This window comes from Lactobacillus panisapium, assembly GCF_019469265.1.
Taxonomy (GTDB): Bacteria; Bacillota; Bacilli; order Lactobacillales; family Lactobacillaceae; genus Lactobacillus; species Lactobacillus panisapium.
In genome coordinates, this window is the sequence record NZ_CP048268.1 from 1,678,015 (window position 1) to 1,735,685 (window position 57,671).

50 protein-coding genes and 2 tRNA genes (2 of these 52 only partly in view) are annotated in these 57,671 nt (G+C 37.3%); 8 read left to right on the forward strand and 44 right to left on the reverse strand.

Annotation, left to right across the window (positions count from 1 at the left end):
• The 4 genes from GYM71_RS07985 to GYM71_RS08000 all read right to left on the reverse strand — a co-directional run.
• Positions 1–1,097: the start of an ATP-dependent Clp protease ATP-binding subunit gene (locus GYM71_RS07985; RefSeq protein WP_220220062.1), read on the reverse strand. The gene continues 1,411 nt to the left of window position 1, outside the view; the window shows 1,097 of its 2,508 coding nt (coding positions 1–1,097); its start codon is at positions 1,095–1,097; its stop codon lies beyond the left edge, outside the window.
• 212 nt (positions 1,098–1,309) lie between these two features.
• Positions 1,310–1,495, reverse strand: coding sequence for a hypothetical protein (locus GYM71_RS07990; RefSeq protein WP_220220063.1), 186 nt, complete (start codon positions 1,493–1,495; stop codon positions 1,310–1,312).
• Positions 1,496–2,182: 687 nt separating this feature from the next.
• Positions 2,183–2,256, reverse strand: a tRNA-Pro gene (locus GYM71_RS07995).
• A 43-nt stretch (positions 2,257–2,299) separates the two neighbouring features.
• Positions 2,300–2,371: transfer RNA gene (locus GYM71_RS08000), tRNA-Gly, on the reverse strand.
• Between the two features lie 229 nt (positions 2,372–2,600).
• Here GYM71_RS08000 and GYM71_RS08005 point away from each other — a divergent pair.
• Positions 2,601–3,419 (forward strand): DUF2785 domain-containing protein, encoded by an 819-nt coding sequence (locus GYM71_RS08005; protein WP_220220064.1) that lies wholly within the window; start codon positions 2,601–2,603, stop codon positions 3,417–3,419.
• 79 nt (positions 3,420–3,498) lie between these two features.
• On the opposite strand, the gene lysS is transcribed toward GYM71_RS08005, so the two are convergent.
• From lysS to pth, 12 genes are all read right to left on the reverse strand, one after another.
• Complete coding sequence (gene lysS / locus GYM71_RS08010; protein ID WP_103752357.1) at positions 3,499–5,043, reverse strand: lysine--tRNA ligase; 1,545 nt, start codon at positions 5,041–5,043, stop codon at positions 3,499–3,501.
• A complete protein-coding gene (gene dusB, locus GYM71_RS08015) occupies positions 5,044–6,081 on the reverse strand; it encodes a tRNA dihydrouridine synthase DusB (protein ID WP_220220065.1) in 1,038 nt (345 codons plus the stop codon).
• A 102-nt stretch (positions 6,082–6,183) separates the two neighbouring features.
• A complete protein-coding gene (locus GYM71_RS08020) occupies positions 6,184–6,807 on the reverse strand; it encodes a histidine phosphatase family protein (protein WP_220220066.1) in 624 nt (207 codons plus the stop codon).
• 107 nt (positions 6,808–6,914) lie between these two features.
• Complete coding sequence (locus tag GYM71_RS08025) at positions 6,915–8,486, reverse strand: ATP-binding cassette domain-containing protein (RefSeq protein WP_220220067.1); 1,572 nt, start codon at positions 8,484–8,486, stop codon at positions 6,915–6,917.
• Between the two features lie 59 nt (positions 8,487–8,545).
• Positions 8,546–9,421: an Hsp33 family molecular chaperone HslO gene (gene hslO, locus GYM71_RS08030; RefSeq protein ID WP_103752353.1), complete on the reverse strand. Its 876-nt coding sequence runs from the start codon at positions 9,419–9,421 to the stop codon at positions 8,546–8,548.
• Between the two features lie 47 nt (positions 9,422–9,468).
• Complete coding sequence (gene ftsH / locus GYM71_RS08035) at positions 9,469–11,706, reverse strand: ATP-dependent zinc metalloprotease FtsH (RefSeq protein WP_220220068.1); 2,238 nt, start codon at positions 11,704–11,706, stop codon at positions 9,469–9,471.
• Positions 11,707–11,792: 86 nt separating this feature from the next.
• Positions 11,793–13,052: a tRNA lysidine(34) synthetase TilS gene (tilS, locus tag GYM71_RS08040; protein WP_220220069.1), complete on the reverse strand. Its 1,260-nt coding sequence runs from the start codon at positions 13,050–13,052 to the stop codon at positions 11,793–11,795.
• Complete coding sequence (locus tag GYM71_RS08045; protein ID WP_220220070.1) at positions 13,042–13,407, reverse strand: S1 RNA-binding domain-containing protein; 366 nt, start codon at positions 13,405–13,407, stop codon at positions 13,042–13,044. Before GYM71_RS08045 ends, tilS begins: the two co-directional genes overlap by 11 nt.
• The gene (locus GYM71_RS08050; protein WP_103752349.1) at positions 13,407–13,784 is read right to left on the reverse strand and encodes an FtsB family cell division protein; all 378 of its coding nucleotides are present in this window, start codon (positions 13,782–13,784) and stop codon (positions 13,407–13,409) included. Before GYM71_RS08050 ends, GYM71_RS08045 begins: the two co-directional genes overlap by 1 nt.
• A gap of 76 nt (positions 13,785–13,860) precedes the next feature.
• On the reverse strand, positions 13,861–14,103 hold the full coding sequence (locus tag GYM71_RS08055) for an RNA-binding S4 domain-containing protein (RefSeq protein ID WP_103752348.1): 243 nt from the start codon (positions 14,101–14,103) through the stop codon (positions 13,861–13,863).
• 13 nt (positions 14,104–14,116) lie between these two features.
• Positions 14,117–17,608, reverse strand: coding sequence for a transcription-repair coupling factor (gene mfd, locus GYM71_RS08060; RefSeq protein WP_220220071.1), 3,492 nt, complete (start codon positions 17,606–17,608; stop codon positions 14,117–14,119).
• A 3-nt stretch (positions 17,609–17,611) separates the two neighbouring features.
• A complete protein-coding gene (pth, locus tag GYM71_RS08065) occupies positions 17,612–18,178 on the reverse strand; it encodes an aminoacyl-tRNA hydrolase (RefSeq protein WP_220220072.1) in 567 nt (188 codons plus the stop codon).
• Positions 18,179–18,403: 225 nt separating this feature from the next.
• On the opposite strand from pth, the gene cbpA reads away from it, so the two are divergent.
• Positions 18,404–19,111, forward strand: a complete 708-nt coding sequence (cbpA, locus tag GYM71_RS08070) for a cyclic di-AMP binding protein CbpA (RefSeq protein WP_103752345.1) — start codon at positions 18,404–18,406, stop codon at positions 19,109–19,111.
• A gap of 114 nt (positions 19,112–19,225) precedes the next feature.
• On the opposite strand, the gene GYM71_RS08075 is transcribed toward cbpA, so the two are convergent.
• From GYM71_RS08075 to rbsK, 14 genes are all read right to left on the reverse strand, one after another.
• Positions 19,226–21,130 (reverse strand): beta-glucoside-specific PTS transporter subunit IIABC, encoded by a 1,905-nt coding sequence (locus tag GYM71_RS08075; RefSeq protein ID WP_220220073.1) that lies wholly within the window; start codon positions 21,128–21,130, stop codon positions 19,226–19,228.
• 10 nt (positions 21,131–21,140) lie between these two features.
• Positions 21,141–22,574, reverse strand: a complete 1,434-nt coding sequence (locus GYM71_RS08080; protein WP_220220074.1) for a glycoside hydrolase family 1 protein — start codon at positions 22,572–22,574, stop codon at positions 21,141–21,143.
• Positions 22,575–22,676: 102 nt separating this feature from the next.
• On the reverse strand, positions 22,677–23,510 hold the full coding sequence (gene licT, locus GYM71_RS08085) for a BglG family transcription antiterminator LicT (RefSeq protein WP_220220075.1): 834 nt from the start codon (positions 23,508–23,510) through the stop codon (positions 22,677–22,679).
• Positions 23,511–23,676: 166 nt separating this feature from the next.
• Entirely contained in the window at positions 23,677–24,807 is a 1,131-nt protein-coding gene (gene alr, locus GYM71_RS08090) for an alanine racemase (protein ID WP_220220076.1), read from the reverse strand.
• A 2-nt stretch (positions 24,808–24,809) separates the two neighbouring features.
• Positions 24,810–25,163: a holo-ACP synthase gene (gene acpS / locus GYM71_RS08095; RefSeq protein ID WP_103752343.1), complete on the reverse strand. Its 354-nt coding sequence runs from the start codon at positions 25,161–25,163 to the stop codon at positions 24,810–24,812.
• A 78-nt stretch (positions 25,164–25,241) separates the two neighbouring features.
• Positions 25,242–26,747 (reverse strand): degradosome RNA helicase CshA, encoded by a 1,506-nt coding sequence (gene cshA / locus GYM71_RS08100; RefSeq protein ID WP_103752342.1) that lies wholly within the window; start codon positions 26,745–26,747, stop codon positions 25,242–25,244.
• 10 nt (positions 26,748–26,757) lie between these two features.
• A complete protein-coding gene (locus tag GYM71_RS08105; protein WP_103752341.1) occupies positions 26,758–28,125 on the reverse strand; it encodes a UDP-N-acetylmuramoyl-tripeptide--D-alanyl-D-alanine ligase in 1,368 nt (455 codons plus the stop codon).
• A gap of 133 nt (positions 28,126–28,258) precedes the next feature.
• Positions 28,259–28,504 carry a type B 50S ribosomal protein L31 gene (locus GYM71_RS08110; protein WP_220220077.1) on the reverse strand — a complete coding sequence of 82 codons (246 nt, stop codon included), beginning with the start codon at positions 28,502–28,504 and terminating at the stop codon, positions 28,259–28,261.
• Positions 28,505–28,618: 114 nt separating this feature from the next.
• Positions 28,619–29,461 carry a transporter substrate-binding domain-containing protein gene (locus GYM71_RS08115; protein ID WP_220220078.1) on the reverse strand — a complete coding sequence of 281 codons (843 nt, stop codon included), beginning with the start codon at positions 29,459–29,461 and terminating at the stop codon, positions 28,619–28,621.
• A 9-nt stretch (positions 29,462–29,470) separates the two neighbouring features.
• Positions 29,471–30,211, reverse strand: a complete 741-nt coding sequence (locus GYM71_RS08120; protein ID WP_220220079.1) for an amino acid ABC transporter ATP-binding protein — start codon at positions 30,209–30,211, stop codon at positions 29,471–29,473.
• Positions 30,212–30,220: 9 nt separating this feature from the next.
• Positions 30,221–30,895, reverse strand: coding sequence for an amino acid ABC transporter permease (locus GYM71_RS08125; protein WP_220220080.1), 675 nt, complete (start codon positions 30,893–30,895; stop codon positions 30,221–30,223).
• A complete protein-coding gene (locus GYM71_RS08130; protein WP_220220081.1) occupies positions 30,876–31,535 on the reverse strand; it encodes an amino acid ABC transporter permease in 660 nt (219 codons plus the stop codon). Before GYM71_RS08130 ends, GYM71_RS08125 begins: the two co-directional genes overlap by 20 nt.
• Positions 31,536–31,925: 390 nt before the next feature.
• Positions 31,926–32,834: an L-lactate dehydrogenase gene (locus GYM71_RS08135; protein ID WP_103752335.1), complete on the reverse strand. Its 909-nt coding sequence runs from the start codon at positions 32,832–32,834 to the stop codon at positions 31,926–31,928.
• A gap of 151 nt (positions 32,835–32,985) precedes the next feature.
• Positions 32,986–33,900: a ribokinase gene (gene rbsK / locus GYM71_RS08140; RefSeq protein WP_220220082.1), complete on the reverse strand. Its 915-nt coding sequence runs from the start codon at positions 33,898–33,900 to the stop codon at positions 32,986–32,988.
• Positions 33,901–34,112: 212 nt separating this feature from the next.
• On the opposite strand from rbsK, the gene GYM71_RS08145 reads away from it, so the two are divergent.
• On the forward strand, positions 34,113–35,426 hold the full coding sequence (locus tag GYM71_RS08145; protein WP_220220083.1) for an APC family permease: 1,314 nt from the start codon (positions 34,113–34,115) through the stop codon (positions 35,424–35,426).
• A gap of 34 nt (positions 35,427–35,460) precedes the next feature.
• Here the strand turns inward: GYM71_RS08145 and GYM71_RS08150 are convergent, their stop codons facing one another.
• Entirely contained in the window at positions 35,461–36,375 is a 915-nt protein-coding gene (locus tag GYM71_RS08150) for a LysR family transcriptional regulator (RefSeq protein WP_220220084.1), read from the reverse strand.
• Between the two features lie 102 nt (positions 36,376–36,477).
• On the opposite strand from GYM71_RS08150, the gene GYM71_RS08155 reads away from it, so the two are divergent.
• Positions 36,478–37,932, forward strand: coding sequence for a vinyl phenol reductase (locus tag GYM71_RS08155; RefSeq protein ID WP_220220085.1), 1,455 nt, complete (start codon positions 36,478–36,480; stop codon positions 37,930–37,932).
• A 168-nt stretch (positions 37,933–38,100) separates the two neighbouring features.
• On the opposite strand, the gene GYM71_RS08160 is transcribed toward GYM71_RS08155, so the two are convergent.
• The 5 genes from GYM71_RS08160 to GYM71_RS08180 form a co-directional block, all read right to left on the reverse strand.
• A complete protein-coding gene (locus GYM71_RS08160; protein WP_220220086.1) occupies positions 38,101–39,138 on the reverse strand; it encodes an aldose epimerase family protein in 1,038 nt (345 codons plus the stop codon).
• Positions 39,139–39,270: 132 nt separating this feature from the next.
• The gene (araA, locus tag GYM71_RS08165) at positions 39,271–40,695 is read right to left on the reverse strand and encodes an L-arabinose isomerase (RefSeq protein ID WP_220220087.1); all 1,425 of its coding nucleotides are present in this window, start codon (positions 40,693–40,695) and stop codon (positions 39,271–39,273) included.
• A 36-nt stretch (positions 40,696–40,731) separates the two neighbouring features.
• The gene (locus GYM71_RS08170; protein WP_103752330.1) at positions 40,732–41,460 is read right to left on the reverse strand and encodes an L-ribulose-5-phosphate 4-epimerase; all 729 of its coding nucleotides are present in this window, start codon (positions 41,458–41,460) and stop codon (positions 40,732–40,734) included.
• Entirely contained in the window at positions 41,461–43,065 is a 1,605-nt protein-coding gene (locus GYM71_RS08175) for a xylulokinase (protein WP_220221202.1), read from the reverse strand. It lies immediately after the preceding gene.
• A gap of 7 nt (positions 43,066–43,072) precedes the next feature.
• Positions 43,073–44,461, reverse strand: coding sequence for a sugar porter family MFS transporter (locus GYM71_RS08180; protein ID WP_220220088.1), 1,389 nt, complete (start codon positions 44,459–44,461; stop codon positions 43,073–43,075).
• 376 nt (positions 44,462–44,837) lie between these two features.
• Here GYM71_RS08180 and GYM71_RS08185 point away from each other — a divergent pair, with 376 nt between their 5' ends.
• The gene (locus GYM71_RS08185; protein ID WP_220220089.1) at positions 44,838–45,917 is read left to right on the forward strand and encodes a GntR family transcriptional regulator; all 1,080 of its coding nucleotides are present in this window, start codon (positions 44,838–44,840) and stop codon (positions 45,915–45,917) included.
• A 779-nt stretch (positions 45,918–46,696) separates the two neighbouring features.
• Here GYM71_RS08185 and GYM71_RS08190 read toward each other — a convergent pair.
• From GYM71_RS08190 to GYM71_RS08215, 6 genes are all read right to left on the reverse strand, one after another.
• Entirely contained in the window at positions 46,697–47,092 is a 396-nt protein-coding gene (locus GYM71_RS08190) for a DUF3021 family protein (protein ID WP_220220090.1), read from the reverse strand.
• A gap of 1 nt (position 47,093) precedes the next feature.
• Entirely contained in the window at positions 47,094–47,546 is a 453-nt protein-coding gene (locus tag GYM71_RS08195) for a LytTR family DNA-binding domain-containing protein (RefSeq protein WP_220220091.1), read from the reverse strand.
• A gap of 232 nt (positions 47,547–47,778) precedes the next feature.
• Positions 47,779–48,639, reverse strand: a complete 861-nt coding sequence (locus GYM71_RS08200; protein WP_220221203.1) for an ABC transporter permease — start codon at positions 48,637–48,639, stop codon at positions 47,779–47,781.
• On the reverse strand, positions 48,639–49,493 hold the full coding sequence (locus tag GYM71_RS08205; protein ID WP_220220092.1) for an ABC transporter ATP-binding protein: 855 nt from the start codon (positions 49,491–49,493) through the stop codon (positions 48,639–48,641). Before GYM71_RS08205 ends, GYM71_RS08200 begins: the two co-directional genes overlap by 1 nt.
• Positions 49,494–49,576: 83 nt before the next feature.
• Positions 49,577–50,305, reverse strand: coding sequence for an ATP-binding cassette domain-containing protein (locus GYM71_RS08210; RefSeq protein WP_220220093.1), 729 nt, complete (start codon positions 50,303–50,305; stop codon positions 49,577–49,579).
• Positions 50,306–50,434: 129 nt separating this feature from the next.
• A complete protein-coding gene (locus GYM71_RS08215) occupies positions 50,435–50,677 on the reverse strand; it encodes a hypothetical protein (protein WP_220220094.1) in 243 nt (80 codons plus the stop codon).
• A gap of 1,361 nt (positions 50,678–52,038) precedes the next feature.
• Here GYM71_RS08215 and GYM71_RS08220 point away from each other — a divergent pair.
• The gene (locus GYM71_RS08220; RefSeq protein WP_220220095.1) at positions 52,039–53,934 is read left to right on the forward strand and encodes a hypothetical protein; all 1,896 of its coding nucleotides are present in this window, start codon (positions 52,039–52,041) and stop codon (positions 53,932–53,934) included.
• Between the two features lie 1,226 nt (positions 53,935–55,160).
• Here GYM71_RS08220 and rsgA read toward each other — a convergent pair.
• A complete protein-coding gene (gene rsgA, locus GYM71_RS08225) occupies positions 55,161–56,189 on the reverse strand; it encodes a ribosome small subunit-dependent GTPase A (protein ID WP_220220096.1) in 1,029 nt (342 codons plus the stop codon).
• 186 nt (positions 56,190–56,375) lie between these two features.
• Entirely contained in the window at positions 56,376–57,083 is a 708-nt protein-coding gene (gene budA / locus GYM71_RS08230) for an acetolactate decarboxylase (RefSeq protein WP_220220097.1), read from the reverse strand.
• A gap of 234 nt (positions 57,084–57,317) precedes the next feature.
• On the opposite strand from budA, the gene GYM71_RS10430 reads away from it, so the two are divergent.
• Together GYM71_RS10430 and GYM71_RS08235 are read left to right on the forward strand one after the other, a co-directional pair.
• On the forward strand, positions 57,318–57,449 hold the full coding sequence (locus GYM71_RS10430) for a hypothetical protein (protein ID WP_272876717.1): 132 nt from the start codon (positions 57,318–57,320) through the stop codon (positions 57,447–57,449).
• Positions 57,450–57,491: 42 nt separating this feature from the next.
• A protein-coding gene (locus tag GYM71_RS08235) for a TrmO family methyltransferase domain-containing protein (protein WP_220220098.1) crosses the window boundary here: on the forward strand, positions 57,492–57,671 show its 5' portion. Its footprint extends 93 nt past the window's final position; 180 of the gene's 273 nt are visible here — the first part of the coding sequence; it begins with the start codon at positions 57,492–57,494; its stop codon lies off the right edge, out of view.

Sequence of the window (57,671 nt, forward strand, 5' to 3'; positions counted from 1 at the left end):
GTTTCAGTTCTTGAAGGTTCATTCAACCGTACGATCTGGAATCGTCTAGCTAAAGCCTGATCTTTTTCAACGTATTTTTGATACTCATCAAAGGTTGTTGCACCAATCATTTGAATATCACCACGTGCCAATGATGGTTTTAAGATATTGGCTGCATCAATTGAGCCCTCTGCACCACCTGCACCAATTAATGTGTGCATTTCATCGACAAAAAGAATAATCGTACCATCTTCAGTGATTTCTTTAATGATTTTCTTCATTCGGTCTTCGAATTCGCCCCGGTATTTTGTACCGGCAACAAGACCACCCAAATCAAGAGAAACAACCTGCTTATCCATCAAGTCGTGTGGCACTTTTTTGTTCACAATTGCTGTAGCAATCGCTTCAGCCACAGCTGTCTTTCCCACACCAGGTTCGCCAATTAACACAGGATTATTTTTATTACGACGAGATAAAATTTCAATTACCCGAGCAACTTCACGGTCACGACCGATTACCGGGTCAATTTCCCCGTTTTCAGCTCGCTCATTCAGGTTAACTGAAACTTGATCTAGGGTAGGCGTACTACTGTTGGAATTAGATTGACTATTCAGTTCGGGACCATTAAAGTTAGACCAACCATTACCATTATCGGGCTGATCATTATCCTCAATACTATCGTAGTCTGCACCTAAGCTATGGAAAAGATCATTGCGCAAGCCACTCAAATCGATATTTAAATTACGCAGAATAGTCGACGCTAAAATTTGATCATTAAGAACTAGTCCGAGCAAAATATGGCAGGTCTTAATCTTCGAAGAGCCTTCTCGCTCAGCCAATGTACCGGCATAAGCCAATACCATACTTAAACGCGGTGACATTTCCATGTAAGTGGTTTTGCCAGCTGAACCATAACCAGTATAACGCTCAATTTCTTCACGGATAGCTGTTGGCGTTGCACCCCAAGCGCGCAAGTTCTTGCCTGCTTCGCCATCAGATTCAATTACCATCGCAAGCAGTACGTGTTCAGTACCAATCAAGCGATGATGAAAACTTTGTGCTTGTTCACGTGCAATTTCTAAGACTTGATTTGCACTTCTAGTATAAGATTTTTTCATCATAGCACCACCTTTAAAAATGACGTGTATACACTATAAACTTTTTTGCAAAAATGTAAAATAATTTGATCCAAGCTTGTTAATCGTTTTGTACTTAAAAACATTGCTCTCATTATAGCAGAGACTAACTTTTGATGCGAATTTACATTCTAATTGAATTTAAGATAAAAGAAAAGAATAAGTTCGCTATCGCTAACTTATTCTTCAGAAAATTATTTTTTAGGTGGATTAAAGTAATCTAGCAGAAATTGTGTCAGCAAGCAAAAGGAAACACCAGCCGCTAACATACAAATGTGACGTATGGTAGTATTGGGAAAAGTAACGCGCTGATCAATTAATAAGCTATAACCCATAGCAAAAACCCCGTTCACAAGGCCTGCCCAGATATAATTTTCCATTGCTAATGCTCCTTTACTCGCTTTAAGAACCATTTTTTATTTTATTCAAATTATAATTGTTTCCATTTCCGGTTACAAACCAAATGCGCAAGCTTCAATCCTAGCTTAACCGCCACTATACAAAAACCAAAAGCCGTTCAAGTGGGTCACACTTGAACGGCTAATTGCATTACTACTTCTTCAGCAACTTATTAATTTCTTTCAAGATTAATCTAAGTTCATCTAAAGCAGCAACTATTAAAAGGACATTGAGGCTAGACATTAATTTCACCTCCTTTAAAGAGAAAACTCTTTAAATTTACATGCTAAAAAACATGCACTTAAAATTATACCATGCTATAATATCTTTAAAGGACATTGAATGTGGTTCATTAGTTCACCGAACATATGAGAAACATGCAATCAATTAAGGTAGCCGCCAAACGACTACTTTTTTTGTACTCTAAATTTGTGCTATTCACATTGCTCTTCAAGAACACAGTGAATAGCCTTTTGTTTTGCATAAAAATAAGAGATGCTATACATCCCTTATTAAATACTTTTGATTAATTCACTTGTACTTCTACTTAAAAATATGAAGCCCGATATGAAGTATCTTGCCTCATCTTAAGCAATTTTCTTAAAAAGCAAAAAAAATGCCTTAGCATCAGTGCTTCAAGTCATTGATACTAAGACAGATTTTCTTTATCGGGAAAACAGGATTCGAACCTGCGACCTCTACGTCCCGAACGTAGCGCTCTACCAAGCTGAGCTATTTCCCGATTAACAAAAAAACTCACCGTGCGGTGAGTTTTTATTTTTTAGAGCGGAAGACGGGATTCGAACCCGCGACCCCCACCATGGCAAGGTGATGTTCTACCACTGAACTACTTCCGCAAGACAAATATTATTATAGCAAACCCTATCTGATTTGCAACCCTTTTTGACAAAAAAAATTCACGAAATTGCAACTGGCACATCAAACCTAGCGTTTTTAAGGGTCAGCAAAGGAAAAAAACTTTGAACTTCTACGATCTTTTAGTAATAATTACCCCCACCTATAGCTCTGATACTCGATCAAGATATATAATTAATGAAAAATTCTGTATTGAGGTTGGTGATAACAATGAAACATAGCCTAGAAAAATTAGTCAGATGCCCCGAAGGCGAATTAAAATTTACGGATAATCAAGTGCAATTGTTGCTGGGCAACATCGGTAACTTAGATCCAGTTATTCGCGATGATCTTGTCTATACTTTATTTGCCCGCGGCTTTTTAGAACGCGCATTTACTCATGAGCAAGAACAAACTATTATTAATACATTTATAACAAAAAAGAAGCTCTTTAAAGATATTGCTAAACCACAAAATGATAATGTTTTTTTAAGATCATTCAGTGCCTTATTAGGCTCCGTCATACTCGAAACAGATCAGGAAACAGAAATTTTGACGAACGAGCAACGAAAGCAGCTCTTTGCATGGAGCATTGACTACCTCCTGCGCGAAAAAGATTATCGCGGCTATGTTGAAGGCAAAGGCTGGGCCCATAGCATTGCCCACGGTAGTGACTTTCTGGGGGCAGCTTTAAGCCATCCTAAGTTTTTGAAACAGGAGCAAAGCAGGGTTATGCAAATAATCCCGACAATTTTTAAAACGATGGACGCGCCCTTTGTCGATGATGAGGAGCAGTGCCTTGCCTTTGCCTTTTACCAAGGTGTTAAAACTGACAAAATTGCCCTTAGCAGCTTCATTGAACTTATTAATCAAAGCGACGTAGCGCGATATCAGGAATTGCAAAAAGATGATCTGCTGTCATGGCATAAATTAAGTACTTGGTTACGGCTTTTACAAAACTGGTACTTCTTCTTTGATGCTACCAAAGATTTACAGGTCATTTTAAAGGAAAAAATCACGAAATACTATACCGAAATGGGCTATGAGTAAACGGTCATTTTCTTAGTTAACTATCAATTAATAATCACAAACAAAAAAGACAAGCCATCAAAGGCTTGTCTTTTACTGTTTAATTATCTTTTTTCTTTTTCATGTCTTCTTCAACTTCGCGTTCGATGTCTTCAATTCTTTCAGGACGCATTGTTGGGAAGAGTAAAACATCCCTAATTGCTGGTGCATCAGTTAAAAGCATTACCAAACGGTCAATACCGATGCCGAGACCACCTGTAGGCGGCATTCCGTATTCCATTGCCCGCAAGTAATCTTCATCAATCATATCAGCTTCATCGTTACCGGCTTCACGCTCTGCCATTTGTGCTTCAAACCGTTCACGTTGATCATCTGGGTCATTCAATTCAGAAAAGGCATTACCGTATTCTTCACCCATGATATAGATTTCAAAACGATCAGTAAACCGAGGATCATCAGCATTCTTTTTAGCCAGTGGTGAAATTTCAACTGGGTGACCATAGACAAAGGTTGGGTCAACAATTGTTTCTTCACAGTATTTTTCAAAGAAAGCGTTGATAATGTGACCAACCTTCCAGAAACTTTCCACCTTGATATCATGATCTTCAGCAATCTTAGTTGCTTCCTCAACGCTCATTTCTTTCCAGAAATCAACACCGGTTTTTTCTTTAATCAAATCAACCATGTGAACACGACGGAATGGCTTGCCAAGATCAATTTCGGTACCCTGGTAAGTTACCTTACCATCATCCGTAACAACGTTAGCAGCTGCTCGAATAATGCCTTCTGCTTCATCCATCACATCGTGGAAGTCCCAGTATGCGGCATAGGTTTCCAGTTCGGTAAATTCTGGATTATGGTGAGTATCTAAACCTTCATTTCTGAACACACGACCAATTTCGTAGACCCGTTCCATATCACCGACAATCAAGCGCTTAAGAGGTAATTCAAGTGCTATTCTCATGTATAAGTCAATATCAAGAGCATTGTGGTGAGTAATAAATGGCCGAGCTTCAGCACCACCAGGAATATTGTGTAAAACTGGCGTTTCAACTTCCAAGAAGTCCTTACCATTCAAGAAATCACGGATTGCTTGAATAATCTTAGTCCGGTTAACAAAACGTTCATAACTTTCGTGATTAGTAATTAAGTCCAAATAACGTTGACGGTAGATTTGTTCAACGTCCTTCAAACCATGGTATTTATCTGGCAAAGGCCGTAAAGCTTTAGATAAGAAAGTTACGTGCAAAGCCCGAATCGTTAATTCACCAGTATCGGTCTTCATCACTTCGCCATCGATACCTAAGAAGTCACCAATATCAGATTTTTTGAAAATCTGGTAGTTCTCTTCACCGACGATGTCTTTACGAACGTAAATCTGAATCTTACCAGTTCTGTCATAAAGATCAGCAAAACCAACTTTACCCTTACCTCTTTTTGCCAACATTCTGCCAGCAACTTTGGTCTTAGGGAGCTCGCTATTTAACTCATCCTTATCATCTTGTGCGTATTTTTCATTTAAAGTTCGAGCCAAATCTTGCCGGTCAAATTTTCTCATGCCAAATGGCTCAATCCCATTTTCGCGTAATTCTTCCATTTTTTGGCGGCGAACGATTAATTGGTCGTTCATTTCACTTTTAGCCAATTACTTTTCCTCCATTATCTTTCTATTTTCGCTTCTAGCAGCCTTTTGTGCTTGCCTTGTTTCGTAGTCCTCAACAAAATTGTCAAGTAAGTCATAAACCTCTTGTGCCGTCCAAACTTCATTTATTTTAGCACGAGTACGGGCTGAACGGGGAATTCCCTTCAAATAATATGCTGCTTGTTGCCTAAACTCTGGGACAGCAATTTTTTCACCCTTAAGATCTACTAGGCCCTTCAACTGGTGTTTAGCAGTTGCTACCCGCTCACGAACCGTCTGAGGTGCGAGCTTTTCACCAGTGTCCAAATAATGCACCATATCTTTGACAATCCACGGATTACCTAAAGCAGCGCGGCCGATCATGACAGCGGTACAGCCAATTTCATCTAAGGCCTTTTTAGCAAGTTCAGGTGTTGTAATGTCGCCGTTAGCAACAAATGGCACATCAAGTACTTGAGCTACCTCATGAAGCGTCTCCCAGTCTGCTTCACCGGCATACATTTGTTTTCGCGTTCTGCCGTGCATCGCAATCATACTGGCACCAGCTTCTTGGGCAGCTAAGGCATTTTCAACTGCAAAAATATGCTTACGATCCCAACCAATCCGCATTTTAACGGAAACGGGCTTAGAAACATTTTGGACTACGGCGTGCACCATTTGATAAATTTTGTTAGCATCCAAAAGCCACTTCGACCCCGCATCGGTCTTAGTGATTTTTGGCACCGGACACCCCATATTAATATCAATAATATCAGCCGCCGTGTGTTGATCAATATATTGTGCCGCTTCAAGCAGGGTTTCCTCTGTACCACCAAAAATTTGAATACTCATTGGGTGTTCACGCGGATCAACCTGCATCATCGACATTGTCTTTTTATTACGATAAATGATTCCATGATCAGAAATCATCTCGCATACAACCAAGCCGGCACCGAATTCCTTACAAATCATCCGAAAAGCCGAATTCGATACTCCGGCCATCGGCGCTACAACAACCCGGTTTGGGATGGTTATTTCGCGAATTTTCCAGCTATTATTCACCAAATCATCCTTTCAAATACTTTAACATCATAACAAAAAGGATCTTATAAGCAAAATTTCTGGCTATTATGCATGCTAAAATTTAAGTAATTTAATTTTTGATTATTCAATAAAGAAATTGCACGGTGCAACCCGATTGTAGTAACGCAAAAAGGCTTCTTTACTGTGATCGTCAACTGAAATATTGGTGACACCAGCATTTTGCATTTCACCAATTTTAGAAATTTTCTTGCTTCCCAAAATGTTCTGTACCATCGACCGCGAAGCAGTACCATGGAATACCAATGCAACTGATTCATTCACATGCCGCTGAACAAGGTCATGCCAAAAGTCGGTTAAACGTGCAGCTAAATGCTCGTAACTTTCACCGGTACAATAATTAGTATAATTTTCAGTAAAATACCCTAAATCATCAAAGGCCTGTGGGTATTTCGAGCGAATATCTGCAGCAGATTTTCCGTCCCAATTACCATAATTCATTTCCTTAAGCCGGTCATCATAAATAATGTTGTGCTTATTTTGATTCAATATCTCAGCCGTTTGCTTAGCCCTAGTTAAGGGGCTGGCGTAGACATAATCAATTTTATTAATGTCAAAACTATCACGTAAAGCTTCAGCCTGCTTAATTCCTGTTTCGTTTAAGGGCAGGTTGGTTCCTGAACCATTAATGGCTAAGGTTTTATTAGTATCAGTTTGACCATGACGCACAATATACACGTTTAGCATTTAGTTACACTCCTTATTCTATTTCGATTCAACTTCTCCATTATAATCAAATTTAGTAATTGCCGCACCCTAATTTTAAGGAATAATTAAGTGCTAGCCCTAGTTTTTTACAACTCCACCACATGTTTATAATAGCGAAGTTCAGCTGTCCGGTGAATGACACTAATAATCGTACTCTTAGGTAAATATTGTTTAAGCATTTTATAGACGGTAGCAATCGATTTTTCATCCAAATTACTCGTAAATTCATCTAACAACAAAATTTGTGGTTTAGTGATGATCGCCCGCAAAAAGAGGATTTTTTGTTCCTCACCGCCTGAAATTTTATTCTTAAAATCTCCAGGCGTTTTATCAATTAAATCAGTCGGGGATTTAATCAGTGAATCTAAGCCAATTTCCTGGACTAAACCGTAAATTTTCTGAAGATCAACTTGATGGTCTGGATAACAGATATTGGCCATTAGAGACCGATTAAACAAGGAGGCATCCTGCGCAACATACATTATGGTAGGCCTATCACTAAACGGAAGAATAATCTGCCCTTTATCCGGCTGATAAAAGCCACTGATAATTTTTAGCAAGGTACTCTTTCCCGCTCCGTTCGGGCCAATCAGCGCGGACATTTCGCCCTTTTTAAAATTGAGCTTTAAATTACTTAAAACCAGGTGTTGTCCGTGATATGAATAACTGATGCCGTTAATGATAATTTCTTGTTTACTGCCGTCCAGGTCGAAGCAAGTGAGTGGAACTTTTTCTACTTTACCGTATTCAAGTTCAGCAAGCCCTGCCCGAATCCGGTTTAGCAGTTCCTCAATTGCCAAATATTGTGTACCAAAGCCGGACAAATTTAAGATGGAATACAATAAAATCAGCACAATTGAAAGGGACTGTGAGTCATGAGTGCCTAATAAAAATTGACTAATACCTGCAATCACACAAGCTAAGATAACAATCATTAATTGTTGCAGCAGCGCTGCCTTGTTTGTAATTGCTTGGACCTTGATAAATGAACTTTGCTCGTGGGCAAGAATTTTGTCCATCTTGTCCTGTTCATATTTAGCTGCGTCACTCGACATAATTGTTTCAACATTACGATAATAATCAACAATATACTCATTGACTTTAGAGGCACTACTTAAAGAAGAAGCCACATTTTGCCGATTTTTCCTTGCCATCATTATCGAAACTAATAGGTAACCGATAAAAAACAATAAGTAGGCCAACCCCAGCCAAATATTTTGCAGACTAAGCAGGATCGTATATAACAGCAACATCACAGCCATTTGAATTACAACAGCCAAACTAGTTTGTTCTAATTCGCGACAAGCAAAGGATACATCCTTAATATAGCTCTGGACTTTGCCAACCGATTGTCTAGCAAAATAACTCAGCGGCTTTTTAGTAATATCTGCCCATAGTTCCTGTTTGGAATATTTGCGCACAGCCTGGATAAAACCGTTGTTGAGGCAATTAATTAGCGGCATCATCATGAGCGAAATTGCTAGTAATAACAGAACAATTACCCTGTTAGTTTGCGTTTGTTTTTGCGCAAATAACTGATTAATCAAATAAGGCTGTAAAAAATACACCGCATAACTAATAATTAAAAGCACAATAAAAGCCATGACCCGAGCAACACCGATTTTTAAAATTAATTTTTTTAAGTAGTTGGATATCATGACTTTTACCTGTTTATAAAAATATCGTTATTTCACGCCAATTTTTGTCGAACTAAATATTACTTTTTATCAGCTAAAATTGCCTTTAGTTCCTCTTCTGTATAGTTATACTTGTTACCACAGAAATTGCAAGTTAATTCTGCACCATGATCTTTGGCAATCATTTCTTGCAATTGACTCGTTTTGAGTGTAGCCAAAATTTGGGCATATTTTTCTTTCGAGCAATCACATTTAAATGCAACATCGTCTTTTGCTAAAATCTTGCAGTCATCACCCAAAATTAACTTGGCTAACTCTTCAGGCGTCATCCCATCTAAGAATGAACTAGACAGTGCTGGCAAATTGTTAATCCGCTCAATTGTATGATCGATTAAAGAATCACTTGCTCCCGGTAAGGCTTGCAACATAAAACCACCAGCAGCGCCAATTGAATTATTGGGATTAACAAAAACGGACAGTCCAACAGCAGAAGGAATTTGTTCCGACTTTGTTAAATAGTATGCAACATCTTCGGCAATTTCGCCAGAAACAATTGGTACTTGCCCTGTGTATGGTTCTTTCAAACCTAAATCTTTGGTCACTTCGAGCCAGCCATCACCCACTGCCTTTTTAACATCAATATGACCATCATCTTTCGGCGGTAATGCAATATGCGGATTTTTCACATAGCCTTTAACCGTTAAGTCAGACTTAGCCGTAACAATCGTTGGTCCAACAGGACCATTGCCAAGCAAGCGAACAGTTAACTCTTCTTGATCGGTCAATTCAGCCCCTGCTAGCAATACACCAGCAACTAAAGTTCTTCCTAAAACGGCAGAAGAAGCAGACCAAGTGTCGTGTCTAGTTTGTGCTTCTTGTACTAAATTTTTGGCATTAATCGTTAACAAACGTAAATTTTTAGTTTTATCAATTGCTTTAATTAAATAGTCGCTCATTTTTATTCTCCTAAAAAAATAGAGCCCAACACAGGCCCTATTAATTATTAATTTTGTGAATGATCATCAGAGTGATCGTCATCACTTAAATTAGAATCTTTGTTTTGCTCAGACTCAGCAATATCTGCTTTTTCTGAACCATTTTCCTCAGGAAATTCAAGCTTTTCTGGATTCTCAGGATTTCTTTCTTCTGCTTCTTTATTCTTTTCTAAAGGAGTTTCGGATTTTTCCTCTTCAGAAATTTGCTCTTGTTTTTGCTCACTTGGTGGCAATGAATCTGCACCATCTGCCTTATGATTTTCTTTCTTTTCAGCAGCAGCTTTTGCTTCTTCATAAGTTGACGCTTTAGACTCACTTGGATATTCTTCAACCGTCTTTTCAGGCATTTTTCCAGTAGTGTAGAGTGACATAATCTGCTTTTCGTCTAAAGTTTCATACTTCAGCAAAGCTTCCGCAATGATGTGGTGCTTTTCACGATTATTCTTAACAATTTCAACCGCTTGTTCATGAGCTTCGTCAAGAATCTTCTTCACTGCTTCATCAATCTTAGCAGAAGTTGCTTCACTATATGGTTTAAAGCCGTATGGATTAGTTTCGCCCTCTTTTTCAAGCTCAACCATTCCTAAAGAATCGGTCATACCATAATTAACAACCATGCTGTGAGCAATTTGCGTTGCCTGCTCGAAGTCGTTTGAGGCACCAGTTGATTGGTCACCAACAACAACTTCTTCACCTGCACGACCACCCATTAAACCAACAATTTGTTCCATTAATTGTTTCTTAGTCAACAGGAACTGATCGTCTTTTGGCAACATCAGGTTGTAACCACCAGTCCGTCCGTGAGGTACGATAGTAACTTTACGAACTGTCCGTGAATCGCTTAAGACCAGCCCACAAATGGAGTGACCGGCTTCGTGAAAGGCAACTCGCTGACGCTCTTTCTTAGAAATCATGCTATTACGCTTAGCTGGGCCGGCAATGACACGATCTTCAGCTTCATCTAAATCACTTGCAGTAATTTCATTGCCATTGCGCCGAGCCGCAAGCAATGCAGCTTCATTCAACAGGTTGGCCAAATCGGCACCAACAAAACCTGGTGTTTGGCGCGCAATTTCCTTTAAATCAACGTCGTCAGCTAACGGCATGTTCTTAGCGTGAACCCGTAAAATAGCTTCACGTCCGCGAACATCCGGAGTACCAACCAAGACTTTCCGGTCAAAACGACCAGGACGAAGCAAAGCTGGATCCAATACATCGGACCGGTTAGTTGCGGCAATAACAATTACACCTTCATTGCCCTCGAAACCATCCATTTCAACTAACAACTGGTTTAAGGTCTGTTCACGTTCATCGTTACCACCACCGCTGGCATTGCTACCACGACGACGACCGATTGCATCAATTTCATCGATAAAGATAATACTTGGTGCATTTTTCTTAGCATTGGTAAATAAATCACGTACACGACTGGCACCAACACCGACAAACATTTCTACAAAGTCTGAACCAGAAATTGAGAAAAATGGTACATTGGCTTCACCAGCAACTGCCCGCGCAAGTAAGGTCTTACCAGTACCCGGAGGACCCTCAAGCAAAACACCAGACGGAATTTTAGCACCAAGCTTGGTAAATTTGGCTGGATTCTTAAGGAACTCAACCACTTCAACCAATTCTTGCTTTTCTTCTTCTTCACCTGCAACATCAGAGAAACGAACTTTATTTTTCTTCGGATCTTCTGGCTTAACGTGTGAGCGACCAAAATTCATGATGCCGCCGTTACCACCACGGCCACCGCCACTGCTTTGACTAATCATCATCCAAAGCATCACGATGAACAAAATGGTTGGCACAAGCATCACAATCGTGGAAATCCAATTACCAGACTGTGATTCGCCCTGAGTGGTCATCTTTGTACCACTCTTTTCAGCTAAGTTTTGAACATTCGAAACACTTGAATCATTTTGCAACATCGTTGTCGAAAAACGCGTTACTTTAGAACCAGAATTACCATTGAAGAAGTCAAAACTATTTTTTGACTGTCCCTTGGTACCCTGAGCAGTCTTGTAACTGCCTGATACAGTGTAAACACCATTGGAAGGCTGAACGTTAAAGTTTTTAACTTTTCCGTCATTTAAATCCTTCACAAATTCCGAGTAGCTAATGTTTTCACTACCACCGGAATTATCAGTTCCACCAAGTGCCCAGTTGATTCCCCCCAATAATAACAGGAAAACAACAATATAGAACAAGCCGTTTGAAAACAGCCGATTCCGGTTATTTTTCATAAAAAACCTCCGCAAAGTTCCTAAGGATATACGAATAAAAGTTTAACACAAATTTCAGTGATGCTCTAATATTTTAAAATATCTTATTAAATATTGTCATATAAATAATATTGCTGCAATTCAGTTCGCTTATTTCGCTTAACATACGTTTTTTCAACAAAAACGGGCACCTCATCTGCTAACACTGCCAAGCAGTATGGGCGTAAAACATTGGGGATTCCCTTAGCAGCAAATTTTTTCTTGCTTTTAACGTGCTGCCCTGATATTAACTCCAGCCGCGTGCCGGGAGTTAATGAACCAACGACTAGAGCTGCACTAGCTGGAGCATAAAACCGTCCAACTAGCTTGCCAGAAGTACACGGCCTGGTTGCAATTAAGCAGTGGCGGTTATTAAAATCGAACTTTTGCCCCACACTAACATGATGCAGTTTTTCTTGCGGTGGCAAATTATTTTGGTAAAGATAAAAATAGGCTTGGTAAGTAATTAAGTTAAACTCGCCTAAGTGCTCATTGACGCGAATATGAAATTTTTGCCAAATAAAATACTGCCAGTAAAAAAGCTGTTGCTTTTTAGATAAAGATGCAAGATGCGAAGTTTTGACGCGGTAAGCAATTCCTAAAAAATTCTCTGGCTGTCCGAGCTGGCTAAATTCTAACTCAACCAATGAATCTACCAAATTAAGCTGGTTAGTAAAGCGCAGAGCATTCAGACCAATTTGAGGATTTTCTTGTTTTAATAATGGAACAAGGTGATGGCGCAGACGATTACGCAAAACGTCGTCTTCATTGTTGGTCTCATCAATCACATACGGAATCTGCTTTTCCTGATCATATTTCAGCAGCGTTTCTTTTTCTAAAGACAAAAACGGACGCAAGAGCGTCCTGTCTTTCATTTTAGTTACGGCCTGTAAGCTATTCATTTCACTTGGATTTCCCGAACGAATAAACTTCAATAAAATATTTTCTAAAAGATCGTCACAATGATGTGCAGTCAAGAGATAATCGGCATTATTTTCTTGCATCACTTGCACTAAAAAGTGGTACCGATATTCGCGGGCGGCAGCTTCAACTCCTTTTTGGGGATGTAAAACAGTCGGCCACACCCCATTAACCACCTTAATTGGCTTGTCACGGCAGTAAGCTGCAATTACTTCACCTTCACGAGCCGAATCAGCACGTAATTGGTGATCCAAGTGGGCCGCAATGATGGCTAAATGATACTGCGACTGAAGTTCCTCCAGCATATCTAGCAGTGCCATCGAATCGGGGCCGCCACTAGTAGCAACTACGAGCGTCTTATTCTCAAGGGGCAACCCATGACGCTTAAAAAAATCATCAACTAGCATAATCGGTCAATTCTTGCTGTAATTTGTTAATTTCCTTTTCGGCATCAGCAACTGTCTTAGCTAAAACGGTTAAGAAGTCTTCTTTTTTGGTGGTTGAAAATTCATTAGTATGGTCAATTAAACTAGGATCATTAATCCGCGTTTTTGATAACCCTATTTTACCTTTGAAGTTATTAATTACGACTACCCTAATCGTCTCTCCGACCTGATAGTGGCGCTTTTCATGCAGCCAGTTATCGCCAAAATCATTATGGTGAATAAGGCCTGAAGTATTTTGCGGTAGCGATACGAAGATGCCTAAATCGGTAATATTGTTAATTTTACCAGTAACGCGCTGTCCTACTTGGTATTTCATTAATTGTTATCTTTGTCCTCAGGTAAATTATAAACTGTTTCATTTGGCTTAGAATACAAGAACTTGAAGCGAACAAGTTTGGCCACGTAGTCAGGATCCTTCAAGTCATCGCGTTTAGCCAATAAAATCTTTTTCTGATTATTAATCTGCTTTAACGATTTCTTAGACGTTTGCACTTGCTCATTAATGCGGTTAGTTTGCGCATGCGTAACTGCTAGTTGAATGCCTAAAAAGGCAAACAAAACTAAAAAAGCCGCAATAATCCTGTTGCGTCGAACACGATGTACTTCTTTTTCCCGTTTTTCCTGCTTTTTTCTCAAGCGTGCAACTCGCTCTTCTGGACTAAGCGAATTGTAAATACGTGGTCCTTTCATAATTTTTTCCTTCTATTACTAAAATTACTAATTTCATTATAGCAAGACCACTTATAAAAGTCATTAAATAACAAAGTAATTAATCAACTAATTCATATAGTTCACTTGCTTCTGCTTTTTTGGTTGTTTCCTTAATGTCACAGACCTTGGCTTTTACTTCTTTAGCGCCATAGCCGACTTCAATAACATCACCGATCTTGACATCGTAACTCGACTTAACGACCTTATCATTAACTTTGATTCGACCCTGATCGGCCATTTCCTTAGCTACTGGACGTCTTTTGACCAAACGGGAAACTTTTAAAAATTTATCTATTCTCATTTTTTACCTCAAATTATCTTTGAATAATATCATTAGCGCCGGCCATAAATGTTGTTAATTCATTAAAAAGCTGTCTGCTCTGAATTTTAGCTGGCAATTCTAATAAAACAATTAACCGTTTTTGTGGCGATAAGTTAATTCTAGCCTTTAAACTCACATGTTCCAAGGCTTTAAAAATATTCGGTCCTTCCAGCTCTCGGCTTGCCTCGTTATCAAATTCAACTTTGACTTGATTATTGCTTTTAGTAATAGTTAAAGCCTGCGCCAGATCCGCCTCAGTCTTCAATTTCGAAATTGCGAGGAGATTTTCAACCGGCTCCGGATAATCACCAAAGCGATCAATTAACTCATCCTGAATTTGTGCAATTTCATCAACATCAGCCGCCTTAATTTTCTTGTAGAACTCGATCTTTTCTTCCTGGTCAGCGATATAACTTTCTGGAATATATGCTTCCAAGCCCAGATCAATTTCTGCGTTACTCTTTTTAAGCTTTTTCTTGCCCTTACGCGTTTTAATGGCATCTGCCAGCATCTGTGAATACAAATCATACCCAACACTATCAATAAAGCCGTGCTGCTGGGCGCCCAGCATATTGCCTGCTCCACGAATTGACAAATCACGCATCGCAATTTTAAAACCCGAACCAAGCTCGGTAAAATCACGAATAGCATCAAGCCGCTTTTCCCCTATTTCCGTGAGCACCTTGTTAGGCTGATACAAGAAATAAGCATAGGCTAGCCGTGCGCTCCGGCCAATGCGGCCACGCAACTGGTATAGCTGACTTAACCCATAATGGTCGGCGTCTTCAATAATCATTGTATTAACGTTGGGCATGTCGATGCCTGTTTCAATAATTGTGGTGGTCACCAAAATATCAAATTCACGATTCAAGAAACGGTACAGAATATCTTCCATCTGGTTCTTGCTCATGCGTCCATGGACACTCACAATCCTAGCCGTTGGCATCAAATCTTCTAAATGATTAACAACTTCATCAATATCATCAATGCGATTGTGTAAGTAAAAGACTTGGCCACCGCGCTGCATTTCGCGCAAGCAGGCATCCTTAATGACGCTAGGAATTTGTTCCATCACATAAGTTTGAATCGGATAACGGTTAGATGGCGGTGTCTCCATAACAGATAAATCACGCACTCCCACCATTGACATGTGAAGCGTTCGCGGAATTGGCGTTGCCGTCAAAGTCAAGACATCGATATTAGCCTTTAATTCCTTTAGCCGCTCTTTATGTTTAACGCCAAAGCGCTGCTCTTCATCGACGATTAACAATCCGAGATCCTTAAACTGGACATCCTTCGATAATAACCGGTGCGTTCCAACGACCAGATCAATTTTGCCATCCTTTAACCCCGTTGTGATTTTTTTAGCTTCAGCTGGAGTTTGAAAGCGGGATAAAACAGCGTAATTGACCGGAAAGTTTTTAAACCGATCTTGGATTGTTTCATAGTGTTGCTGGGCCAAAATAGTAGTTGGTACCAAAAAAGCTACCTGTTTATTGTCCTGAATAGCCTTAAAAGCGGCGCGCAATGCCACCTCGGTTTTACCAAAGCCAACATCCCCCACCAATAGGCGGTCCATCGGCTTATCTTGCTCCATATCATGCTTGATTTCTTTCAGTGAACGCAATTGGTCAGGTGTTTCTACGTACGGAAAAGCATCCTCAAATTCGCGTTGCAAACTATCATCGGGAGAATATGCAAAGCCCTTTTCAGATTCACGCTTGGCGTATAAATCAATCAGGTCATCCGCAATATCCTCCACCTTCGATTGAACCTTGCGTTTGGTTTTAGCCCATTCTGTTCCGCCTAGCTTGTTAACATGTGGCGTCTTACCTTCCGAAGCAACATATTTTTGAACTAATTTCAGTTGATCCGCTGGCACAAATAGCTGATCGCCATGTTGATAAGTGATTGTAATATAATCACGTTTAACCCCATTATTTTCTAGGGTCTTAATTCCTTCAAAGCGACCAATCCCGTGATTGACGTGAACAACATAATCGCCCGGCTTAAGCTCCGTATAATTGCGCAAACGCTGGGCATTTTCCAGTGTTTTAATTCGGCGATTGTGATGGGTGGTTTTATTAAACAGTTCATGTTCTGTTAGATAAACTAAATTATTATTTGGCAACGTAAAGCCGCTGGTAAATGAACCCACAATAATTTGTGTTTGCTGCTCAGAAATATCTGCCGCATTAACCACCGGAATATCCATCCCAAATTCGGCCATCGTCTGACTAATCTGCCGCGCCCGTTTAGGATTATCTGCTTGTAAGACAACCGTTTGGCCGTTTCTTTGGTAAGACTCAATTTCAGTTTTGATTAGCGGCATTTGACTAAAAAACTGTTGCGGCTCACGTGTCTGCCAATCAAATAACTGTCCAAGTCTTACGCGGCCGATGCTACGCTGAAAGAGTGAAAAATAAATGTGGTGATGCTGATCCTTGGACCAAATGCGGTGAAAATCAGCCCGTAACTGCTGCCCTGGCAACATTGCACCGGTTTTTAATTCATCATCAATAAAGCCAGCATTTTGTTGGTCAACTGTCTTTACTGCCTGATCAATTAACGGCCAATCGTCAAGTAAAATTAACCCATCCGAATCTAAATAGTCCAGTAAGCTACTTGGTTTTGCTAGTAAAAAATCAACTAAGAAAGCATAATTTTGCGGTAAAGTCCCGCCATTTAATTCATCCAGAATTTGGGTAAAGTGGTCTTTGACGGCCTCTTCTGGTGCGGGAGCATCGCCCATTGCCTTCGTAATCATTTTTGCCGCACGACTAAAGTCAGCAGCTGTAAATACACGGTCTTGCGCTGCCCCAATCGTAACTTCTTCTACCTGCTTTTGACTACGCTGACTTGCTAGGTCAAATTCCTTAATCGTATCGATTTCGTCACCAAAGAACTCGATTCTGATCGGATTTTCGCGATCTAGCGGGTAAATATCAAGGATATCTCCTCTTAGAGCAAATTCACCCGGCCGCGCAACCAGGTTTTCCCGTCGATAACCAGCTTGAATTAACCAGTTAGTTAGTTCAGATAATTCAAACTCTTTACCCGGGGTAAAGGCTCTTCTAGTAGCTTGATATTGTTCAGGCTGTGAAAGTTGATACTGCATTCCTTGCGGCGTCGTTACCACAATTCCCATTTGCTTGCTTAACAAAAAGTTCAGCGTTTGAATTCTGCTGCTCAATTCATCAGGAGAACTAACAGCGGTTTGCGTAGCAATTGTTGCATCAAGTGGAAAAATTTGAACAGTGCCATCTGGCATAACCGCATTTAATTCACTATACAGTTTCTGAGCTTTATTTTCGTTTTCCTCAATTAATATTAAAGGCTGCTTGAGTGTCGTTACAATCTGACATAGAAGCAGACTAAAAGCACCGGCATTAGCGCCCGTGATTAGTGAGTTTTTAACTTGTGCCGCTTTGGCAATAAACGCGGTTAAATCCTGATCTTTTTCGATTAAGTCTGTCAAACGCATGATTTAGTTATACTTATTCATCAAAAACTGACTGCTTTTACCAGCAATAAAATCGGCAATGACCTCACTGCTAGTTTCAAAAGCAGCATCCATTAAGTCTTTTTGCTCAGCATTAAACGGGGACAAGACCCACGAAATAACACTGGCTTCAGTAACATTATCTGGGTGCCGAATTCCAATTTTCAAGCGGTTGAAATTACTAGAACCTAGATCACTGATAATGCTCTTAATACCATTATGACCGCCTGATTTACCATTTGCACGAATGCGGATTTTACCCAATGGCATATCCATATCATCATGAATAATCAAGATATCTTGTGGCTCAACCTTGAAAAAACGGGCAAACTGAGCAACTGATCTTCCAGAATCATTCATATAAGTTTGTGGTTCAAGCAGGATAATATCTTCACCATTAATTTTTTGTTTTGTATATTTACCCTCGAACTTTTCCCGTTCAAGTTCAAGCGCATTTTTCCGTAAATAATGGTCAACTGCCATAAAACCAGTATTGTGCTTTGTACCATCATATTTTCTGCCTGGATTACCCAGGCCAGCAATTATTTTCATCAAATTACCCCTTACTTTTAGTCGCACTTAATAATAGCACATCCAGCCAAAAGCAAATTGCCCAAGACTATTACACTTTGATTTCAGTCGGTAAAAAAGCTTTTTAATTTGGCAAGCTCGTGCTAAACTCTATTTGTTCAATAAAATTATTCTAATTTTTATTTAATAAAAACCATTTGAGTGATGGTTGACTAATCAGATTATTTTTAAAATGGAGGCAGTTTCATGCTGATTAAATCTTTAGTTATCAAAAAAGATTATCTAACTACAGTTAACGAACACGCAACACTTGAAGAAGCACTTAAAATTTTAGAAGACTCTGGCTATCGGTGTGTGCCTATCTTAGATGATACTGGGACGATTTTCCGCGGAAACATTTATAAGATGCACATCTACCGCCATAAATCTCAGGGTAAAGACATGAGTTTGCCGGTTACCTACCTGCTCAAAAACGCCACCAAAACAATTAAAGTTAATTCACCATTTTTTAAAGTATTCTTCACAATTAAGGATTTACCATACATTTCGGTTTTAGACGAAGAAAATAAATTTTATGGTATTTTGACCCACTCCCGCTTGCTTGATATGTTATCCGATGCTTGGAACATCAAGACTGGGTCATATGTTTTGACGGTTTTAACCGATAATTCTCGCGGTAATCTAGTTAAAATGGCAAAAGCAATTAGTAAATATTCAGAAATTGCTGGTGTAATGAGTCTCGATGCCTCCTCGGCCGAGGTTAATGACAATTTTGTTCGGCGAATTCTCTTTACTTTGCCAGCCGGAGTAACGGAAGACACGATGAAATTGATCGTGAAGCGCTTGGAAGCAAAGAGCTACGTAGTGGCAGAAATTGAAGATTTGCAGGCAGGGATGACGATTATGAGTGATGAAAATCCTGGCGTATTTATGAGTAAGCCAATTGATGATTAATCGTCAATAATTGTAACTAGCAAAACTGTGTTAGATTAAATATTTTCTAATAGCAAAAAGGCGGCTAACTTCTCTTAATTTGAGAAATTAGTCGCTTTTTGCATGCTTTTAGCATTAAAGATCAATTTTCATAATTACTTGCTGCGGATTAACCGTTTTTTGATCTAATAACTTATTGATTTTGGCAAACTTCTTATAATTGGCAATCACAACTGGTGTAATTAACTCATAACCCTTTTTAGCAATAAAATCGGGATCAAATTCTAAAACCGGTTCACCTTTTTTGACTTGGTCTCCTTTATGCTTCAGTAAATTAAAGCCCTCGCCATTTAATTCAACTGTGTCAATTCCAACATGAACAAGAACCTCGATTCCATTTTTCGAAGTAAATGCTAGAGCATGTTTGGTACGAAAAGTCATCGTAATTTCACCATCAAATGGAGCAAAAATTTTACCCTCAGTTGGCTTGATTGCAACACCTTGACCAATAATTTCATCAGCAAAAGTATCATCTGGAACAGTTTTAATATCCTGTAAATTACCAGTTACAGGACTATATATTTCTTCACTTGAACCTGCTTTTTCAGTCTCAATAGTGTTTTCATTTTCTGATTCATCTTTTTCATTTTCTGAAACAGAGGTTGCATCCAGTGTGTCAATTTTTAGAAAAAAGGTAAAAGTAAATGCCAGAATAAAACTAATAATAATGGCAACAACGATTGCAATTAAGCCTTTCATACTACCGTTTGGCGCTATGTATGTTGGTAAGATCAAAATATTAGGTGCACTAAAAGAATATGTACGAACACCAAGCAATACACCAATTAACCCACCAATACCACCAGCAAGCATCACAGCATATAACGGCTTTTTTAATTTTAACGTAACACCAAAAAGTCCCGGCTCAGTGACGCCCAGAATTGCTGAAGCACTGGTAGAAAAAGCAATCGACTTCTCTTCAGCCTTCTTAAACTTAATTCCGAGTGCCAATAATGCTCCTGCCTGTGCCACATTGCTGATTAATGCAAATGGTAGCCAGAAATTATCATAACCAGTTCGAGCTAAATTTTGAATAGCAATTGGCATAATTGCATAATGCATACCGGTCATAACAATTAGCGGGTTAAATGCCGCCAGTAAAAATCCTGCTAATGGCCCGGCATAAGTAAACAGCCAATCTAAAATAGAAGACAAAAGCATGCCAAGGTAATTACCCAGTGGTGCCAATGCAAATAGCCCAATAGGAATCGTGATAATCATCGTGATGACAGGGGTTAAAATAAAGCGAAAAACTTTTGGCATATATTTATCAACATATTTATACACATAACTCATTAGCCAAATTACTAAAATAATCGGGATAACTGATGAGCTATAACCAAGATAAGGAATCTTTAGTCCCAAAAAATTCATTGGTGCCAAATGCTTTGCTGCACCATTGATTAACGTCGGATAAAGAAGAACCCCTGCGGCTGATAATCCAATAAATTCATTTAAATGAAACCGTCTTGAGGCAGATACTGCAATTAGGAATGGCAAAAAGTAGAATGCTGCATCAGAAATCATGAAAAAGACAAGATAAACGCCACTTTGAGGTGAAACTGCATGGATTAAAGTCAGAATGGACAAAATACATTTCATCATCCCTGCGCCAATAATTGCCGGCAAAATTGGGGTAAATATTCCTGAAATGACGTCAATAACTTGATTAAAAAGTCCTTCTTTCTGAGGAAAAGTCTTTTTTGCCATAGTTGGTTTTGTCTTGGTATTCGTAGAACTCATTTTTTGTTCGAAAATTTTTTCGACTTCGGCAACCTCATTACCAATAATAATTTGGTATTGATCATTACGCATTTGCGTCCCCAAAACTCCTGTTAGATTCTGAATTTTTTGGTCTTGAATTAATGAATTATCATTCAATTTAAACCGCAAGCGAGTCGTACAATTCCATACTTGATCAATATTTTGCAAGCCACCAATTAATGTAATAATTTGGTTAGCCAGTAACTCATAATCCATTAGTTTTCTCCTATATTTCACGTCCATTAGTTGCGATTACTTTTTGGTACCATGCAAATGACTTTTTTAAATACCGCTTTCCTGTGCCACGGCCCCAATTATCGTAGTCAACATAAACAAAGCCGTAACGTTTTTCCATTTCCTGCGAAGAGGAGCTTACTAAATCGATTGGCCCCCAAGCACAATAAGCAAAAATATCAATTCCATCTTCAAGACAACGTTTCAGTTGCTTAATATGTTCTCTCAGATATTCAATCCGATAATCATCATTAACTGTGCCATTTTCCAATTTGTCATACATACCAAGGCCGTTCTCAGCTATCATAATTGGCTTTTGATACCGATCCCAATATTGTGACAAGCAGTTATATAATCCTTTAGGATCAATAGCCCAGCCCCACGGATTATCCTTTAAATATGGATTAGGTGCCGTAGCCAAATAATCTGTACTCTTTTTGACATCAACCATTTGTGAAAAATAATATGAAATAGCCAAGAAATCCATTGTATTGCCTTGCAGTACTTTCCGGTCTTGATCAGTGATATCCAGGTGATAATTATGCTGCTTAAAGTAATGCAAAATATAGCCAGGATAATATCCACGAAATTGCACATCAGTCATGTAGTAACTCATTTGATTGTGATGCATTGCTAACAACACATTATCAGGATTACTGTCCTGTGGATAAGCGGTTAAGTCTGCTAACATAGTTCCTATTTGCAAATCAGGATCAAGCTCATGTGCTTTTTTGACAATGCGTGCACTAGCAACCATTTGATTATGAATTGCCTGAAACTTCGCCTCTTCAAAGTTATCGACCTGGTCAACACAAATACCTGTAGAATTAAAAGGTTCAATATGAACAAGGTTGATTTGATTAATGACAATCCAATAGCGAACTTTATGACCAAAATGCTCAAGTAGTGTTTCACCATATTTTGTAAATAAATCAATGACTTGCCGATTATTAAATCCCCCATACTTTAAAGTAATATTGATTGGAATTTCATAATGTAGCATTGTTACGATTGGTTCCATTCCATCTGCAATCACTTCATCAATGAGACGATCATAAAAGTCTAACCCAGCTTGATTAGGCTCAGCCTCATCGCCGTTAGGAAAAATTCTGCCCCAGTTAATTGAGAAACGAAAAGTTTTAAAACCCATTTTCTTTAAATATTGCAGATCACTCTTATAAGTATGATAAAAGTCGATTCCATGCCGCTTAGGATAATATCCTTTTTGATCATTAATTGCATTGATTACTTGCTGCTTAGTCATATTAGAAGTATTTAAACTAGCATGATTGGCATCTGGCTGATAAATAAACATATCTGAAGTAGTTAGTCCTTTGCCTCCTTCAAAACATGCACCTTCAATTTGATCTGCCGCAACAGCTCCTCCCCACAAAAAATTAGACGGAAAGATATTTTTTTCTGACATTTTTTAATCCTTTCAAAACAAAAAAAGGCGCTACCTTATTCCACTTCAAAATTTGAAGCAGTTGAGGTATCGCCTGATTGAACAGTAACAATCCAAAAATATTTAATTTTTAATGACTCGATAGATATGAAGCATTAAGTACAACTTTTCATCATCATTAATGGTAATTTGATGTTTATCCTGCATGTACTGATCGATTTTCCCTACACAATCATAAATTTCAGGCCACGACTCAGCTAATTGCTGCACCATTTTGATTTTGTCTTCGGGGAAGCTCTCATTATCAACCACACGGTGGGCAAAGAATTTTAAATGAACCAAAAAACGTTCATAAGATGTCGACTTACGGTCCAGTTTAATTCCAAAATTATGCTCAACAATGGCTAAAATATCCTTAACAATTTTAGGAATAGACATTGTTTGGCCCATCTTTTCCTTTTCTTGCTGTGTATTAACAAAATGCAAAGCAATAAAGCCAGCCTCATCTTCTAGCAACTCAACTTGAGTGTACTTATAAATAATTTTGAGTGCATATTGTGCAACAGAATATTCTTTTGGATAAAGTTCCTTTATTTCCCATAATAAGGGATTTGTCAGATCATTGCCATCTTTACTACGTTGCACTGCATTTTCGATATGGTCCGTTAAGCTTAAATATAAGTACTTGTTTAGCTTTACTCCCAGGACTTGCTCGCCATAATTGATAATTTCTTCAGTCATATTCAATTCCCAGTCAGGAATTTTACTGACAAAATCAGCAAATGATTCAGTATTATTGCCAGATTCAATGTGAAATACTTTCTCTACTTTACTTTGATCAACAGGGTCGCCGGGTCGTGTATTAAAAGCAAGACCATTGCCAATCAGAACTAACTCATTGCCATTCTTATCAACAGTCATAATAACATTATTGTTAAATTTCTTTTTTACGATCACCGCCTTGATACTCCTCCTTAATAAAAAAACAAGCGGTACCACAAATATTATTTTGCGGTATCGCCTGCCTTACCAGTAACAATCCATCTATTTGAAAACGTTTACTAAATAGTACATTAAAGATAATAGGTTGTCAATACTTAACCAGAATTAATGTTAAGCAAATTTATCCTTCACGGTAGATGCGTGGCAAGCGGTCGTCTAGTAAGCAAGCCACTTCGTAATGAATTGAATCAACATAGTCCGCCGCAGCCTTAATATTATTCGGAGCAGTAGGATCATTTGAAATCAAAATCACTTTAGTTTTGGTCGGCATCTCATAGGGTAAGCGTACCATCAGCTGATCCATGCAAATCCGCCCTACAATTGGGCAGTATTCGTTTCCGACCTGGATTTTAAAGCCTTGAAATTTGCGGATAAACCCATCTGCATAACCTAGTGGAATTGTACCGATAATTTGGTCACAATCAGCAATATAAGTTGAACCATAACCAACACCTTGCCCCTTGTGAATAGTATGAACCTGAACTAGTTCACTCTCCAAAGATAATGCTGGTTTTAGTCTAATTTGTGCTGGTAAATCCGGAGTACTTGGATTTGAGGATGGGTTAAGGCCGTAAAGCCCGATACCAAACCGAACTAAATCACTGTGCACCCTTTTACCATAGATACTGGCCGCCGTGTTATCCACATGAATCCATTTAGGTTTTACTTTCAGTAAACTCTTAAGATGCTCGAACCGTTCTACCTGGGTTTTAAAGTAGGTATCATCACTGCTATCCGCGGAAGCAAAGTGCGTGAACAAACCTTCTACTTCGAAGTGCGGGTTATCCAGCAAAAAGTCATTAGCTTGGAGAAATTCCTCATCCTCGCTAAAACCAATCCGCCCCATTCCTGAATCAACCGCCAGATGAATTTTTAATTGCAAACCGGTATTGTTAAGCTCTTGGTCTGCTGCATTTAGCCATTCAAAGTCAGGCACAGTCAGTGATATATCATTTTTGGCTGCCAAGGTGACGTATTCTTCAGGGGTAACTCCCAGGACCAAAATTGGCTGGGTAATTCCCGCTCGGCGAAGTTCAAGGGCCTCATCTAAAATTGCTACGCAAAAACCGCTGACACCATTTTTAGCGGCTAATTGAGCAACTTTAACGGCACCATGACCATACGCATTAGCCTTAATTACAGCAAATAATTTTTGCCCAGGCTCAAGGTGGTTTAACTCTTGCTCAATATTTTGCTTAATTGCACTTAAATCGACATAAACAGCTGCCGGACGATGTATTCCAGGAACCATATTCACTTCTCCAATACAACTAAAGTTATTATTTCATGATTATCATGAGTAATACTCGAAAAAATTTGACCATCGAATTTTGGCGAAGTTGTCACTGGGTGCCCGTTTTCATCCCATAGGGTTTCAACATCCATTAAACCGACTTTTTCCCCTAAGCCAGTACCCATTGCCTTTGAAAAAGACTCTTTCAGTGAAAAACGGCCGCCTAAATATTCAACTTTTCGTTTACCAACCATTTTTTGATACTGTGCGAATTCTTTCGGGGTTAAAGCTTTTTTGGCAAAACCATCACCCTTAGCGACAATCTTGGCTACTCGTTCAACTTCAACTGCATCAATGCCCACGCCAAAAATCATTTTTTCTTACCTCACTTGAGAAAATTATAATACAAAAAAAGAGCTGCACATGACCACAACTCTTTTTTAGTAAAATTATTAATCTTTTTTGTTCTTAATTACGAAATTATGACTGCCACCGGAACGGTTCGAGCGACCACCACGGTAGTTGCCACGACCACCATGACCGCGATCACCACCACGATAGCCGCCGCGGCCACCGCCATTACGACCGCGACTATAATGACCACGACCACGGCCGCCGCCACGACGACCGCCACCCTTATAAGGTAACGGCTTTTCTGAACTAATCTTGACCTCAACGTTTGATGAGTCCTTAGATAAGTTCTTCAAGAATGCAGAAACAAGATCAATTGCAGAATAGTTTTCTAACAACTCACTAGCATCGTCAGTATACTTGGTCAAGTCTTCCTTCATCAGGTCTTCAATCTTGGATTTGGCAACCTTTAATTGGCCACGGAAAGCTTGGTCATCTGATGGTGGACGAAGAGGTGTCATCTTTTTCTTAGTAAGTTGTTCAATTGTCCGCATGTAGCCAATTTCATTTGGCGTAACAAAAGTAATTGAACTACCGTTTTGACCGGCACGACCAGTACGGCCAATGCGGTGAACATATGAATCTGGATCTTGAGGAATATCATAGTTATACACATGGGTAACACCTGAAATATCAAGTCCACGTGCTGCAACATCGGTAGCAACTAAGATATCTAATTTACCAGAACGGAACCGTTTCAAAACGCTAATTCGGCGAGCTTGGGATAAGTCGCCGTGAATTCCGGCAGCGTTATACCCACGAGCTTGCAGTCCACGCGTTACTTCATCAACGCGGCGTTTAGTTCTAACAAAGATAACCGCTAAATCTGGACTTTCAACATCAATTAAACGACACATAATATCAAATTTTTCTGAGTCCTTTGACCGGACAAAGTATTGATCAATTAAGTCAGCCGTCAATTCCTTAGTCTTAATCCGCACGATTTCAGGGTCATGCATGAATTTTTCGCTGATATTTAGAATTGGTTTTGGCATTGTCGCACTGAAAAGCAATGTTTGCTTACGGTTTTTGACATAGCCCAAAATACTTTCAATATCTTGAATAAAGCCCATATCAAGCATTTCATCAGCTTCATCCAAAACAATTGTGTTGACGTTTTCCAAATTAATGGTCTTGCGTTTTAAATGATCAAGCAAACGTCCAGGGGTACCAACTAAAATAGCTGGAACATGGTTTTTAAGTGACCGAATTTGGCGGCCAATATCAGCACCACCGTATACTACTTGAACGCGCGCTTTTTCATCACGGCCTAAGCGGAAAAGTTCTTCTTGTGTTTGAATAGCAAGTTCACGCGTTGGTTCGATGATTAACGCCTGAATTACCTTATTGTGTTTGTCTAAGTTTTGTAAAATTGGCAAAGCGAAGGCAGCTGTCTTACCAGTACCTGTTTGAGCTTGGCCAATCACGTCCTTGCCTGCTAAAGCAAGAGGAATTGTTTGTTCTTGGATTGGTGTTGCTTCTTCAAAGCCTGAACGTTTAATTGCTTTTAGAAGCTCATCATTTAATCCTAATTCCGAAAATTTCACTAAGTTCTCCTTATCTAAGCCGCTCCACTACTTTTTCGAGGTGCATACCATGTGATCCTTTCAGGACAACAATGTCGTGCGGCTTAATATCATTTTTCAGATCAGCTATCATTGGCTGCATCTGATCTTTTTTATAATAATGTAGATTTTCTGGCTCGTAACTTTCTTTTAGAGCATCAGCTAAATTTTTCATTTCTGAGCCATATAAATATACTTCGTTAATCACTTGCGGATCAAGGCAATCTGCAAGACCAGCATGAAGCTCAGCTGATCTGTCACCTAATTCGAGCATGTCACCCAAGACAGCAATGCGCCGGCTACCTTCAGGAACCTGGATCTGACCAAAGCTGCTTAAAACGGCACGGACAGCAGTCGGGTTCGAGTTATAGACATCACTCATAATGTCCTCACCCACATCGCCTTTTTCCCATTCCATCCGGTTGGCAGTTGGGGTAAAGCTAGCTAAAGCAGTAGCAATTTCTTCATCGCTTTCACCAAAATGGCGACCAACGCAAAGAGCAGACAGGGCGTTTGAAACATTATGCTTACCAATCATTGGAATAGTAAACTTACAGTCTGATTGGTTAATCGTGAATGTGGCGTGGTGTTTATAACTTCTAAAACCCGTTGCATACACTGTATCATTTTTACCAAAACCAAAAGTAACTTTTGACTGGTCAATCTTTTCAGCTCGCTCACGCAAAAGCGGCTCGTCACCATTATAAATAAGCTCGCCGTCCTCACGCAGGAAATCGGTAATTTCCATCTTCGCATCAGCAATTTTTTCACGTGAACCTAAAAATTCAATGTGAGCCTCACCAATCATGGTAATTACCGTAACATCCGGGTGAGTCAATTCACTAAGTTGGTGCAACTGCCCCGCATGGTCCATTCCCATTTCCAAAACCAAAATTTCAGTATTTGGCTTCATATCCAAAATGGTCATTGGAACGCCAATTTCATTGTTAAAATTAGCATCTGTCTTATGCACATTAAATCTTTTGGCCAAAACCGCCGCAGTCATATCCTTAGTAGTAGTTTTACCGTTTGAACCAGTAATGCCGACTACGGTCGGATTAACCTTATTTAGGTAATACTGCGCCAATTTTTGCATACTTGTTAATGGATCATCAACTTCTAAGACGGCAATATCTGTGGGCTTATTAGGGTGACCTTTTTGCCACAAAGTAGCACTAGCCCCATTATTAATTGCGCTGCTTACAAAGTCATGTCCATCCCGATCACTGACTAACGGGACAAATAATCCGCCCTCAGCGATTTTTCTTGAGTCAAAGGCAACAGAAGTAATAACAGTTTGGTCGTTGCCCTCACAATTCGCGTTGATTGCTTTAGCAATTTCTGCCAGTTGCATTTTCATCTAATTTTCTCCTAGCTAAAAAGAAATTCCGCTAAAATCAATATTACACTATTAGTTATAGTTATCAGCGTAATATTAACGTTTTACGTAAAAAAGCAGCCCCAATGGGACTGCTTCCACCAGATCAAAGATATTACTTCTTCATACCATACTTCTTGTTGAACTTCTCGATTCGACCATCTGCTTGAGCAAACTTTTGCTTGCCAGTGTAGAATGGGTGAGAATCTGAAGTAATTTCAACCCGAATTAATGGGTAAGTTTTACCTTCGTAATCTACTGTTTCTTTTGCCTTTAAAGTTGAACCAGCAACAAACTTAGCACCTGTTGCGGAATCCATAAAGACAACTTGTTGGTAATCTGGGTGAATGCCTTGTTTCATGTTTATTACTCCTTTGCCATGACTTTATTGCAAGTCATAGATTAATCGATTAACGTCTAATACAATAACATTTTCCAAAATATATTTCAAGACTTAATTATTATACCAGCATCTTTAATCTAAAACAATGTCACTCGGCTTAACTTCCTTACCAAAATATGGTTTTAGTTCCTTATTATAGTCATCGGTAAAGAACTTCTGGTTGGTCAACTTGGTAATTTCTTTATTGGTCCAATCTAAAAGAGAGTTATTGCCTTTTTTCACGGCTGGCGAAATATACTGGTTTGGCCCAATATTTTTAATTCCAACCGTATAAGTTGGATTACGCTTTACCCAGGCATAAAGATACGAGTTGTCATCGGCTAAAGCCGCCGCACGCTTATTTTTCAGGGCATTAAACTGCTGCGTTTTAGAATCAAACTTCAGCAAATTGACGCCGCCTCTTGCCGTAAAATAGTTTTCCGCGGTTGTCCCTTTATTAACAATGATCGACTTTCCCTTCAAAGCCGTTTCACTTTTAAGTGGTGCACTTTTAGGTGAAATGACTCCGACCGAAACTTTCATGTAAGGTCTGGCAAAATCAACCACTTGTTTTCGCTCAGGCGTAACCGTGAAATTGGCAAGAACAATATCGGCCTTATTTGAATTTAACGTATCAACCCGGTTATTGGCATTGACCTGGGTAAACTTTACCTTTACACCAAGATCCTTAGCCATTTTTCTAGCTAAGCGCAAGTCATATCCCCTGCGAAAGCCGTGGTCGTCGACCCAACCATATGGGGGCAAGTCACCAAACACTGCTACACGCAAAACACCCCGTTTTTTGATTGCGCTAACGCTGCTATCGCTGCCACCCGTACTTTCATTTAAAGAGGATTTAAACCCAAAAAAGCTAATAATTAAAACTACGGCAACAACAATTATACTAATTACCTTATTTTTTGTTTTAACTTTCATGCTTGCTCCTTAAAAATCCATGCTAGCCAAAAAGGCACGCGCACGTGCTGTTTGCGGCTGTGCGAAAAAGTCCTTTCCCGGAGTATTTTCTAAAATCTGTCCGTTTTCTAAAAATAAGACTTGATCAGCAATTTGCCGGGCAAAGTTCATTTCGTGCGTCACAATAATCATTGTCTTGTGCTCTTCTTTGGCCAAGTTTGTCATGATTTGTAACACACCCCGCACCTTCTCTGGATCTAGTGAAGCTGTCACTTCATCAAATAGCATCACTTCTGGGTGCATAGCTAATGCCCGTACGATTGCAATTCGCTGTTTTTGTCCACCTGACAGTTCCCGTGGATATGAATCCACATAGCCAGTTAAACCTACTCTAGCTAATAGTTTTTCCGCCTCTTTTTTGACTTCTTCTTCAGGCCGTTTTTGCACTTTTGTCGGTGCCAGTAAAATGTTTTCCATTACTGTTAGATTAGGAAAAAGGTCATAGCTTTGAAAGACCATGCCAATCTTCTGCCGCAATTTTTGCCAATTTTTAGCCGATGGCGTGACTTTTTGGTTTTTAAAATAAATTGCCCCATCATTGTATTCTTCAAGACCATTCAAGCACCTGATCAAAGTACTTTTCCCTGAGCCAGATGGGCCAAGCAAGGTTAGTACTTCTCCTTCACGAAGAGTAAAGTTAATATCATGCAAGACATGCCGATCTCCGTAATACTTATTTAAATTTTCAACGCGCAAAATTTCTTTTGTCATTTAATCCACCTATTTCTGTTTTGCAGCTAACTTTTTTGACCAAAGCGATAATGGATAATCGATTACAAAATACAGGACGAAAATCAGTCCGTAAATCCAGAAGACTGCTGTCGGATATTTTTGGTTATTGGCTTCAATTATTTGTTGCCCGACCGCAATGACATCCATAATACTGATCATCATCAATAAAGAGGTCGTCTTGATAACCCTGGTTGCCAAGTTGATCGTAGCTGGCAGTTCGAGTTTCATTGCCTGCGGTAATAAAACATACCGAAATAGTTGCGTCGGACTAAGTCCCAGCGCCAGTCCCGATTCTTTTTGGACAAGCGGAACAGATTCAAGTGCTCCGCGGACAATATCACTAAATTCTGCGGCGACCCACAGTGCAAAAGCCAGAATCGCCATCCAGCTGGCTGGCCAATCGATATGACAACTACGCGGCAAGATGTAATAGAACAAATATAGCAAAACAATTGTTGGTACAATTCTGAAAAATTCTAAATAAAGTCGCAAAATAAACCGAATAATTTTGTTTGGCATTGTACGTAAAATACCAAATAAAGTGCCCAAAATAAGACCAACCGCAAGGCTGACTACCGAAATCCAGACAGATGTCCATAAACCATCGAGGATTCTGGCAAAATTGTTGCCGGTAAAAATGACATCAATCGCCGAATGTGCCATAGCGCACTCTCCTTTCTAGGTAGTTCAGGATTAGGATTACCGGAATTAAAATAATTGCGTAGGCAATTACCAGCATTAACAAATATTCATTGGAACGATAATACATTCCAATTAAATCAAGTGCCGTATTGGTTAATTCCGGAATTGCAATCACTGAGAAAATCGAAGTTTCTTTAATTAGAAAAATGATATTAGCAGTTAAAGATGGCAAGCTTAAGGCAAAACCTTGTGGAAAAACCACATAACGGGCTAACTGAAGATTATTCATCCCGAGGGCCTTGCCATCATCAATTTGGGTCGCACTAACGCCAGTGAACCCACCGGTAAATCCTTCCGCCATATAAGCTCCACCAAGAAAAATCAGGCCAATGATGCCACAAGTCATCGCTGACATTTTTAACCCAATTACTGGAAAAGCATAATACAAGAAAAATAGTTGAATTAATAACGGCGTGTTTCGCGCCAACTCAACATAAGCCGCCAATAGTTGGCTTAAGACCGGCACTTTAAAGTACTGTACTAAACTGCTAATCACACCAACGATAATTGCCCCCAAGATTCCAATTAAGGAAAGCCAGAGGGTCAGTTCAAAGGCTTTTAAAAAAATTGGCAAACTTTGAGTAATGATCTGCCAGCTCATTTTCTCTCCCCCACTCCAAAAGAAAAAGACCCAATCATCGCGAGGATTCATGGGTCTTACCTAACAAATAAAAATAATAATCCGCAAATTACACTAGAACTGCAGATTGCTAATTAAACCGTTTTTAAGCGACACACAAATTTCCCCACCGGCTAAATACAAATGAGTTAGACAAACAGACATTTTTGCATTGTACAGTGTTTAAAATTTGAGCCATAATCGCACTTCCTTCAAGTAAAACAGTTGATAAAGTTAATGCTATTCTTATACTTACTTTTTGTCAATGAAATTGCTTTGCGCGACTCTTTTTAGGAATTCAAGCAATTAGGGCAATAAAAAAGCGTCCATTTTAAAGGACGCTTTACCCAGTAATACTACTTACAATTTAAACTAGGCTTGAGATTTTTCTTTGATTGTTTCAGCGGATTTTTGCAAAAGACTTTCTTCGTCTGGCGTTAAGTTTAATTCAACGCGAGCAACAATACCGCACCGACCAACAATTGCTGGGTATGACATGTAAGTACCATATTTTTCTTGATAACTTGAAACCGGCAATTCAGTCCGTGAATCAGTCAGAATTGCCCGAGCAATTCTAACAACAGCTGCAGAAACGCCATAATTAGTGTAGTGCTTACCCATGAAGACGGTTTGACCACCACGGACAATCTCATCTTCTAAATCTGTCAGTTCCCAAGAAGCAGACTTAGCAAGTTCAGAAATAGGCTTTTCTAATACCTTAACCGTTGACCAAGCAGTGAACTGTGAATTACCGTGTTCACCCAAGGCAAAACCGCTAACTGAACGGGGATCAACATCAAATTTATGAGCAACCACTTTTTTCATTCTCGCAGTATCGAGCAGTGTACCCGTTCCGATAACCCGCTCTTTTGGTAAGCCCGTTAATTGTTGATAAAGGTTGGTAATAGCATCAACTGGATTAGAAATAACCAATAAAATACCGTTAAAGCCACTTTTTTTAATTGATTCAGTGATTGGCTGTAATTGCTTCTTATTGTATTCAAGCTCTTGGAAGCGATCGCCCTTTGATTCAAGCGAAATCTTACCCAATGTACTGATCACAATTTCCGCATCTTTAAGTGCACTGTAATCATTAACCGTAATATTGACGTGGTTGGGTAAATTAGCCATTGCATCTTCAAAGTCGACTGCATCAGCGTTAACCTTGCCCTCATTAAGATCAATCATTACCAAGTCATCAACTAATCCTGAAACAATTAATTCATGTGCAACGGTGCAGCCAACGTGCCCATCGCCAATAATACCAATTTTAGTAGTCATAATAGATGTCCTTTCTGTGCTAATTGGACAGCTTAAATTCATGCTGCACCAACAAGTTCATCTTAATTATACTTTTACCACGTGTAAATTAAACTATTTTTTACTAATCTAACGATTATGCTAGTCAAAAGACCCGTAAACTACGAAAAATCTAGTCAACTTGTTCTATTTCTTTTTTATAGGGGATCGATGGCTGAGCACCATAACGCTGTACGGTTAACGATGACGCCTTATTGGCAAAAATAATTGCCTCTTTTAAATTAGAAAAATCAGTCTTAAGGATGCTAGTCATTGCACCAATAAAAGTATCTCCAGCAGCTGTAGTATCAACGGCTTTAACCTTAAACGCTGGCACCAACTCACTTTGACCATTGTAATCATAAAAGGCACCCTTAGAGCCAATGGTGATAATCACCGCTTCGACGCCAAGAGCATGTAACTTCGCTGCTGCTTTTTTAGCACTTTCTTCGTCACGTACTTGAACGCCGGTAATTGTAGCCGCCTCAGTTTCATTTGGTGCGATAAGATCAGTCTGCTTTAACAAAGCAGAAGGAATTTCGGTCATCGCTGGCGCCGGATTCAAAATAGTTTTTATTCCTTCTGCGTGTGCAATTTCAAAGCCCTTAATTGTGGCTTCAACCGGCGTCTCAAATTGGGCAATCACATAATCGCTTTGGCCCAATAAGTCACGCTTTTCAGCTACATCATCAGCATTAAAGCCAGAGTTAGCTCCAGAATAAATTGTGATTGAGTTTTGCCCAGCATCATCAACGGTGATGAATGCCTGACCCGTTGATTCATTGTTAATCACTTTTACACCAGAAGTATCGATTCCTTCTTGCTTTAAAAGTCCTAGCATTTCTTTTCCGGGTGCATCATTTCCAACCGCGCCGATAAAGTTAACTTCGCAGCCTGAGCGAGTAGCAGCAACGGCCTGATTTGCCCCCTTGCCACCAGCAGCAGAATAATGCTCTTTTGCATGAATCGTTTCGCCTGGTTTAACCATTTGCTTAACGCGCAAATTGGTATCTAGATTAATACTACCAATAACAGTAATCTTAGTCATTTTCTCTCCTTATTACCCAAGGCAACCTTGCCCAATAGTTCTCTAAAAAAATAATAGCACACTTGAAATTGCTTTCAAATTAATGGTTACATTAATAACCTTTTTTTAATCTTAAAAATAAATTGTAAAAAAATGTAAGCAAACTTTTTATTTCGGACAGCATAGCCTATAATTACAATTAATTATTGTAATTTTTAAATAGGGTAATTATTATGAAAAGACAACTCAACTTTTTCGCTGCTTTGGCAACGGTCATGGGAACCATGATTGGGGGCGGTGCTTTTTTCAAGATTGCAAATATCTCATCGCTAACACACAATGCTTGGCTCAGTATTTTAGTTTGGCCACTTGCTGGTTTTATCACATTAATGGCGGGTCTCAGTATTGCAGAACTTGCTTCCGTTTATCCTGAAGATGGTGGACCAGTGAAATATCTCGAAAAGATTTACGGTCCGCAAGTTTCTTTTTTATTTGGCTGGTCCTTAATTATCATTTATTATCCAGCCAACATTGCTGCCCTCTCAATTGTCTTTGCAACGCAACTAAAAGAAATTCCACAATTTAAAAATTGTTCGACAACACTTATTGCTTTGCTTGTCATGTTAACAGTGCTAGTAATCAACTGGTTAGGCTCCAAGTTAAGTTCACAGGTGCAAAAAATAGCTTTGGTAATTAAACTGTTACCAATTATTGCGATTATCGTTTTCGCGCTTTTTTATCAAGGTCCTAATCAACTAGCTGGTGCGCCCAGTCCTCATTTGACTACCGCCAGTAGCACGGCAGCTTTTGGTCAAGCCTTGCTAGCAGTTCTATTTGCCTATGATGGCTGGCTTAGTATAGGTAACCTTGCCAGTGAAATCAAGAATCCCGCTAAAACCTTAGCCCAGGCTATCATTTGGGGTTTGTTTGGCGTTACCATTTTTTATACCTTGCTAAACTGGAGTTACGTCAAAGTTATTCCGTGGAATCAAGTAGTGGGCAATCAAAGTGCTGCCTTGCTAACGGCCCAAAAGTTATTCGGCCACCTAGGCGGAACCATTATCGCTGCCGGAATCTTAGTATCGGTTTTTGGTGCCATTAACGGCCACCTCTTGTTAGGCTCAAGAATGCCCTATGTTTTAGGTAGAGAAAAGAAGCTGCCGGCCTCAAACTTTTTTGGCAAGTTAAATAATCAAACAATCGTCCCAACTAACAGCATGTTATTTGAATGCATCATCGCAACCATTATGATTTTTTCAGGGACCTTTGATTCACTAACTGACATGCTAGTTTACGTTTCGTGGATCTTTTCAATTCTCTTGTTCACTGGCGTCTTTGCTTTGCGCAAAAAGCATCCAGATTTAGAGCGGCCATATAAAATCCCCTGGTACCCACTACCACCGATTTTGGCAATCTGCGGTGCATTGTTTGTTGTTATTACCACAACTTTGACACAGCCAATTTTAGCAATCATTGGCATTTTATTAACGCTGAGTGGCTGGCCCGTTTACCTTTATGTCCAAAAAAAGAATAAACAACTAGAATAAAAAAGCTTTGTCCAAAAGTGGGCAAAGCTTATTTTTATATCCTGAACTGCTTTAACGACTGCACAAAACTTTTAAGTGCACGAGAGCGATTATTTTTTAGGTAGATTAATTGCATCGCATACTCTTGATTTTGTTGTTGTGAACGAAACTGCCGGTACACAATTTCCGAGTTAGGCTGCATGATGTAATCAATTAGTCCCCGAGGAATATAAGAAATACCCTGGTTTAACGCAGTATTTGTTAGCAGCTGCTCAATTGAAGAGACACGTTCAATTTGATAATTATGCTCATTTTTATTTAAAGTAGCAGCAAATGTCTTGCGCATAAAATCAGAGTTTTCACTACTGTAATAAAAAAGCGTCGCGCCGTCTAAATCATTTTCATCAATATATTTTTTCTGACTTAACTTATTCTGTTTACTGATTCCTAATACCATTTCGTTGGAATACACCGAAACATATTCATACAATTCTGCCTGTGGAATATCATAACTACCATAATGGTTAATGTATGCACAATCGAGCTTATTTAATACCAAATCCGCCAGGCAGTGCTCAACGCTTTCTTCCATCGTAAAAAAGGAAATCTTCGGCGACAATTGCAATTTCCGATAATTAATAATCTCTTTTTCCATAATGTATGCGTCAAAAATCGAAAAGTAGCCAATTGATAGCGTCTGTTCCGTTGACTTAGAGATGTGCTTTAATTCAGAAACTGTTAGATCAAAATTATTTAAATACTCTTGTGCTCGCCCAGCAAAATATTTACCAGCTGGTGTAAGACTGATGCGATTATTAGTACGGTTAAACAGTTTTACGCCAATTTCATTTTCTAATCGTGAAATTTGGCGCGAAACTGCCCTTTGCGTTACATAACGCTGCTCAGCAACTCGACCAAAACTACCCTGTTGAGCAACCGCTAAAAATACTTTTATTTGTTCACTATCCATTTGTTTTACCCGTACTTTAATGTCCTAGTCTCGACTGAAATAACTATAACATACTGACGCTGTAAGCGGTTATAATTTTTGGTGAGAAAAGGAGATTTTGATATGGAAATCAAAAATGATTATGACGTTATAGTTGTTGGTGGCGGTGCAGCTGGCTTTACAGCCGCTTATCAGGCAAGTCACCGGGGATTGTCAGTTTTAGTAGTTGAAAAAGGGCACAATACTGGCGGCAGTGGTGAATACATTGAAGGCGCATTTGCAGTAGATTCATATTTGCAAAAGGAGCATCATGTTAAGCTGACTAAAGAAGATGTCCTTAATGAGGAATTAAATTATTCTCATTATCGTGCAGATACAAAAGTCTGGCAGGAATACATTGCTGCTTCGGCAGATATTATTAAATGGTTAAAAGATCTTGGCGTAGAATATCTTGATGTTGCTCCTTTAGGCAGCGGCTATCGCACATGGCATTTATTCAAGGGATTAGGCAAGGCTGTTATCCACAACGTTTTAGAACCGAAAGCAAAAGAGCAAGGGACCGATGTAGTTACCTCAACTACTGTAACCAAAGTTAATTTAGATCAAGATGGTCAAGTTACCAGCGTAGTTTTGGAAGATCTTGCTACTCATAGTCAAAAGACCGTTGCCACTAAGGCGGTAGTTTTAGCAACCGGTGGCTATTTAAACAATCAAGAATTAATTAAAAACGAAACTCATTATGACCCGGACCAATTAATCCCTGTTAATTCTGAAAAGAATACGGGAGATGGTTTAAAACTTGCTTGGGCTGCTGGTGCACAAAAATATGCGATGGGAACTGCCATGCTCTTTGGAGGTTACCTCAAAGACCACACCAAGCCAGGTTACGTTTACCGTTATTCCGAATTAAACGGAGCAGCAGACCAGCAATCTCTTCTTTGGGTTAACGAAAACGGCGAGCGATTTGTTAACGAAGAGGTCGTCGATAACTTTGCCCTAGCTGGCAATGCCCTCTTTACTCAGGGTAAGGTCTTTACCATTTTGGATCAAAGCACGATTGATTATTTGAATGACGAACACATTTATAAGCCAATGGGTACTTGGGATTACCACGATACTCGTTTACCGCACCTTAAGGAAGAAATTCAGCAAGCCTTTGCCGAGAATGCACCTTACCTGACCAAGGCAAATTCAGTTCATGAACTGGCCCAAAAGATCGGGTTGGTCGATTTAGAAAAGACCGTTACGCGGTATAATCAGCTTGCTCATGATGGTCATGATTTAGACTTTGGTAAAAAAGCGGACTTCATGATACCAGTCGAAAATGGACCATTTTATGCAATTGAGTTAGGAATCGGCGCCTTTTGTACAATGGGTGGTCTCAAAACTGATACTGAGCACAAAGTATTGGATAAAGATGGTAAACCAATTACAGGATTATACGCTGCGGGTAACGATGCAGCGGGAATGTTAATTGGTGATACATATGGTCCAAATATGCCAGGAACTGAAGCTGGCTTTGTATTCTATTCTGGCAAACATGTCGCTAACGTAATTTACAATCAAATTAAGGGTTAATTAACGAATTCATTCCCTAAATAATTCTAGTAAAACTTAAAACTTTAAAAGTCCTATTAAATTTGGGTGTTAAGAAACCTCGATTTAATAGGACTTTTGTTTTAAATAAAAATGATTAAAAAATAGTTTTGCCACAGAATTTAGTTTGCACTACTCACATACTACAGCTTATTTTTGCAAATAGCTAAATGTAATTTGATGTGTTTTAGTTTCATTTGCTGGCAGAATAATATTGCCAAAGTTACTGTGGTTTATCGCATCAGGCAAGACCTGCGCTTCTAGCGCAACTGCTTCACTTGGCTGAGCAACAATCCCCTGATCGCGCACAAACTTTACTCCTGGTTGTTCTTGCGACATCGTATACATCACTAGACAGTTTGATTCACTAGTAATCTTAACTTGACGACCACTTTCTTTTTCACGCAGGATTGCTACTTCCTTCATTTCATTTTCTGGTCCATTTATAAAAAATGCATCATCAAAACCAGCGTTTTCTCTAATTGCAGTAGCTAGGTTTTTAAATTCATGAAAATCATATGGGGTATTGGCGGTCATTAACATTTTGCCTGTTGGAATCAACTGAGAGTCTAGTTGTAGGTATTTCTGACTATTGATTTTAATTTCATGTGAATCTAGATTGGATGCATCACTTAAATTGAAGTAAACATGAATAGTTGGATTAAATAGTGTCGCCTTTCCACCATTAACTGCCTTTTCAGAAATTGTAACCTGATTTTGATTATTTAACGTGTAAGTGATTGTCGCTTCAAAGTCACTAGGAAAGCCATCTGTTTTTTCATCGATTGTCTTTTGGAAAATGACGCTGACACTGTCATCGGTCTGCTCTGTTGCTACTGACCAATTCAGAAAGCGAAAGCCGCCATTGCCACCATGGAGAGTATTTCCATTCTCATTTGTTGGTACTTGAACTTGCTTGTTGTTTAAAGTGAATTGACCTTTTTTAATTCGGCCAGCTACACGACCAATTCCCTGACAACAACAAAGGCCGTTTGCATAATAATCAGCACAATGAGCAAAATTCATAATCAAATTTTTCTGTTGGCCATTTTCTTGTGGCACTAAAAACTCATACCATGTTGCACCCATTGATAAGCACGAAATTGCAACACCATTGTCATTTTCCAAAGTTACCTTGGTAACATCGTGATCTTGATATTTTTCAAAAAATTCTTTAATTACCTTCATTTTTGTTCTCCTGTTCTTTTTAGCAAAATACACTACTTCAACAAGATAATTGAAATAGTGTATTTAGATAAATATTTAATTGCTTTTCATGAAATATATAGGGATTTTATTCTTTGTACAGATTAGTTACTTCTAATTAATACTACATAAATCTACGCCGTATAGAGTAGCTAAATCTGTTATTTGCTCTTCAGTTGCTGCGAATGAGAAGACTGTATGGTGGCCACCACCAGCTTGAATCCATTGCTTTGAGCCATTTTCAAGACCAACTTTTGGAGTCCATAATTGTTTAGCAACAGGTAAATGTGGTGTTTCTTTTTCGGCCTTATGGGCATCAACTGCATATGTAACTAACTTAAAGTTATTTCTAAAATCAGCTAAGGTGACATCGATTGCATCGCCTTCAGAGCCAGAAAAGACTAAACGTGCAGGATCTGCCTTACCACCAATATCTAGGGGATGAACTTCAACACGTGGTTTTTCTGAAGCAATCGAAGGATCAACTTCCAACATGTGTGAGCCTAAAATTGCTTGGTGACCTGGGCGCAAGTCTAATGTATAGTCTTCCATAAATGCAGTCTTTTGATTATGAGTCATAATCTTAATTGTCCGCAATAATGCAGCTGTCTTCCAGTCACCTTCACCGGCAAAACCGTAACCATCACGCATTAATAACTGGGCCGATAAGCCTTGAAGTTGTTCTAAACCGTGTAGGTCTTCAAAGTTGCTAGTAACAGCAGTATAGCCCCCACGTTCTAAGAAGCGTTTCATGGCAATATATTGTCTCAATTGATAGCGAACAGTCTTTTCATATGCAGCTTCATCCATTGAGCCCTGAACCATAATATAACGAGACTTTAAATCAGCATATTCATCATCAATTTCTGCTTCTTTAACTTTAGCCATCTCATCAACTAAGTCGCCTACGCCATAGTAATCAACTGTCCAGCCTAATTGGATTTGAGCTTGAACCTTGTCGCCTTCAGTAACGGCAACGTCACGCATCGTATCGCCAAACCGGCAAACCTTTAAGTTAAATGACTCATCATAGGCAACAGCAACATCTTCCCAGTCAGCAATTTGTTTCATTACTTTTGGATCTTGCCAATGGCCATAAATAATCTTATTGTGCATTTGTAAACGGGCATTAATATAACCATATTCACGATCACCATGGGCACTTTGATTTAAGTTCATGTAGTCAAAATCAATGGTATCATAAGGAATATAATCTAAATATTGTGTTGCAAAGTGCAATAATGGTTTTTGTAAAAGTTTTGTGCCACGAATCCAGTTCTTTGCAGGTGAAAATGTGTGCATCCAAGTAATGACGCCAGCTACTTTATCTTCATAGTTAGCTTCTTTCATAAACTTGGTTATTTCATCTGCTGTAGTTAAAACTTGTTTGAAAACAATCTTATATGGCAAATTTCCATTTTTATTTAGGCCATCTGCAATCTTTTTAGCATCTTCTGCAACTTCCTTCAAGGTTTCTTCACCATATAAGTGTTGACTTCCAACTGCGAACCAAAATTCATATTTAGGTACTTCTAACATAATATAAACTCTCCTTTTTAATTAAAATAATAAATTTTACTTTCTTTTAGCATGTGTTTTTGATTGCGCATTATTCTGACCATAATATGCATTTTCTCCATGCTTACGGTAATAATGTTTATCTAATAAATACTGAGGAAGATGGCTATCAGACCTAGTTAATTGCAAAGTATGATAATCTTCTTCGGCAACAACTTCTAAAACTTTAGCATTGTAAACTGCCTTAGCCGGAGTTTCACCCCAGCAAAACGGTCCGTGCTGACTAACTAAACTCCCAGGAGTTGCTTCATAATCTAAATGTCGTTCATTAAAAGTGCGAACGATGGTCTTACCAGTGTTGCCCTCATAATCTTCTTCGATTTCTTCTTTAGTTAACGCATCTGCAGCTGGTACATCAGTGTAAAAAGTATCTGCATGCGTTGTATTAAGAGCAGGAATATCCATTTTAGCTGCCGCAAAGGCTACTGCCCACGGCGAATGGGTGTGCACAATACCACCAATTTTGGGAAAATGATTATATAAATACGTATGTGTTGGAGTGTCACTTGAAGGATTTAATTTACCTTCAACCACTTTACCCGTCAGATCAACTACCACAAGGTCTTCAGGTTGCAATTTATCATAATCCACACCAGAAGGCTTAATGACAAATAATCCTTGATCGCGGTCTATTCCTGAAACATTGCCCCAGGTAAATGTAACCAAATCTAGTTTTGGTAACTGCATATTAGCTTCATATACTTCTTTTTTCAGTTGTTCCAGCATTTACTTCGCCTCATCACTCAAAACTTTTGCTTCATTTTCCAAAGGAAGTGCTAATTTATAGCGCTCAAGGTATTTAGCAGCACCCTTAACTCCTTCTGGCTCTGGACTCAGTGTCATAATTTCAGAATCTACAAAAACCTTAGTATCTAGGTAATCTTCTAATGGCTCGGACGCACCGGAAGCAACATATTGCGCGAGTACTGCCATACCCCAAGGTCCGCCGACACTAGCGTTAGTCATAACAGAGATTGGTAAGTTCAACATATTGGATAAAACTTGCTGCCCGATTACGGGAGTTTTAAATAGGCCACCTTGCGCAATCATGACATCAGTTGTGACATTTTCTTCTTTAGTCAAAATGTCCATCCCAATTCTAAGTGGCGCATAGGCCGAATATAACTGAGCCAGCATGAAGTTAGCCAATGTAAATTTACTATTAGGTGTTCTGACTAATAGCGGTCTGCCTTCTTGCGTCTTGGTAATTGGTTCCCCTGAGAAATAGCTGTAATTAACCATTCCTCCTGCATCGGGATCCGACTTAGTCGCATCTAGAAAAAGTGCGCTATATAGCTGATCGGCACTGATATCAATTCCAAGCCTCCCAGCAAATTCCTGGAAAAGTTGTGCCCATGCATTGATATCAGATGAACAATTATTGATATGCACCATGGCTACAGGCAACCCAGTTGGTGTTGTAACAAGATCGATGTCACGGTGAACTTTTTTAAGTGGCTTGTCTAAGACAACCATTGAAAATTCAGAAGTCCCAACAGAAATATTACCTGTGCGCTTACGAACACTGTTAGTACTAATCATACCTGTTCCTGCATCGCCTTCAGGTGGTGCCATCACGCTTCCTGCTTGCAATGTCTGGGTTGGATCAAGTAAATTTGCCCCCTCTTTAGTTAAATGACCAGCAACTTCGCCTGCCTTTAATACATGTGGCAAAATTTGTTCGATCTTCCACGGGTACTTTTTAACTTTTTCTAAGGCACCAAACTTTTGTAAGCATTCCTGATCGAATTGACCATTCTTACCGATGGGAAACATCCCCGAAGCATCGCCTACACCAATGTTTTTTTCACCAGATAATTGCCAGTGAACATAACCTGCTAATGTTGTTAAATAAGCAATGTCTTTTACATGCTCCTCATCTTGCAAAATAGCATGATACAAGTGAGCAATGCTCCAACGCAGTGGAATATTAAAATTAAACAATTTGGTTAGTTCACTTGCTGCGTCTCCAGTTATCGTATTTCGCCAAGTTCTGAAGGGAACTAGCAATTTGTCATTTTGGTCAAAAGGCAAATATCCGTGCATCATCGCACTTACGCCAATTGAACCAATATGTTCAATTTTTACATGATATTTGCTGCTTACATTTGCAGCTAATTGTGCATAACTTTGTCTTAAGCCAGTTAAAATTTCTTTTTGTGAATATGTCCAAATTCCATCTTGCAGTGTATTCTCCCAAAGATAACTACCTGATGCAATTGGCTGGAAATCAGTTGTAATTAATACTGCTTTTACTTGTGTTGAGCCAAATTCAATTCCAAGTGCTGTTTGACCTGATTTTATTAGTTGCACAATTTCTGAAATATTCAATTTCACTTTAGTCCTCCATCAGATCTTTTCCGTGATTCATTCCAATAGACTCAATTTGCTCTAATGTATATCCTTTGGTCTCCGGTACACAGAATTTAACGAATAAGACTCCTAAAATGCAGATAATGCCAAAGATTGCAAAAACCATTTCTTGAGACATTGAAGCCGTCATCATTGGAAACAGTAGACCTACAGCCCAAGATCCAATCCAGTTGACGGATGAGGCTAATCCAGAAGCACGTCCACGAATTGCCAATGGGAAAATTTCACCTACTAAAACCCAAGTTAAAGGTGCCCAAGTGAATGAGTAAAATGCAACATAGATACATAGAAAAACTACAATCATCATTGGATTTGCGTGAGGATCTATACTATTAATAACGGAAGGAAGTAAAAAGGAAAGACCCATTACAGTTCCGCCTAGCATTAGCAAGGTTCTTCGCTTACATTTTTCAGCTATTGCTATATATACCAACGAACCAATCACTAAAATCACACCTTGAACGATCGGCCATAACAAAGCTGAACTTGCAGCGTTTCCTGTTGCCTTTTCCACAATTAACGGAATGTAATAGAAGATTGCATTTGCTCCTTGAAATTGCTGAAAAGCTGCCACACCGACACCAGCAATAACCAAATAACAATATTTACTACTAAAAAGAGAACCCCAGGTCGTTGCTTCAGTTGCAGAATTTTCTTTTTGCGAAGCAGATTTTATATCATTAATTTCATCGGTAACTTCCTGTGGGTTTTTCCGAATACTTGAAAGAACTGCCTTAGCTTCTTGTTCCTGATTATTTTTTATTAAAAACCGAGGTGATTCTGGTAAACGTAGTACGCCACAAAACAAGATGATTGCAGGTACAGCGGCTAAGCCAAGCATTATTCTCCAACCCCAAGCTTGTGGAAGCCCTTTTAATAAGAAATCCATTATATAAGATAACAACATTCCTGAAACAATCATTGTTTGATTCAGGCCTGAAAGACTACCTCTGGCATTTGCAGGTGCCATTTCTGACATATATGCTGGAACCAAAGCCGAAGCAGCACCAACAGCTAGACCTAATAGGACTCTAACAATAATTAAATAGAAAGACCCGTTATTCGGAGCAACCATTGAAAGTAAAGCAAAAATTGCAAACACAATAGCTGAAGCCAAAATCATTTTGCGTCGTCCAAAACGATCAGAAAGCTGTCCAGCAACTGCTCCTCCAAAAATGGCTCCAAACATAACAGCTGAAGTTATCCAACCAACAACTGTTGCATTTGTTAAATGCCAATCTTTTTGAAGAAAAGGTAAAGCACCCGTCATAACTCCAATGTCATAACCAAATAAAATTCCACCAAATGAACCAAAGAAATAAATAAATCGACTAGAAATTTTATTCTTTTTCACTCATAGTACCTCCTTTTATCTAAAACTAGTTTTAATTTTTGCCTTCTCGAAAGCACTTTCATAATATGACTTTTATTTGTTATCTGCAATAGCTGTTGAAATTTGTTCGAACAAATTTTATAATATTTATGTAATTTAAGTGTTGATGTTAAGGCATATTTTGCTATAAAGAAAAAATATTTGTTTTTTATGCTGTATTTTTCCAAAAATTCATCCCATAAAATGACTAATATTATAATTAATAGAAATGATTATGAAACTACTGTTATTTTTATACTAAAAAATTAGACTTATGAATTACAATTTTTATCCAATCTTTTATATCTAATTTGAGTAATGGCTTCTTTTATCAAACTATTTTTTGGAGGTTTATATTTTGAAACGTGATTACATAGCCATTGTGGAGACTTTAAAAAATGAAATTACTTTTGGACATTATCAAGTTAATCAACAACTTCCTACTGAAAGTGAATTAATTAATCGCTTTCATTCGACAAGATATGCTGTTAGAAAAGCACTAACTGAGTTACAAAACGAGCATCTAATTTATAAAATTCAGGGAAGTGGGATGTTTATCCAAGATTGGAACAAGAAGTGGCAAGTAAATCCTAAAAGTAAAACTATTGGTTTAATTTGTACACATATTGCAGACTACATTTTCCCCAAAATTATTTCTCAGATTGATACCGTTATTGATCCTAAAGGATATTCTCTTCTAATAGCTAACACTCATAATTATCCAAAAACTGAACGCTCTAATTTAATTAAAATGCTGGACTTACAAGTTGCTGGACTAATAGTTGAGCCAAGTGAGAGTGCAAAACCCTGTCAAAATACTGATATTTATCAAAGGATTGCAAAAAGCAAGATTCCACTTTTATTCATTAATGCAGAATACCCAGAATTCAATTTCCCTGCAATCACTAATTCTGATCGTGAATCTGAAGAAGAATTAATCAATTACCTTTTACATAAAGGCCATAAAAATATATTAGGGATCTTTCAGACTGATGATCTCCAAGGTGTAGAACGTATGAAAGGCTTTATCCAGGCCTATCAGAATAATGATGCTAATTTGGCTAATAGCAATTTAATTATGTATAGTTCGCATGATTCATTCAGTATTATTAGTAAAAAGATTGACGATTATTTAAATAGCAGTCAGCCACCAACAGCAATTGCTTGTTACAACGATGAGCTGGCTCTACTAGTAACTGATAAACTTAAAAAGAAAAACATTAGAATTCCACAAGACGTTTCGATTGTTGGCTTTGATAATTTTGACTCCGCAGCTTACTTAAATCCTAGTTTGACAACAATGAATTACCAGCGCACATCAGTTGGTGAAGAAGCTGGTAAGGGAATCTTAGCGCTAATCGATGGGAAAAAGTTTACTTCGGTTGTCCATCACCCACAATTAAAGCTACGTGACTCAGTTATTTCACTCAATAAGTAAATAATGTAAAAGACCAGATTTAGATTTAAATCTGGTCTTTTTTATGAACTATATATTAATATTTTTCAAATTAATGTAAAAAGCTTTATTCAACCAAATTATTGATGGCATGGACCTTAAATAAGAACAACCATTTGCTCTTTTACAAGAAAAGTTGATGTTAAGCAAAACGGTGTGCCATGCGGTTTAAAAATTGACACTATCAAGACCATTGCCAAATATGTTTCAAACTTAACACACAGAAATTTATACTCAAATCGACTGAAAGCTTTCATAAACTTTTGACGAACTATGAAGGTAAGGCCGAAAATTGCATTAAAAATGTACTTATTTAATTTTTAACTCAATAGTTCAGTTGCTTATTGAATAGCACTATGATAGTGTTTTTTTATCTTGAAAATTTTAAGGGGGGTAATACTGTTTGATTGCTTTATTAATTATAATTACAATCATAGCGATAAAATTTATGCCAATTGATACTTGGCTTAGAAAGCACAATCTGTCAATTGCTATTCCTATATTCTTTAGTCTACTTTGGGCTTTCGTGATAATTATGTCTTTTACAGGCTTTGCTAAAGCATTTCATTGGTATGATTACACGCTTACAATTTTTGCTTTTGTTTATGAGTGGATAGATTTTCTAGGTATAGGAAAAAAATAAAATATGTCTTTTTATTGTCAACAAGAGCAGGCTAAACACTAAAAAATGTGCTCTGCCTGCTTTTTAAGTTTGCCCAGTTTTAATTGGTGGCTGTACTTGCTCTTGTATTCTACTTTGTTTACGATTTATTGCTATTTCGCTTCTTAATTCGTTTATTAATTTTATGAACAGTATTCACCTGCATCAAGATTACAACCGCCCAAACAATTATGTAAATCAGGAAGAATAGTCCAATTGTCACTTGGCTTAAAGCAAAATTACTAATTATCATCATTAGAATAAATAAGATAAAACTACCCGCTAAGTGGATAATTAGCGCAATTAGAAAAGGCAAATCCGTTTCAAAAATCATCGACAAAAGGCCAATCAAGCCTGACATGATGAAAACGAATATAAAACCAATTTGGGTGGGTGCAATCTTAGGATAGACAAAAGTTAGGATAGCTAAATAGCTGGTTGAACCAAAGCCAACTCCGGTTAAGAAATAACTAATACACTTTTTTAGTAGCTTCATTTTAAAGACCTACCTTTTTTTCTAATTCTGGCAAATAATGTCTTGAAACATCAGCTTTTAAGTTATTGGCCAGTTTAGCAACCATATTTCCCGCAAAGCCGACCTCAATTGACTCCAAATAATTTAAATTAATTAGACCATGGCGAGACACTTGAACAAAATCATCGTTCAAATTAGTTAGCACCTGATAGAGTCTCCCCTTAGCCTTAAAAATATTTTTGGTTGTGTAGTAGATTAATGTCGTTGCTTGAACTTCGATTTTGATAATTTCCCCTTGTTTAAGGGTGACAATGCGATCCTCAGTTTTAACAGGGATTAATGCGCGCTGACTTTCGTTAAACTTATTTAAATAACTGATCAGTTTACTGACAGTTTCTGTTTCCTGCACGGCTTTAATGGCAACTTCAATTTCATCTTTGCTTAAAGTGGCATCGGTTTGAAATTTAATTTTCACTTATGCTTCACTTTCTTTCTATCTTATAAGAATGACGATTTCATACTCTAATCATTACTTTGGAAGTTCAAATTTAAGAATACACCACAAAATATTGTATTTATACATAAACAGTTAATTTCAAGCACCAAAATGTGCAAACCGAAACATAAGACACTAAATAAAAATTTTATATTACTAATGCTCACTTACTAACCAAGTTTTGACATTTCTAAAACAGCTCGTTAATTCTTCAAACATTATTTTTACTTTTAGCAATTGTCAACGATAAAGCAATAATTATCACGGTCAAAAGTGCTGTCATCCCCAACAACATATAAGCATTATCCATTCTGGCTAACCGATAGCCATATATTTTAAAAGAAACTCCAAGATAATTGAACATTTGGGTTCTTGCATTACCTGTTAAAAAATTTGGGCTTACTTTATCTAGCAATATACTTCTCAAAGCTGCAGCTTCATAACTACTTGGTATTAACTTGACTAAAGTTTGAGCATGAGCAGTTAATGTTCCGTATGGCATATAAGTTGCTACTGCAAAACCTGCCGCTGCTCCAATGATAGATGATAGACGACTAAAAGTAGTATAGGAGTGAATAAATAGCGTAATTACTCCGTTTACCAAGGTCGCGGAAATAGCACCCAGCAAAATAAACCCACTGCTTAACAAATATGCATTATTAGGAATACTAATTTTATTAACCGCTGTAAAATAAATGCTCATTATCGCAAAAGTAACTATTTGCATGATCAAACTAACAAAAACACTTGCTAAAATATAAGCAAAATTTCGCGTTGGCAGAGAAGTATCGGTCAGGCTCAAATCATCTGCTGTTCTTGTTTCCTTGTCCTTAACGAGCTGCCCTAACGCCTGAAAAGATGTGGTTATTCCCGCAATTGTCACAATACCTGCAATCATCCACAAATCGAGGATTTCGGTTATATGAGGAATATTACCCCAAGATTTTTCTAGAGTTCTTTGTAAAAAGCCAATATAGATGAAGAATGAAATCAATGCCCCTAAGCAAGACATAATCACACCGAAAATATTTCCAAAATAAATTCTAATGTTTCTTTGTAATAGAGCAAGCATCATTGTAACTCCTTTCCCGTAATTTTAATAAAGGCGTCATTGATTGATCCTTTACGATACTCAAAATCAGTTATTTCATCCAGATTTTGATTTAGGAAGCTCGTTACTTCTTTAAAAGATAAAGCATCAATTTCAACTAGGTTATTTTTAAGGTGAATGACCGCATGATTTGTTTTCAGCTTCGCTTTATTTTTTATATTAACGAGTAATTTCGTAGGCGCATATTGATTTTTAATTTCTTTAACTGTTCCACTGGCTAAGACATGCCCATTTTCCAAAATATACATTTGATCGGCACTTTCAGCTTCTTCGAGATAATGAGTCGTCAAGAAAATGGTTAGTCCTTGCTCTTTTTGCAGCTTTTGTAAGAGTTGCCAAATCACTAATCTTGTTTGTAAATCTAGCCCTGTGGTTGGCTCATCTAAAAACAAGATGTCGGGACGATTAACTAATGATCGGGCAATGTCCACTCTTCTTCTTTGACCACCAGACAATGTTCCGTATTTTTGGTGCAAGAATCTCCTAATCCCCATTAAGTTAATTAGTTCTTCGAGCCACTCTGATGAAAACTCTTTATACATTCTTGCTCTTAAATAGAGATTGGCTTTAACTGACAATTTATCATCTAAAACACTAGTCTGAAAAACTACACCTATTTTCAGGTTAGCTGCATAAGAAATAGTACCTGAAGTTGGCTTTAATAACCCAGTCAAGATATTAATCGTAGTTGATTTTCCTGCTCCATTTGTACCTATAAAGGCAATGAGTTGTCCCTTACCAATTTTTAAATCAACCCCATTTAAAGCAGGACGATTACCGTAATTTTTAGTTAAATTGTGCGTTTCAATAAGCATAGTTTCTCCTTTCCGTAATCTCAATTATTAGAATACCGAGTTGGTGGGAGTAAATATCACTTTTTGCAACAACAGGTCAATATTCAAACATGAAAGGATATGATTTTGCTATGAAATTTTGAGAATAAAAAATAGAAGCAACTTAATGTTAAGCTGCTTCTGCCTGTTAACTGAATTTCGCGGTCAAACAAGCCAGTGATTCGCTCGTCAAAGTTATGTGCAATTAGAACGATGTTTTTGTCAGTCGAAACCAAATACTCAATAATTTTCTTTGGTGCTTTGCTATCTATAGCACCGGTTGCTTCATCCATTAAAACAAAGTTATTATAAAAGACTTCTTCACGAGCCAAGATCACCTTTTGTCGTTGGCCACCGGACAAATTATCTTGATCTAAATCAACTACTGTTTCAACACCGGCAGGAAATCTCATCACATCGGCTTCTAACTGAACCTTATTTAACAATTGTGGTATTTTGGCATAAAGTTCATGATGTAACATCACAATGTTATCAGCAATCGTGCCGGGAAACAGTTTCGGGTCTTGTGCCAAATAGCCAATTTGCTTCAAATCCCGGGTGATTTGATCGCCGACATCATTTTTATAGATAATTTCACCTAAAATAGCTTTCAATAAAGTTGACTTACCTGTACCACTATCACCTGTAAGTAAAACTTTTTCACCCTCGTTAATCGTGAAATTGGGATAGGCGATTTCTGGGCTATGGTCGTATTTAAGTGCCAAATTTTCAACTTCAATCTGACTTATCAGTTCAGCTGAAGAATTTTTATCTTTCTCAACTCCTGCAATCATTTTTTGGTTTTTTCATTAATAGTCTTAGTTGATTTAAGCCTAACCATGGCGACTGTAATTGCTGAGACAGCCGAGAAAATGCCATAGGCAAACGAAGCCGCAGCTAATACCGTACCATTTTAATCTGACCTAAAAGGAACAAAATACCTGCCAAGAAAACAATTGAAAGCTGACCAATCGCGTTGCCAAAGCCATTAACTGTATTTGAAAATGTTCTTGTTTTAGTCTGATGAACCTTTGATTTTCCAACTGTTCACCATACTTTGTCAGTTCCCGATTAAGTATTGAAACAGAATGGTAGCGTCGCAATTCATTCAAGCCGCTAATCCATTCTCCAATCACAGTAAAAAAGTAACCATTATTTTGAGCCACTTGTGTACTAGCTTGAGAAGTCTTTTTTGCATTACTTTGGGCAAATACAAATTAGTCAAAACAAGAATCCCAGTTAACAAGACAAATGTCCAGTTTAAGTTGAAAAGTGTTCCAACGGACAATAAAATGATTAAAAAATTGCTGACAATATCTATCCACGGCAGAGCATAATCAATCTTTAAAAGGTTACTTAACATACTTGATTGCTATTAAAGCAATCAGTTTATTAAGAACAACTGTAACAACAACTTTCTTTACTGTATCGTCATATTCATCCTATCAACCGTCAGTTCAGTGAAAGCAAAGTGTAGGAAAATCATACAAAGAGTTATATAACCTATTTTTTGAAAACGAAAAAGCTGAATTCAATCAAATTATTGAAGATATGTACCTTAAGCAAGAGCAACAATTTGCTCTTTTACAAGAAAAGTTGATGTAAAGCAAAACATTATGACACACGGTTAGAAATTGACACTATCAAAACCATTGCCAAATATTTTGCAAAAGTAACATGCAGCAGTTTATACTCAAAGCCAGTGAATACTTTTATTAAGTTTTTGACGAACTATGAAGATAGGGCCGAAAACGATATTAGATATGCACTTATTCATTTTTTGCACCTCAATAGTTCAATTGCTTACTGGATAGCACATATGATAGTGTTTTTCTATCTTTAAAATTATTAAGGGTTGATACTGTTGTGTACTTTATTAAATATAATTATTATTTTAGCGTTAAATTTTTGCCAATAATACTTGGCTTAGAAAGCACAATTTGTCATTTACCATTCCTATACCTTTAGTTGACTTTGGGTCTTCGTAACAATTATGTCTTTTATAGACCTTGCTAAAGCATTTCATTGGTATGATTACATGCTTATATTTTTTCTTTTGTTTATGAATGAATATATTTTTTGGATATAAAAAAATAAAATACATCTTTTTTGTATCCAGTGAGATTTATAGTAATTAATAGATATATTCATAATGGAGAATAGTTAATCGTAAAAATAGTTGAAACAAGAGTGAATAAATTAGATCAAAAATTTAGAATGGCGAATTGAAATAATAAAAATGGAATATAGAAAATTAATAAGAACTCTAACAAACTAAGCCAATTCCTAGTTCTGGGAAAAATGACTCTTCAAAAAAAGTAGAAAAACTCAAAAATGATTACTCAATCTTTTACAAATTTGAGACTTTATTATGAAGTCAAATCAAAATTTTCTTATTTGAATGTATCAGTTTATATATTACTGCTAATAATTCTTACTTTTAATGCTTTATACGCTAAAAGTATTAAATCCGTTTATTATATGCAATAAATGCAAAACATAAGCTCCGTAGTAAGGAAATGATAAAATGACAAAACACAAGAAAATTGACTTTTCTCAAGCCTATATATCAAATATATTTGATATAAACAAAGATGTCTCTGTCTTCTTAAAAGATGCAGAAAAGTTTATTAGTTATACTAGTATTAATGAGAATTTTAAAATATACTATCGTTTAGTCGATCTACTAAGATATAGTGATGCAATTTTAAATGACTATGGGGAATTTAATGATAGAGGCATTAGAATTTTTAATACTATCAGAAAAAAGTGTAAAAGAAGTTGCATAAAAAATAAAATTATTTATCTTTTAAGTTCTATAGTAAATAGTAAAAATATAAATATAGAGCATCAAATAGACTTACAAAATAATTTGGCTAAAAAAATCGATAGAATGCATAATGACATATCTCTTCTGAAAAAAATAAGAAATTATTGGAAATTAGATTTTAATCTTATGTCAATTACAGATAAATATAGCCTTATAATCAAAATATTATATTTAATTCAAAAATTATCTGAATATGTGATTGAAAAAAAATATTTAGATGATGAAACTCAAGCAAAAATCGAAGAAAAATTAAACGCATTTTCTTCATTACTTTTAGAGCTTTCAGAAAATGATATTAAAAAAATTGTCAATATGAATTTTGATCAAGCAATTAAATTTAATTACGAAAAAGATATTGAAAATAATCCAGTAGTAAAGGCCACTCGTTTTAACCTTATTGTACAAGACTGGAAGTATGCAGAAGGAAAATTATATAAATCAAATAGCAAAATTATTATCGATAGTACGACTGAGTTTGCCAGAGCTTTTATCACAAATAGGAATATTTTCTCAAATATGAGAAATCAATATGAAAATGTACGGAATGCAAAAGATTACATATGTACGGCACTTAAAAACTTGTCAGTAGACTATTATTCATTTTTTTATACTAAAAACTTAAATACATTTGCAGAAATTAATTTAAATAATATTTCTATAAAGAAATGGATTATTTATTTAATGTTTATAAAATCCAAAGGAATAGAAATTTTTAAAAATAATTCTAAAGATTTGTTTATAGATATAATAAAGCTTACACCAAGTGATGATTTATTAAAGCAATATAAAATTAAAAAAGCAGAAATACAACATATGAACAGTTACCTGGTACTCAATGCAAGAGGTTTAAGCTTATTAGATACTCCTTTTGTAAAAAATGAAAACAATTTATGGTTATTTACGCCAACCTGTTTATTTTTAGATCCTGTATATGTTATATCTAGACTTATGAAGATGAATACAGCTATTCAAAATAAGCGAGGGTATATATTTGAAAAAAAAGTACGTGAATTGATAAGTAAAAATTATGATTGTATTAATTTCAGCTTTAACGAAAGTAGCAAAAAGAAGAAAACTCAGCATGAAATTGACGCATTCGTAAAAGACTTTAATAATGTCCCTTGTTATATAGAATGTAAGACTTTCTCCCATTCATATAGCTATAAAGAATATAGAATCCAAGTTGACAAAATGATATCTAATCTCTATATATATCATGCAAGTTCAACATTTAAATACTTAAAAAGAAATAAAGAACAACTTAGTTTAAAAAAATATTTTAAAAAGCTGAATGGTTTTGAAGATGATGAATATAAACAAATTTATGGTATTTTTCTTTCTAATATTTTTTTCCCAAAAAGTTATATTGAAAATTGGTCTGACCAAACTGGCTTAAATTTTATTAATTTCTATGATTTTTCTAAGTTATTTTCCCCGGAGACAAAATTATCAAAAAAAGCTATTAAAGAAATAAATAAAGAACAGCCAACATATAAAAATGAAATCGAAAGAAAGAATGTTGGTCCCAAAATGAATACTTTAACTAAAACAATAAAGTATGATGATAAAGTCGAAAGAACGTTCTTTTTATAGTTTTTCTATTATTTTTGGCAATGCAATATGGTATATTAACAATAATAAAGATTAAGTAATCATATTTTCCATAAATATAGAAAAAATATAAAACAAAATTATCAAGAAAGCAACCATTATCCTGGGTGTAATCACATTAGTTAGTTTATCAATAGTTAATTTAATACTAACATCTGTAAAAACTTCTATAGTTAAAAGTAATCTATAAAACCCAAACTAACATAGAAACTGATAACAACTATGGTTATCTTAACAAAAAGTTTTTTCTAATAGTTGGAAAGAATACTAGAAGAGAAAAGGAAAATGTGTAGCAAATTGACCAATAATAAATGAAGGAATTAGATGTCATTATAGGTAATTCTGGTATTGCAGAATATGGATATGAAAAGGTATTAAAACTTTCCATGGCAAATGCTTGAAGAATGGAAAAAAGATTGTGAAGGAAAAGGACTTTTTCTACATACATTAGAACCTAGATTACAAAAGATGGTATAACTTGAGCAATTTTAGGTTATCCTTTATCCGAAACTATTCAATTTAGCACTTACTTGTAAAACAGAAAAAGTAAAAAATTGATTTGTAACACAATATTTCAAAACTAAAAAATTACAAAAAATATAGACATCATTAGTTTGATATTATAGAATATTCAACTCAATTTTAAGTGAAATAATTATAAAAGGAACTAAATATTTTTATTTTCAAACAAATTATTTCTAAGCCAATAAGGTCACTAAATTTAAGAAAAATCTAGTGACCTTATTTGTTTAATTATCTACTTATGTCAAGGTTAATATATTTAGTTTCTGGTGAAATTAGGGAATTAGATACGTAAAATTAAGTTAGCATCATAGAATAAAGGTAGTTAATAATCATTGCAAATCTGTTCGTTAGATAACTCATAATCTAGGGACTAAAAGGCGAAGTAAACTAGCAATTAGATTCATGAACATCATCAAATGTCTTTATTCCTAACAAAGAGTTAATAACTAGATTTAAAAAACTATACTTACACTAGCTAGCAAAACTTGAAAGTAATGACAGACTTCTTCTTATATCTTATCTCCAAATCGTATAACTTTATGATCTTGATAAATATTCTTAAAGTATTGAAAGTCAAGTCGCAACTAGAGATCGGCTAGTTCGAAAAAGATAGCTATAATTTAAGATATCCTATTTTAAAATTCTCAATTATGATTGAGAGCTTTTGTTGATTTCTTCTAGTTTTACATCGGTGGCTTCCGATAACGATGATAATTAATTGTTTGCTTCTTAAATTCAGCCTTCTGATTTAATTTCTTCGCCAATTTTTTATCAAGGTAGCCTTGGGTCAATTCACTTTCTTTTTGTAAAGCAAGAAACTGATCATAAGTTTTCTGCGCTAGAGTCCCGTTTTGTACAGCTTCTTTGACGGCACAATCAGGCTCATCGAGATGGCGGCAATCATTAAAACGGCAATTTTTTGCTAGCTCCGCAATTTCAGGAAAAACCTGTGCTAGGTCATTAGCACCAACACCAATGCTTTTCACGCCTGGAGTATCAATTAAGACAAAATCCCCATTTTCAATTGGAATTAACCTTGAGCTTGTAGTTGTATGGCGACCCTTATCAGTTTTTGCACTAATATCACTGGTCGCCATGACCTCTTTTTGGGCAACAACATTAATTAAGCTCGATTTACCCACGCCTGAGTTACCGTAAAAGGAAACAGTTTGTCCCGGCAAAATACTGGAACGCAATTTTTCAATGCCATCACTGGTTACACTGGAAGTGCAAAAGACGGGAACTTGCAATTTGGCAGCAAGTTGGGCAGCGATTTTACTACTATCTGAAGTTAAGTCGGACTTAGTCAATACCACTGAAGTCTGATATTCATCATCCTTTTTTAGTGCATACAAGTAACGGTTAATCCGCGAGTCAGTTAAATTTTTATTCAGTGAAATACAGATAAACAACTGATCAATATTGCTAGCTGCACACTTTTGCTCCGCCCGATATTCTTCACCAGTTATTCGACCTAAAGTACTATAGCGCGGCAAACGCTCATTAATTAAATCAAAATCAATTTGCGGATCAAGCGTTACCCAGTCGCCCACTAAAAACTGCTCGGTGCGCTTTTTGGGAATGGCATTACTCTCGCGTCCGTCCAAATGCATTACTTTATACATGTCAGCCGAATTTAACGAGATTCTACCGAGTGTCTTTTCACCATCAATTTGTTCATGTTGTTGATAAGTATTTAATCCTAATTCCAAAATTTCCCCTTTTTTTCGAAAAATCGTTCATATTTTATTTTAAAAAATATTAAAATAATTAACTCAAATAAGTTGTATTAGGGTATTTTATCATATTTATTTCAGAAAAAGCCAACAACATATGATTGTTTAGATATTTTATTAATACCCACCTTTTTACACAATCAAAATGGCAGTATTAGATTCCTATTCCGACTTAGAAATCACTTGGTCAAGTTTGGTAATATCGGTTAAATCTGCGTCTAAAAAGTCCTGACTATCTACTGGTAGATGTAATTGCAAATTATCCAGCAACTGAACGCTGACAGTTACATCCTTCATTGTTGCAGCCAAAACATGACCGCCCACAGACAGGTTATCAGCTAAAAAGTGATTGTGAAAGCCAGAAACGCCCACCCCTTGAAAAACTTTCGGCGTGTAATATGAAATCATAGTTCCGGTAATATTTTCAGCTTCAAATTCAACCTGATTTTGTGCAATCTCACCTAATGAAGGATAAGGTTTCTGTGACTTCTTGGATGATCTAGTTCTAATTTTCTGAAAAACACCGTTAGTTTTAACTGCCAAGAAGCGATTTTGCGCATTATTTGCTGTTAAAACTTGGGAAAGCATCTCTTCTAACTCAATATCCTGGTAGCTTTTAAAGTCGTGATAATCAGCAAAGCTAACATCTGCGTATGTTACTTTAAAATCGGGTGGTAACTTAACGGCTTTTCCAGTTGTATCGATTTTGTAACCAATCCCGTCTAAAATCACTAATTCACCATCAACGCCATCACCCGTTCCAATGCCAATATCGCCGTGCTTTAGCAACTCCGCTAATGGCAAAGTGCCGTCTAATAATCCTTCTACTAGCATTTGCATTGTGCCATGTTGAAATAGAGTATTTTTCATTATAATTTTATTCCTTTTTTCTAGTTAATATTCTTTGCACTTTCCCTATATTATGCATTCATATTAGATGATAAAGCAATCACAAATATCATTACTCACTTTAAGTATGATGCTTCAGTACTAAGACATCTAAAATATAAACACAAATTTTGGATTTATTTTTTGCTATTGCAAATCTTCCTTGCATCTGACACGGTGTCAGGTTGTAAATTATAGATATAGGAGGATTTTTATATGCATAAATTTAGTTTAAAAGAGATTGGCAAAGTAGATCAAAGACATGATAGTCCCAAACTATTACTACAAAAAGAATATTTACCGGCACTTGACGGGTTAAACAGATTTAGACATATTATTGTCGTATGATGGTTTGATAAACTGGATAGCGAAGAAATACGCAGCATTAAAGTGCTAGATAAGCCTTATAAATGTGGGCCAGAGTCAATTGGTGTTCTGGCAACTCGTTCCCCCGTAAGACCTAATCCAATCGCTATCTCGGTGGTTAAAGTGGAGGACTTAAATGTCGATAATGGCGCAATTAAAATTGAGTACATTGATGCCGAAGATAATTCGCCAATTTTAGACATC

Bases quoted from the DNA above. Each gene is read 5' to 3' on its own strand.
- GYM71_RS08115 (WP_220220078.1), bottom strand. From the start codon at position 29,461: ATGAAAGTTAAAACAAAAAATAAGGTAATTAGTATAATTGTTGTTGCC.
- GYM71_RS08120 (WP_220220079.1), bottom strand. From the start codon at position 30,211: ATGACAAAAGAAATTTTGCGCGTTGAAAATTTAAATAAGTATTACGGA.
- GYM71_RS08075 (WP_220220073.1), bottom strand. From the start codon at position 21,130: ATGGATTATGAGTTACTGGCTAACCAAATTATTACATTAATTGGTGGC.
- mfd (WP_220220071.1), bottom strand. From the start codon at position 17,608: ATGCGTTTGACAGACTTAATCGAAAAAGATCAGGATTTAACCGCGTTT.
- GYM71_RS08210 (WP_220220093.1), bottom strand. From the start codon at position 50,305: ATGATTGCAGGAGTTGAGAAAGATAAAAATTCTTCAGCTGAACTGATA.
- tilS (WP_220220069.1), bottom strand. From the start codon at position 13,052: ATGCTAGTTGATGATTTTTTTAAGCGTCATGGGTTGCCCCTTGAGAAT.
- GYM71_RS08160 (WP_220220086.1), bottom strand. From the start codon at position 39,138: ATGAAGGTAATTAAAGAATTTTTTGAAAAATATCAAGATCACGATGTT.
- GYM71_RS08130 (WP_220220081.1), bottom strand. From the start codon at position 31,535: ATGAGCTGGCAGATCATTACTCAAAGTTTGCCAATTTTTTTAAAAGCC.
- GYM71_RS08145 (WP_220220083.1), top strand. From the start codon at position 34,113: ATGAAAAGACAACTCAACTTTTTCGCTGCTTTGGCAACGGTCATGGGA.
- GYM71_RS07990 (WP_220220063.1), bottom strand. From the start codon at position 1,495: ATGGAAAATTATATCTGGGCAGGCCTTGTGAACGGGGTTTTTGCTATG.
- GYM71_RS08045 (WP_220220070.1), bottom strand. From the start codon at position 13,407: ATGAAATACCAAGTAGGACAGCGCGTTACTGGTAAAATTAACAATATT.
- GYM71_RS08155 (WP_220220085.1), top strand. From the start codon at position 36,478: ATGGAAATCAAAAATGATTATGACGTTATAGTTGTTGGTGGCGGTGCA.
- cbpA (WP_103752345.1), top strand. From the start codon at position 18,404: ATGCTGATTAAATCTTTAGTTATCAAAAAAGATTATCTAACTACAGTT.
- GYM71_RS08110 (WP_220220077.1), bottom strand. From the start codon at position 28,504: ATGAAACAAGGCATTCACCCAGATTACCAACAAGTTGTCTTTATGGAT.
- araA (WP_220220087.1), bottom strand. From the start codon at position 40,695: ATGTTAGAAGTACCTAAATATGAATTTTGGTTCGCAGTTGGAAGTCAA.
- GYM71_RS08125 (WP_220220080.1), bottom strand. From the start codon at position 30,895: ATGGCACATTCGGCGATTGATGTCATTTTTACCGGCAACAATTTTGCC.
- pth (WP_220220072.1), bottom strand. From the start codon at position 18,178: ATGAAAATAATTGCTGGCCTGGGTAATCCAGGCAGAAAATATGATGGT.
- GYM71_RS08150 (WP_220220084.1), bottom strand. From the start codon at position 36,375: ATGGATAGTGAACAAATAAAAGTATTTTTAGCGGTTGCTCAACAGGGT.
- GYM71_RS08205 (WP_220220092.1), bottom strand. From the start codon at position 49,493: ATGCTTATTGAAACGCACAATTTAACTAAAAATTACGGTAATCGTCCT.
- GYM71_RS08220 (WP_220220095.1), top strand. From the start codon at position 52,039: ATGACAAAACACAAGAAAATTGACTTTTCTCAAGCCTATATATCAAAT.
- GYM71_RS10430 (WP_272876717.1), top strand. From the start codon at position 57,318: ATGCATAAATTTAGTTTAAAAGAGATTGGCAAAGTAGATCAAAGACAT.
- GYM71_RS08080 (WP_220220074.1), bottom strand. From the start codon at position 22,574: ATGTCAGAAAAAAATATCTTTCCGTCTAATTTTTTGTGGGGAGGAGCT.
- hslO (WP_103752353.1), bottom strand. From the start codon at position 9,421: ATGAGCGACTATTTAATTAAAGCAATTGATAAAACTAAAAATTTACGT.
- rbsK (WP_220220082.1), bottom strand. From the start codon at position 33,900: ATGACTAAGATTACTGTTATTGGTAGTATTAATCTAGATACCAATTTG.
- GYM71_RS08020 (WP_220220066.1), bottom strand. From the start codon at position 6,807: ATGCTAAACGTGTATATTGTGCGTCATGGTCAAACTGATACTAATAAA.
- GYM71_RS08025 (WP_220220067.1), bottom strand. From the start codon at position 8,486: ATGATATCCAACTACTTAAAAAAATTAATTTTAAAAATCGGTGTTGCT.
- GYM71_RS08055 (WP_103752348.1), bottom strand. From the start codon at position 14,103: ATGAGAATAGATAAATTTTTAAAAGTTTCCCGTTTGGTCAAAAGACGT.
- GYM71_RS08005 (WP_220220064.1), top strand. From the start codon at position 2,601: ATGAAACATAGCCTAGAAAAATTAGTCAGATGCCCCGAAGGCGAATTA.
- budA (WP_220220097.1), bottom strand. From the start codon at position 57,083: ATGAAAAATACTCTATTTCAACATGGCACAATGCAAATGCTAGTAGAA.
- GYM71_RS08200 (WP_220221203.1), bottom strand. From the start codon at position 48,639: ATGCTTGCTCTATTACAAAGAAACATTAGAATTTATTTTGGAAATATT.
- alr (WP_220220076.1), bottom strand. From the start codon at position 24,807: ATGGTTCCTGGAATACATCGTCCGGCAGCTGTTTATGTCGATTTAAGT.
- acpS (WP_103752343.1), bottom strand. From the start codon at position 25,163: ATGATTTTTGGCGTGGGCATTGATGCAGTTGAAGTTGAACGAGTAGCC.
- GYM71_RS08190 (WP_220220090.1), bottom strand. From the start codon at position 47,092: ATGAAGCTACTAAAAAAGTGTATTAGTTATTTCTTAACCGGAGTTGGC.
- GYM71_RS08170 (WP_103752330.1), bottom strand. From the start codon at position 41,460: ATGCTGGAACAACTGAAAAAAGAAGTATATGAAGCTAATATGCAGTTA.
- ftsH (WP_220220068.1), bottom strand. From the start codon at position 11,706: ATGAAAAATAACCGGAATCGGCTGTTTTCAAACGGCTTGTTCTATATT.
- GYM71_RS08135 (WP_103752335.1), bottom strand. From the start codon at position 32,834: ATGACTACTAAAATTGGTATTATTGGCGATGGGCACGTTGGCTGCACC.
- GYM71_RS08105 (WP_103752341.1), bottom strand. From the start codon at position 28,125: ATGAAAATGCAACTGGCAGAAATTGCTAAAGCAATCAACGCGAATTGT.